The organism is Pseudomonas sp. FBCC-B1565, assembly GCF_059133265.1.
This window is the reverse complement of record NZ_CP101438.1, coordinates 4,292,315-4,348,945: the sequence shown is the minus strand read 5'-3', so window position 1 is coordinate 4,348,945 and position 56,631 is coordinate 4,292,315. Positions and strand designations below refer to the sequence as shown.

The window sequence follows — 56,631 nt, the reverse complement described above, 5'->3', positions numbered from 1 at the left end:
GGCGCACGAACCAACCGTCCACATACACGCCGAACTCGCCGAACAGGTAGACCGGCTCGCTGACCAGCGACAGCACGCGCAGGTCTGGCACTTTCAGCAGCCGATCGCCGTAGCCGGCCTTCAGGCGGCGCATGCGGCCGTCGAGCGCAGCGAGGTTGCGCGCGATCCGTGGCGCGTCGGTCGGGGACAGCCGAGCCAGGTCGGCGGCAATCAATGCCGACATGCGCATGGCATTGACCGGCCCCAGCCAGGCGTAAGGCGACGGGCCGCCTTCGCCGTTGCGGGCGTCTGCCCAGGGCACATCGTTTGCCGGCACGCGTGTTACGGCCACGCCGGGCTTGAGGCTGTCCCAAGAGTGCGACGCATCGATCTCGACGATCCGCAGGTTGTGGCGCCGCGCCGTCGCATACAACGGGTCGGCGCGCCACAGGCTACTCAGGGTGACCACGGCGACGGCCCTCTGGAACACCGCCGGCTCCAGGCGCGACAGCGCGTTGGCCTGGCTTTCCATGGGCACGGCGGCGTCCAGCGGGACACGTACGACCTCGATGTGCGTGCCTTCGCCGAGTGCCGAGGTGAGCGCATACATCGCCGGCAGGGCGACGAGCACTGGCTGTTGCTCCTGCGCAAAAGCTGACGGCGCGCCACCCAGCAGCAGGGCGAACAGCGCCAGCCAAGGGCGAATTGAGCGGTTGAACCTTTTCATACGCTGGCCCCTTTGAACTGCGGCGCGGTGCCGCGGATGAGGGTGGTGAAGGCAAATACCAAGGCTGCGACGATCACGATGGCGCCACCCGTGGGCACCGGAATATGGAACTGCATCGGTGCCAGAATCCCGACCACACAGGAAAAGGTCGCAATCAGGACGGCCCACGTGACCAGGCCCGGCAGTGAGCGGCTGATGTTGCGGGCTGCGGCTGCCGGTATCAGCAGCAAGGCCTCGACCAGCACGGCGCCGATGATCTTCAAGCAGGCGACCGTTACCAGGGTGACCAACACCACGAACAGGTACTCGACGCTGCGCACCTTGACGCCGCGCGCATGGGCCAGGCTCGGGTTGAGGCTGGAGAGCAACATGCCGTTGTACAGGGGCAGCCCGATCAGCGTGCAAATCACCGTCACGCCCAGCAGTACGTTCATGTCGGTGTGGTCGACCGCCAGGATCGAGCCGAACAGCACGCCTTCCATGACGTGTGTGTTGATTTTCGCGGACACGAACAGCAGCAATGAGGCACCGACCGCCAGCGAGATGGACAGGAACACGCCGATCAACGTGTCATTGGCCAGGGTGGTGCGGTGCTGCGTGTACTTGAGGGTCAGGGCGAACAGCAGGCAGAAGCCGAACATCGAGAAGTAGGGCGAGGTGTAGGACTCGCCGATCAGCACGCCAATGGCCACGCCGGTCATCGCCGCATTGCCCACGGACTGGCTGAAGAACGCCATCCGCTTGATCATCACCATCGAACCCAGCACCCCCAGCAACGGCCCGATCAGCACTGAGCACATCAGCGCATTGATCACGAACTCGTATTCGAACGGTTGCGGCAACACCTGGCTCGCGGCGAGCGCCTGGAGGTGGTCGCGAATGAAGTCGTACAGGGCATTCATCGAATGGCCTCCAGTCGGCTGTCGAGCTGATCGGCAGGGCCGTGAAACAGCACCCGTTGATTGATAACGGTCACGGACTGCGCGATACGCTTGACCTGTTCGAGGTCGTGGTTGATCCACAAAATGGTCACCCCACGGCGGTTCAGCTCGGCCACCAGCGCCTCTACCAGGCGCACACCGGGCTCGTCGATCCCGGCGGTCGGTTCATCGAGGATCAGCAGCCACGGCATCGGGCTGATCGCCTGGGCCAGCAGCACCCGCTGACGCTGGCCACCGGACAGGCTGCCAAAGGGTTTTTTACCCATCCCCGCCATGCCGGTACGCTCCAGGGCCTGGGCATGGGCCGCCTTGGCGGCGCGGCTTGCGCCGAGGAAGGCGGGCCGGCGTTGACCCAACAGGGCCATGAGATCGTTCACTGTCATGGGCACGTTGCGGTCGAAGTCCGGCAACTGCGGCACATACCCCATGGGCGTAGTGAGTTCACCTTCAAGCCGGATCGTTCCCGAATGCGGCATCTGGCCCAGCAGCGCACGCACCAGTGAGGTTTTGCCGCCGCCGTTGGGGCCGACCAGGCAGTGCAATGCGCCGGCCCCGATGCGCATGCTCACTTGATCGAGCACCTGCGTGCCTCCCAGTCGCAGGGAGACGTTGTCGAACACAATGGCGGGGCCGCGCATCGCGTGTTGCTCCTTCAGCGCGTTCATTGCTGCGTAAACTCGACGGCTTGCGCCAGGGTCTCGAGGTTTTCGCGCATCGCGACCTCGAATTCGTCCGCGCTGTAGCTATCGCCGGTGATATGAGACAGGGCGAACACCTTCACGCCGGTGGCGGCTTCGATGGGTTTGGCCAGGTCGAGGGAGAAGTTCTTTTCGGCGAACAGCACCTTGACGTTGGCCTTCTTGATCGCCTCGATGGTGTTGGCCAATTGGCGTGCCGTCGGCGCGACGCCATGGCGCGGCTCGATCACGGCGCTTACGAACAAGCCGAACTCCTGCATCATGTAGTCGTAGCCGGCATGGGTCGTCGCACAGCGGAACGACGACAGGTCCAGTGCGGCGAAGCGCGTCATGAAGCCTGCGCGCAGCGCACGGATACGGCCGGCATACGCCAGCGCATTCTTGCGATACTCGCCCGCGTTGTCCGGGTCCAACTCGCCCAGCCGGCGAGCGATTTCGAACACCTGTTGGATCGCTGCCGTGGTCGAGACAAAGGTGTGCGGGTTGACCACCTTGACCCCTTCCTGGTCACCGCCGATGGGAATCAGCGCCACCGTGGCGTTCGCCTGGATAATCGGCAGTGTTTGCGTGCGCCCGGCGGCCTTGATGATCTGGAAGGCCCATTCATCGTGCCCGATACCGTTGACCACCAGCACATCGATATTCATCGCGCGGGTGATGTCATCGGGTTGCGGCTGGTAATTGTGCGGGTTGGCCTCTGCCGGAATCAGCGCAATGACTGGCGCCCGATCGCCGACGATATTGGCCACGAAGCTGTAGTAGGGATGCAGGGTGATACCGATTCTGAGTGGCTTCGCCGAGGCGAAGGCCGGGCCGGCGAGTGCGATGGCGGTGATCAGCACCCACAGCGCGATGCAACGGCGCCACACGGCGCGATGTTTCGTAGAAACAGTCATGGCTGGGTTCCTTTTACGCGTTCGATTTCGCTGGCACCGTCGTACGGGATGACTTGGCGCCAACCATCGCCGACCAGGGATTCCGGCTTGACGATGGCGGGGTAGGGCGCGTTCGGGTCACGGTGGACCCAGATCGTCGCCTGGTTGGCCCACATCACACCGGCGTGGGCGTGGCCGATGATCAGCAGGTAGGCGCTCTGGCCCGGCGCGTGGCCGGCTGAGCCGTAATAGACCGTGGCGCCCTGGCCCAGGGTGGCCTTGGACACGTCGCTGACGGCAGGGTCCGCCGCCGTGGCGTCGTCCTCGCCGCCCTGATGGGCCAGGTGGGTGCCGGGCAGAATCAATTGCCAGTGCACCTCGCCATTGGCCTTCCAGAAGGCATCACGGTAGAACGGCGGCAGCAACAGCTCCTGTGCACGCTCCAGGGTGATCCAGCCGCCGGTATCGTTGTTGTTCCAGATGATTTCCTCGCCGGCCGGCAGCAAGGCGCTGTGGATGGCCTGATCGACCGCACCCAAGCCGTCAAAGGAACGCACCTGCCAGCTCAGCGGGGTGGGCGGGCCGACTCTTTCCGGGCGCAGCATCACATAGCCAGCCACGCTGGCGATGACGGCCAGGGTCGCCAGCACCAGGCCCAGCGACTCCCATGCGCCGGAGCGTGGTCGCACCTGGGTGATTGCAGCGGCTGGGCGCGCCATCAGAGAAACGCGATCCAGCGGCCCAGGAAGACCACGCCGGCCCACAACAGCAACGAGCTGAACCCGGCGACGCGCGCCTGACGGGGAGGCGGCAGCGTCGTGTCCCATTCGGCAATTCGGCGAAAGGCGCCCAAGTGGAACACCGCCATGTTGGCGCCGGCCAGCATCAGCAGGCCCATTTTCAGCAGGAACGCGGTGTTCTGCACATAGGTCGTGCCATTGGCACAGAACATCAGCAGGCCGGTGATCACGCAGGTCACGAACGCGACCCAGGTGTAGGGCAGCAAATCCTGGATCAGTTTCAGCGCGCCGCGCCGGTGGGCGGTTACGCCAAGCAGGCGCAGGTCAACGACGGCGATGGTGCCGTAGACAATGGCGATGCCGATTACGTGCACCGATTCCAGCATTGGAAAGGCCGAGCCTGACTCGCGGATGAACGTCGCGACAGGCGTGTCCTGGATGGCTTGCAGCAGGGGTTGAATATCCATGGCGAATACCTGAGAACTTTCGTTGAAAACACTTAGATCGTGTAGGCGATCCAGCGACCGCAAATGATCACGACGCACCACAAACCGATCGACAGCCATGCGCATGCCTTGACCGAACGCGTCGCGTCGTCGCTGCCTGCCGTGCCGGCAGGGCGCAGCAGCGGACGCCGCAGCAGCCAGGTCACGCTGAACGCCGTCACCACCAGGACCATCTTCAGCCAGAACGTGGAGTTGACGAGTACCCGGTCAGGCTCGGCGATGATCATCAGCAACCCGGTACACAGCAGGACGATCAGTGCATTGCGCATCCACGGGTAGTAACGGCGAACGATGCCGCGCAAGGGTTCCTCGCGGGCGAACACCCCCGCCAGTCGAAGGTCGGAGATGAGCGCCGAGCCGAAGAGCACGGTGATGGCGATGATGTGAATGCTCTGCACCGTGGGGATGACCCACAGGATGTCGCGGATCGCAGTGCTGAACGGTGAGGCGTAGATCCAGGCAATGATGAGTGAAGATGACATCGGCTTTTCTTCCGCAGTGGGTTAGAAGTCTTGAGGGGTTGCGATCGGATGCAGCCCCGCCGCGTCCTCCGGCAGCAAGTAGCCTTCCTTGATCGAAGCCGCTTTGGCGTCTTCGAATTTCTGTGCATAGCGGCTGAAGCTTCCATAGTGCTTGCCCAGCACTTCCTTCGAATAAGGCACTTTGGTGTCGTAGATCAGCCCGCAGCCGGTCTCTTGATCGGTGAGGTAGGTGGCGCTGGGCACCTGGATCCACGGCGGGCGCACACCGCCTTGCAGGTTGCCGGTGGCGGGCGCCCGCGCGGCGGCCTTGCCATCACGGACCACCCGGGGCGCGCGGGGCATGGGTTTGCCGTCGCGTACCCATTGGTCCATGCCGTCGAGCAGTGCCGAGACCACGTGCTCGACCGGTTCGTCATACAGCGTCTGGCAGCGCGGGTCGTCGCCCTTGCCGACGTCGGCCGCGAGCGGTTCGGTGTGCTCTGTGCCGAGGTCGGCCAGGCGCAGATGGGGCATGCCGGTCACTTCGTAGTAGCGAAGCTGCGGGGTGTCGGTGTCGGGAGGCAGTGGGATACCTTCGATCACGTCGTGCATCAGTTCGGACTGGCTGAAGACGGTCACGAACGGCACGCCTTCGGGCATCTGGCGAGGTACTCGGATCACATCGCCGCCGACTTCTCCGTAGGCCATGCGGCCCGTCATGTAAGCGTCGATCAGCGGCGTATCGTCGGGCATGCGCCATTGCTGGTGACGCCCCTGGTCGAGATAGTCCATCCAGACCTGCGCGGTGACGGCCCAGCTATTCACATACACGCGCTGCACATCGAGGCCCGCCAGCGGACTCTGCGCCCCATTGCTCTTGAGCAGCAGCGCCAGTTGCGCACCGATGCCCTGGGACTGTGGCACGAAGGGATCGGGCGCTGCGCCACGGGTGAACCGTGCCGGGTCGTAATAGGTGCCCAGCGGCGCATAGCGCGCGTAGTCGAAGCGGCGCATGAACTCGAAATTCACGATCCGTCCGTACTGGTCGATTTGCGCCGCCTCGGCCGCCGGGGTGTCCGAAATGAACTTGGGGTCGACTGACGGCTTGTTCACATTCAGTGTGTACCCGACGTACGCATAGCCGCGCCGCAGCAAGTAGTCACGCGTCAGGATCCAGCCTGCGCCACGCTCGCCGAACCAGCTGAACGGCTCGATCACCACCGTGCCATTGAAGCGCGCCGGGTCGGCCGGTTTGCGCACCAGAATGCGCGTGGTGTAGGGCGCTTCCAGCAAGGTTTTACCGGCGGCAGTGATGGCCGGGGCGACGCCTTGCAGGTAGTACTCTTGCTCGATGTAGCCGTAGTGGTCGAGGTCGCTGTACTCGGTGCCCGGGCGTGTCGCCGACGATAGCGGCGGCTTGTCGGACGGCGGCACCGCGATGGCCGTGGGCATGCGCGGCACCTCGGCGAGCACGCTCGACGCGATGAACAGCGACAACGCGATGCTGATGGGGGTCAGGCGTTTCATTCGCAAAAGCTCCGGCAGGGGTGGGAGGGTGGCGTCACTCAAGGCTCAGGGAAGCCTTGCCCTCGCTGTCGATCACGATCTGGTTGTTCTCGCACACGTATTCTTGAATGGCGTAGTTGGAGCGCTTGTACTCGAACGTAAAGCGATACGGAGCGTTGAGTACCTGCGGGTCTTCGATCAGGACCTGGTTTTCCAGGTGATCCGGCCCGCGCAACCGGATGCGTTCGGTGATCTTCATCGCCGGCCCGTGGGGCACGTCGTAGAAGCGCACATCGGTTCGCACGCGCTGGGTCTCGACGACCAGCGTGTCGCCTTCCCAGTGGCCACGCGAATGGCCCTGGTACAACGGGTCGAGCTTTTCCAGGGGCGGCATGGGCTGGTTCAAAAGAATCCGCCGCACCTGCTGGAGATACTCGCCGAGGATGATCACTTGCTTGTCGTCGCGAATGATCTGGATCGGGAACAGCGCTGCCATCATGGTCGGCATGCCCTCGGGCAGGCACTTGGAACTGGTGGTGGCAATCGGTGTGCCGGCCTCGTTGGCCACGGCTTCTTTCTTCTTCAGCTCGGCGTACTCGGCGGCGTAGGACGCCTTGAGGTCCATGGGGCCGCCGGGGTGCACCGGGTCGTCCGGGTTCTCGCCGAACCAGTCGTCCGGGGTTCTTTCCCAGGTGCCGCTGATGTCTGGCCGTGTGGCCACGCCGTGTTTGTCGGTTGGGGGTTTTGACGGTGTCGCGGCGCTGCTCATCGCGGCGAAGGTCACGAGGACCACCCCCAGGAAGACCATGGCGGTGTTGGCGGTGCGTGCTGGTTTCATTGAAATGTCTCCGCGTTGCTGGTTTGCCCAGTTCTGTTGTTGTCGCGCTCGCAAAGGGTTGCGTTTAACCGCCGCCCGAGAGCACCACGTCGCCCATCTTGATCTCCACCAGCAGCCCGCCCGGTTCGCCGTTTTTCAACGGTTTGAACGACACCTCGGCGTTTGCGCCGGCCTTGACCGAGTCGGCAGTCCAGCCTGTGCGCTGCAGCGCGTTGACGCTGCCCGTCTCGATCTTGAAGCGCTGGGCCGGCGGACCGGGAACATCGACGTAGATCGTGATGTGCGGGTTGGTCCAGGCGAAGCGCTCGACCACACCCTTGATCGTGATTGTCTGGGTCTGGTCGAACAGCGCGAAGGAATGGTGGGCACTGGCAACAGGCGCCAAGGCACTGCAGGCGATGAGGGTCAGCAGGCAAAGCCTTTGATGGAGCGACGGAAAGCGTGACGAAGGGGTCATGACGGGCGCCTCGGTTTTTATGGTTCTTATGGGCCCAGCATAGGGCGCTCGCGCTCACTGGCCGTAGCCGAAAACGGCAACCATTGAAGGTATTCAGGGGGGGTGGCGCAGGTGAGGTATCGCGCAACGACAGAACGACGCGCCGGCCCGTGCAGATGCTGATTTGGGTTACCGCGTTGGCGACCCCTGCCGGAACACTCGTGTCTCGCCTCACAACTATAAAAACAGGAGAGACGTCATGCGCATTCCCCCCTACGCGCCATTACTGTCGCTGGTTGCACTCTGTGCAGTCGGCTCACAGGCACAGGCTTATACGCTGTACAACGAAGACGACGGAGCAACCGTGTTGAATGCCGACCTGGGCGCCGCATTCGGCTGGTTTGGCAGTACCCATAACTACCTGGGCGATCCGCAGAAAAAATCCGGCGGCATGCACTGGCAGGAGGGTTACGTCAAATACGGTCTGACCGGCACCACGGATAAGCTGGTTGCCGGTTCGGTATATGGTGGCTTCAGCCTGCTCAGCAGCGGGTCATGGGGTGACGGAGACATGGGGGCGACCACGGCGGGCAATGAGCGACGAACCGCCGTGGAAGACGCGTTCCTGGGCTGGCGATCAGGTGACCTGCTACCCGCCCTGGGCAAGGATGGCGTGGATTTCTCATTCGGACGCCAGATTGTCACGGTGGACGGCTTTCTGATCACCGACGATGGATTTGACCCAGGTAACGCCTTCAACCCCATCGAGGGCGTGCAGGATGGTCGCTTCAACCGGGGGGGCGCCTTTTACCTGGGCCAACGCCTTGCGTTTGGCAACACGGCGGTGCTGAAGCTGGGCGGCAAGGAAGGGCTGCACGGCAGCTTGATATGGCTGAAGTCCGATAACCCTGGGCAGTCCAAGACCGAACTGGCCGTGGGCACCATCGATTACACCACCCCCATCGGTTCGATCGGTTCGACCTACGTGCACGGCCTGGATGTGGAGGAGAAATACGCCTTCGGCGATCGGCTTGAGCGCAAGGGCATGAACGTCTACAGCATTCGCGGGCAGGGCAATGCCGGGATCGAGAACGCCGATTTTGCGTTCGAGGTGGCCCGCCAGGAAAAACGTTCGGGCTCACAGCGGGCGATGTTCTTCGACGCGGGTTACACCTTCGTCGATACGCCATGGCAACCGACGGTCAGCTACCGTTATTCGCGCTACTCCGAAGGCTGGGACTTCCTGTTCCAGGGCGGTTATCGCAAGCGCCTGCAGGGCGAAGTCGGGCTTAACTACGCGGGCTCCGTGACATCGAACATGCAGATCAACGACGTACTGCTCTCGGTCAAGCCGACCGAGAAATTGACCCTTAACGCGATGGCGTTCGACTACCACCAGCTTTCCCGCCGTCATGAGCTGGATTTCGCTGCGCAGGAGCTCGATCTGTTTGTGGATTGGGCGGTCACGGAGAACATCACGCTTTCGCCGCTGGTTGGCTTCTACAAGCCGCAGAAGTGGCTGGGCAACGGTGGCCGGCAGAGCGGCGACGCATCAACCAACACGTACATGCAGTTCATTGTGTGGGCGACGTTCTGATGATTCATTGAGGTTTGTTGCGGGGCCGAGCAGGCGTTGACGTTTTGCGTCAACGCCTCATCCCGTCAGAGCATGCGGCGCAACACATCGTTGCGTGGGTCCCGGTCATAGAAGCGATGCTTGAGCGCGCCCGCCACGTGCAGCACGATCAGGACAAGCAAGGTGTAGGCGAGGACTTTGTGCAGCCATTGGAAGACCGCGAACCAATCGTCATTCTTTGGCAACAGCTCCGGCAGGTTAACCCCAAAAAAGAACACCCCGTCGCTCATCGTGTACGTGCTCGACATGGAGTACCCCATCAAGGGCACGATCACCAGCAGTACATACATGACGCGCTGCGTCAGGCGTGACAAAACCCTTTCGTACCCCGCCAGCGTTTCCAGCGGCTGCGGCAACCGTGGCGTGCGCAAGCGCACAGCGAGCTGAACCAGCACCACCAGGAACGTCAACACCCCGAAGGACTTGTGCCAGGGGTAGTAAAGCTCGTATTTGCTCGCCACCTCATCGTTCATGCCGGTCATATGCCAGCCGACCCAGAGCAGGCCCAGGACGAGCACGGCACGTACCCAGTGCAGCACGCGCAGGGAGGTCGGGTACCGATCGATTGTCGATTGATCTATTGGGTTCATATCAGGCTCTCCACGGAGCGATGCACGGTTCAATGGCCACCCTCGACGTGGGAGGGTGGCTCGGTCAGGGCGCGGTGATCAGGTGGGCAGCAGCACGGTGATGACTTTCTCCTCGGTGTAGGCCAGTGCGCCGCTGAACCCGCCCTCACGCCCGATCCCGCTGGTCTTGAGGCCGCCCCACGGCAGGTTGGCGTCCAACGGGCTCCAACAGTTGATCCCCACGGCTCCGGCTTTTACCGCCGCGGCGACGCGGTGTGCCCTGGCCAGGTCAGCGGTCCAGACCGTAGCCGCCAGGCCGTAGCTGCTGTCGTTGGCCAGGGCGATCGCTTCGGCTTCGTCGTCGAACGTTATCAGCGTGCCGACCGGTCCGAAGATCTCGTCCCGGGCGATTTGCATGTCGTTGCGCGCGTTGGCGAAGATCGTCGGACGCACGAACCAGCCCTGCTTGGGTGTCGATACGCCGCCAGCCAATAGCGTCGCACCTTGGTCGATGCCTAGCTGGATGTAGCGGTTGACGCGATCGAATTGGGCTTTCTTGGCGACCGGGCCCATCTGGACGCCGGGCTGGCGAGGATCACCCACGTTCACCGCTTGTGCAGCCTCGGCCAGCGCCGCGCCGAACCGCTCGGCGATGCTGCGCTGCACCAGGATACGCGAACCGGCGGCACACACCTGGCCCTGGTTGGCGAACAGGCCGAGCGCGCAGCCGCGCAGGGCGTCGTCGAAGGATGCATCGTCGAACACAATCTGCGGGCTCTTGCCGCCCAGTTCCAACGCCACGCGCTTGAACAGCACGCCGGCGGAGCGCTGGATTTCGCGCCCGGCCTCGGGGCTGCCGGTGAAGCTGATCTTGGCGACATCCGGGTGTTCGCACAGGGCACGACCCACTTCATTGCCGTAGCCGGTGACCACGTTGATCACGCCGTCCGGGAAGCCTGCTTCCTGCGCCAGCAGCGCCAGGTACAGGGCTGACTGCGGGGTTTCTTCGGAGGGCTTGATCACTACGGTACAGCCTGCCGCCAGCAAGGCGGCGAGCTTCCACACCGTGATCATCAGCGGTGAGTTCCAGGGCACGATGGCGCCGACCACGCCGACTGGCTCGCGCACCGTGTACGACAGGGTCTTGGTGCCGAAGTAGCCCCCAGTCGGAATGGTCCGACCTTCAAGCTGGTTGGCCCAGCCGGCGGCGGCGCGCAGGTTGGCGATCGCGTTGGGCAGGTCCATCCGGCGTGGTTCGATGGGCGAGCGCCCGATGGCGTTGGCGTCCAGATCGGCCAGCACGTCAGTGTCACGCTCAACCAGGTCGGCCAGTTTCGACAGCAACCGGCCACGCAGGGCGCCGTTGAGCTGGCTCCAGTCGCCGCTTTCGAGTTGGCGGTGTGCAGCGGCTACGGCACGGTCCACGTCCTCGCTCGTGCCCCGTGCGCAGTCGCCGTATACCTGCTCGGTCACGGGGTTGACGAGGTCGATTCGACGACGGTCGAAGGCTTCGCAGGAGGCACCTTCGATAAAATGGTTCAAGTGCTCAGTCATTTTGGGGTCCTTGAGTGATGGGCAAAATCAAGCCTTCAGGGCAGCCAGGGCGTCGCCGAAGATATCCAGTGCCTTGAAGAACAGCTCACGCGAGATCGTCAGCGAGGGCATCACGCGCATCACGTTGCTGTAACGGCCACAAGGAATCATCAGCACGCCGTGGTTGAGCAGGTAGCCCATCAGTTGGCCGATTTTCTCGCCCGCCAGGGGCGCCTTGGTGAGCGGGTCTTCGATCAGCTCGATACCGATCATCAGGCCGCGCCCGCGCACTTCGCCCACCAACGGGCTGTTGAAACCACGAATATGCGCCTGTGCCTCCAGCCCCAATGTGTGGGCGCGGTTGAGCAGGTCGAGTTCCGGGTCCTGGAGGATGCTGATGTTGGTCAGTGCCACCGTCGCCGACAGAGAGTTTGCCGCGAAGGTGTTGGGCATGGAGCCGTCGGGAATCTGCGCCGCCAGGTCCGAGCGCATGATCAGGCCGGCCATGGGCAGGTCGCTGCCGATGCCCTTGCCGAAGGTGAGCATGTCCGGTTTCACGCCTGAATGTTCGACCGCCCACATCTTGCCGGTACGCCCCGCGCCGGATTGCACCTCATCGACGATCAGCAACGTACCGCTGCGGTCGCAGGCCTTGCGCAACAGTTGCAGGAATTCGGGTGAGGGCGGCACGTAGCCGCCTTCGCCCTGCACTGGCTCGACGATCACGGCGGCCACGTCATCGGCGGCGGTGTAGGGGGTGTTCAGCAGGTAGTCGATGTACTCGCCGGCGATCTGCTCGGCGCTTTTGTGGGTGGTGTCGAAGGGGAATCGGTAGGCGTAAGGGTAGGGGGCGTGGATCACGCCGCCCATCTGGGCACCGTAGCCTTTGCGGTACGCGGTGCCCGTGGTCAGGGAGCCCGATGCGTTCCAGACACCGTGGTAGCCGCCATGGAAGGCGATGATCTGGTGGCGTCCGGTGATGCGCTTGGCGAACTTGATCGCGGCTTCCAGCGCGTCGCTGCCGCTCTGGGTGAAGAAAGTGATGCAGTCGCCACGCAAGCCGTCGGGCGCGATCTCGGAGAGCTTGGCGGCCAGCTCGGTGCGTCGGGTGCTGTTGATCTCGAGGGCATGCATCAGCACTTCCGACTGCTCGCGAATGGCTTGCACCACCTTCGGATGGCAGCGGCCTACGCTGCTGACGCCGACCCCGGCGGACAGGTCGATATAGGTATTGCCGTCCGGGTCCTTGAAGGTCGCGCCCAGTGCGCGGTCCATGGCCACCGGCATGCGTCCGCCACCACGTGCCATTGACTCGGTGCGCGCCGACAGCGCCAGGGCTTCGAGGGTCCTGGGCCCAGGAATGGTCTCGGAGATGATCCGTGGGGCATCCGCAAAATGCAGGGATTCTAGTTTGGCTTCACTCATGACGGTCTCTCTGGAATGTCGATTCAAGTGTGCCGATCATCTCCGGGGTGCATTCCAGACGGGTAGCCCGAATCGGCACATGGGAAAGCGTGTCCGTGGCGGGCTGCTGCCAATCGGAAAAGTGACAAATAATTTGCAGGATTTCTGCTATGTGCGAATATCACCTGGGAAGGCAAGCTAAAAACAAGAATATCGGCAGAGGCTTTCGGCATTATGAAAAACCAGACCATCAGCCATTCCCAGGACATTCACGTTCACGCCGCCACTGTTCAGCAGTGGAGCCAGGACTACAGCCAATTGACGGCTGGGTCCGCCGAATGCTCACTCATGCAGTTGACGACCGCCGGTTGCCATGTATTCCGCGAGCAGATCAACCAGCGTGTCGTGCAACACGGCGTCTCTCCCCGAGGCAAGATGTGTTTTGCGGTGCCGATCAATGTTCCCGGTCCGATTCGCATGCAAGGGCGGGAGGTGGACGACAGCAGCCTGTTCTTTCTCCATGGCGGCGAGGAGTTCATGTTCCACATGCCGCTGGGCATGGAGCTGTTGTCCATCACCTTCGAGCGTGAACTGTTCGAACAGGCCTTGGCGCAAACCGCTTCGGCGAAGGAGCTCAACCTGTTATTGCGCCAACCGGTGATCCGGGTTTCTGCCACACGGTTCGCCCAGGCGCGTCGTCGTTTGCTGACGCTGTTCTCTCAGGCCCTGGTGCAGGAAGAGCTGGACAGCGCGCGCGATTTGCAACGCGAGCAGGCGCTGGAACAGGCCATGCTGGGTGAGCTGCTGCAACTGATGACTGACCCGGCCTGCGACAAGCAACAGCGCTCCACCAGTTCCACGCGCAGTTTTATTGTGGAGAAATGCCATCGCCTGGCGACCGAGCAGATGCTGAATGTGCCGAGCGTCATCGAGTTGTGCCAGCGTCTACAGGTGAGTCGGCGCACGGTGCAGAACAGTTTCCGCTCGGTGACTGAGACGACCCCCCTCAACTACTTGCGCTCGGTCAGGCTCAACGCTGTACGCCGCACCCTGATGTCCACTCCCGCGTCCCACCTCACCATAGGCGATGCCGCCGCTCAATGGGGCTTCTTTCACCTCAGCCATTTTGCCGCCGAGTACCATGAGCTGTTTGCGGAATTGCCCTCCCATACTGCCCGTGCCGCAATTACGCGTTGTGCTTCGGTCTGATCGAACCCACAAGGATGTAGAACATGAACAGCTTGCGCCGCCTGCTGGCGGTCTTCGATTTGTTTCGCCCGGACCAGCCCGTCATTGACGTCGACATCATTTGCCGGGAACTCGGCTATACACCGGCCACCGCCTACCGTTACCTGCGAGAGCTGGGGGATGCGGGTTTATTGAAGCGGTTGCCCCGGGGTTATGCGCTGGGCCCGCGCATTGTCACGCTGGAGCAATTGATGACTCACTATGATCCGCTGCTGGCGTGCAGTCAGGACCTGGTCGAACAGTTGGTCGCCGACACAGGCCTGGATGCGTTGGTCAGTGAGTGGCATGGCGACTCAGTGGTCAATGTACTGGTCCAGCGCGGCACCGATGCCGGACCGGTGGGGGGCGGCAGGGGGCAGCCGATCAGCCTTTTCCACAGCGCGACGTCCCGGGTGGTATTGGCTCACTTGCTGCCACGCCAGATCCGACGCGTGTATGACGCTCACGCTCCGGTCGCTGACAGCTCGCAACACGGGCTGGAATGGAAGACCTTCACCAAGAGCCTGCTTGCCATTCGCAAGCAAGGCTATTGCATCAGCGACGGTGAACTGCATCCGGGACGCAGTGGCGTCGCTGCGCCGATTTTCGACGATAAGCGGCGGGTCATCGGCAGCATGACCCTGGTGGGGCGCAGTGAACGCTTCCATGCGTTCCAGCAGAGCTACCTGCGTTACCTGGTGACCGGCGCGGCGTCGGAGTTGACCAGCCGCATCGCCTTGCGCTGAGGGCGGCGGGGCAGGCGGCGCGACAGATGACCGATTTGGGCTACCGAAGCGTTCCCGGCAGGCCTAGGATCAGGCCCTGCGTGCGATCAGAACGACAAGCGACTCGGTGACGGTGCGAGATGGACTGCGCCGATCCTACGGCGACTGCCTCATCCTATAAGGTCAACAAAATGAGCGTGACTTTGCCCCACAATACGCCCCACAACCCGCCCCACAACGCGCCCCCAAAAAAACCCGACGAAACCCTCGACACGACGTCGCCCGACCGCTCTACCGAGCTCAAGCGTGGCGCCCTGGGTGTCGGTTTCATCATTTTCTTCGTGGTGTCGGCGGCGAGTCCGCTCAGTGTGATCGCCGGCGGTTTCCCCATTGGCATCATGCTCGGCAATGGCGCGGGCACCCCGGCTTTGCTGATCCTCGCCTTGCTCGTGCTGCTGGCGTTCTCGGTGGGCTACACCACCCTGTCCCGACATATCACCAACGCCGGCGGGTTCTACGCGTTCACCGCCCGTGGGCTGGGTGGCCTGGCCGGCGGTGCTGCCGGGGTATTGGCGATGTTTGCCTATAACATCCTGCAGGTCGGCTTGTATGGCATGTTCGGCGGGGTCGTCAGTGGCACCATGGAAAGCGCATTCGGCCTGGTATTGCCCTGGTGGTCCTACTCGCTGATGGCGATGGCGAGCATTGCGATCCTGGGGTATCGCAAGATCGACCTGTCGGCGCGGGTGCTGTCGGTGATGGTGATCGCCGAATACCTGGCGATCCTGATCCTGGATTTCGCCATTCTCAAATCCGGCGGCGACAGCGGCATCAACCTTGACTCATTCAGCAGCCGCCAGGTATTCAGCGGCACGCCGTCCATCGGTTTGCTGTTCTGCTTCGCCGCCTTTATCGGCTTTGAGGCCACCACCATCTACGGTGAAGAGGCCAAGGATCCCCAGCGCACCATCCCGCTTGCCACCTACTGTTCGGTGTTGCTGATCGGTGGTTTCTACGCGTTGTCGGTATGGTCGATGGTGGTGGGGGTAGGGGCAGACAAAATCGTGCCGATGCTGCAGGCGTTGCAGGATCCGACCACGTTTATCTATGGCATGTCCGACCACTTTGTCGGCCCGCACCTGACCCAGGTCATCCGGGTGCTGTTCATGGTCAGTATCTACGCCGGGTTGCTCGCCTTTCACAACGCCGCCGCGCGTTACTTCTACGCCATCGGGCGTGACGGTTTGTTGCACCGCCAGTTGGGCACCACCCATCGCGTGCACCAGAGCCCGCATATGGGCTCGGCCTTGCAGAGCCTGATCTCGGCGGTGGTGGTGCTGATTTTCGCGGCGATGGATGCCGATCCGATCCTGCAATTGTTCGCCTGGCTGTCCAACCTGGCGACGTTGTGCGTGATCTTGCTGATGGCTCTGACTTCTGCGGCGGTGCTGGTTTTCTTCCGGCGCCACCCCGAGCTCAAGGTCGGTGTTTGGCGCGGGCAGATTTTCCCCGGTTTCTCCTGCCTTGCACTGTGGGTGGTGCTGGTGCTGGCGGTGGTGCATTTCGATGTACTGACCGGTGCCAGCCAACTGTTGTCCTACAGCCTTTGCGCCATTATTCCGCTGGCCCTGTTGGGTGGTGTGTTCCTGGCGGCCAGGCTGCGCAAAGTATCCCCTCAGCGGTTCCTGGCCCTGGGCAGCCACAAGCTTTAAGGCGCGGCCTGCGCTGCTGGCTTGCTCAGCTTGACCAGCAGCGCTGCAATCAACAGCAGGGCTGCGGACGCCGCCAGCACCGCGACAAAGCCTGCGTCAAACGCCGAACGGGCGGCCGCGCTCAACATCGCGCGGCCTTCGGGCGACAAGGTTTCAGCGACCACCAGCGCATCGTCAAGACTCTCGAATGTCGCCGGGTTGCGGGTCAGCCACGCTGGGATCATCACGCCCGCCGCATTGGCATAGATCGCTGACAGCAGGCTGCCGGCGAGCGTCACGCCCACCGCGCCGCCCAGCTCAAAGGACACTTCTTCGATGGACGCCGCCATGCCCGCCTGGTCCGCAGGCACGCTGAGCATGATGCTACTGGATGAAGCGGTCAGCGCGGCGCCAATCGTAAAGCCCAGCAGCGCGAGGCTGATGATTTGCGCAGGTGCCGTAGCGTTGTAGAGCAACAGGTAGGACAGCATCGCCGCTGACGACAACAGCAATGTCCAGAACAGCATGCGTTGGTTCCCGAGGCGAGGCAGGTAATACCCGGCAAGCGGCCCGGAGATGAACGAGCCCAGGGGCAGCGGCAGGATGAACAATGCCGCCTCCAGCGGCGACAAGCCCAGCACCAGTTGCAGGCGCTGGCTGAACACCAGTTCCATGCCGATCAACGCAGCGGCTGATACCACCGCTGAAATAACCGCGTTTCTGAACCCCGGCGCCTTGAACAGCGCGAGGTCAAGCATCGGTTGTGTGGCTCGGCGCTGGCGGCGGATGAACAGCGTCAGAAACAGCGTGCCCAGGGCCATTGCCACCAGCATGCCCTCCAACGACGCTGCCCGCTTGCCGAGCTCCTTGACGGCATACGCCACGCTGATCAACCCGATCATCACCTGGAGCGACCCCAGCCAGTCCCAGCGTTTGCTGATATCCCCCGGATGATTGGGGATCAACAGCGCGCCCACCACCAACGCCACCAGCACAATCGGCACATTGATCAGAAAGACCGAACCCCACCAGAAATGCTCCAGCAACAGGCCGCCCACCACCGGGCCGAACGCAGCGCCCCCTGACGCAACCGAGGCCCAGATGCCAAATGCCATGGCCTGTTCGCGTGGGTCGCTGAACGTCACGCGCACGATCGCCAGCGTGGCGGGCATCATCATCGCCGCGCCGACCGCCAGAAACCCACGCGCGCCAATCAGTACGCCGGCGGTGGGTGAAAACGCCGCGATCAGCGAGAACAGGCCAAATACGCCGAGCCCGCCGATGAACAGGCGTTTGTGCCCGAGGCGATCTCCGAGCGTACCCATGCCCAACAGCAGGCCGGCGGCGATCAGCGCATAAATGTTGACGATCCACAGCTTCTGCGAAGCCGAAGCGTTCAGCTCGCGGGTCAGCGTGGGCAGGGCGGTGTAGAGCACCGTCATATCGATGACGATGAGCAGCAATGCGCTGGAAATAATCGCGAGGATCAGCCAGCGTCGAGGAGAGGTCATGGGACGCGCTCGGTGAGGGAAGGTGCAAAGCTGGTGCCTGTCAGCCAGTAAAAGCCGCCGGCCCCTTACACACGGAAATGGGCCACCAGTTGTTGTTGGTGATTGGCCATGTGATGCAGTGAGTCGCTGGCTTTTGAAGCATCGTCCATCCGGCTGGCGAGTGTTTCGCTGATACCGCGAATGTCGCTGACCCGATGGCTGATGTCTTCTACGACGGTGCTTTGCTCCATGGCGGCACTGGCAATCTGCTGATTCATCTGTTCGATCACGTCTACGGCCTGGGAGATGCGCTCCAGCGCCACCCGAGTCTGTTGCACCTGGACCACGCTGCCGCTGGCTTGCTCGCGGCTCAGTTGGGTACTGTGCACCACCGACTGGCTCAGCTGCTGCAAGGTCTCGATCACCGTGCGCACCTGTTCGACTGAATGCTGGGTGTTGCTGGCCAGGTGCCGGACTTCGTCGGCCACCACCGCAAAACCACGGCCCTGCTCGCCGGCCCTTGCCGCTTCGATGGCCGCATTCAAGGCCAACAAGTTGGTCTGCTGCGCGATGGAACTGATGACGTCGAGGACCTGACCGATCTGGGCACTGCTGTCGGCAAGCGCGTTGACCTGCCCAAGGGTGGTTTCCAGGCGCTGGTCAAGGGCCTCGATACTGCGCTCGGCGGTCGAGAACACCGCCTGGCCTGAGCGGCTCGCGCTTTCTGCGGCGGTGGCGGCGTCGGCAGCACTGTGGGAGTGGCGCGCCACTTCCTGTGCACTGGCGCTCATTTGGTGCAGCGCGGTGGCCGCCAACTCCACCTCGTGATACTGACGCTGCATGCCGGCACTGACTTCACGGGCTATGCCAGACGAGGTGTCGGCGCTGTTGCGGGTGTCCAGCGACGCGCTCTGGATATCGCGGATAATCGGCTGCAACGTGTCCAGGAACCGGTTGAAGCCATTGGCCAAGTGGCCCAACTCGTCGTGCCTGCCGACGGGCAGGCGCTGGGTGAGGTCGCCGTCGCCTTCGACAATCGCATCCAGCAACTCGGCCATTTTCAGCAGTGGGCGTGTCACGCCGTGAGCGGCCAGCCAGATCAGCAACATGCCCAGGCTGCTGGCAAGCATGCCCAGGCCCAGGTTGAGCCAGTTGGACTCACGGCTTTTGCTGTCCAGGTCGTTTTGCATTTGCCGGGCAGGTGCCTGCACCCGTGCCTGCGGGACTTTGATCGCCAGTTGCCAGGCCGGGCCGCCTGCCACGGTCTGCACGGACTGACGTATATCGAGGGTGTCCCCGGAGACTTCGCCACTGCGTCCCGCCACTTGGCCCGAGGCCGACACAATGGCGACTTCGCTGTCGCCCTGGTACAGGTCCTGGCCGAGGTTGGCGGCCAGCTTCTGCAACGTATCGAGGCTGATATCCATGCCCACGACGCCGAGCACCTTACCGTTGACGATCAACGGGATGGAAATGCTGCTCATCAGGGTGTTCCGGCCTTCCACTTCGATGGTGTACGGCTCGATCACACACACCCGTCTTTGCGCTTGAGGGCAGGCGTACCAGGCGTTTCCAGGTTCGCTGCCGGGCGGCGCGGTGTTGGCGGCGATTTGTGCCTCGCTCAACACCTCCTGCACCAATTGCCCCGGCTGGCTCTGCGACCAATACAGCGCAAAGCGCCCGCTGTCGTTCCCCGCCATTGCGCGTTGACCGCGCCAATCGGCATCCGCGCCGGCCAGTGCATCAGGCAGCATGATGACGTACAGGCCGAGGACTTTTTCGCGCTGTTTCAGGGTTTCACGGGCCGTAGCGATCAATGCTTCGCGCAATTGCGCGACCGTCAGGCGCCCATTGAGTGTCTGCTCGCGCAGTTGCAGAACCTGTTGCGCGAACCCTTCGCCATACAAGGCGGTTTCGTTGAAAAAACGCTCCACCTGTTGGCCATGCGCAACGGCCTGGGCCTGCAAGCGTTCCAGCGCAGCCTGCCCGAGCAACGCGTTGCTCTGGTCTTTAAGCAGCTTTGCACTGGTTTTGTTCTGGTACGCGCTGGCGCCAATCAGCGCCCCCACCACCGCCAGCAGGCAGAGTCCGCTCAGCAGTGTGATACGCCATTGGAGGGTGAGGTGAGCTAGACGCATGGCTGAGGCTTCCTGCAGAGGGCTTTGACGGCGATGGGCTGGGCAGCGAGCCCTGGTTTTTATGCTTGTTGCCGGCACCCGGGCATAGCGCGGGTGATCCTAGGTTGCGGGGATGACAGGCCAGGCGGCTATCCCAAATCGGCAAGGCCGGTGGGATTGCCCGTGCAGCGCCGACCTGTTTTGGGGCGGGGCTGTGGATGCTACCGATTTGGGATAGCGAGCGGTTCGGGGGCGGGCATAGGATCAAATTCAGCGCGTAACCAAAACAAGACGCTACCCGGTGCCGATGCGGTGTGGTCGGGCCAACCCTAAAGCGACTGCCTCATACAATAAGGTCAATAACATGAGTGTATCTATCCCGGTCAACAGCTCCACGGAGCTCAAGCGTGGCGCCCTGGGTGTGGGCTTCATCATCTTCTTCGTAATATCTGCGGCGAGTCCGTTAAGCGTGATCGCCGGCGGCTTCCCGATCGGCATCATGCTGGGCAACGGCGCGGGCACCCCGGCGCTGCTGATCCTTGCCTTGCTGGTGCTGCTGGCGTTCTCTGTGGGCTACACCACCATGTCCCGACACCTCACCAATGCCGGCGGGTTCTACGCGTTCACCGCCCGTGGGCTGGGTGGCCTGGCCGGCGGTGCTGCCGGGGTGCTGGCGATGTTTGCGTACAACATCCTGCAGGTCGCCCTGTATGGCATGTTCGGCGGGGTCGTCAGTGGCACCATGGAAGCCACGTTCGGCCTGCTGTTGCCCTGGTGGGCCTACTCGCTGATGGCGATGGCGAGCATTGCAATCCTCGGTTATCGCAAGATCGACCTGTCGGCGCGGGTGCTGTCGGTGGTGGTGATCGCCGAGTACCTGGCGATCCTGATCCTGGACTTCGCCATCCTCAAGTCCGGCGGTGACAGCGGCATCAACCTGGATTCGTTCGACCGCAGCCATGTGTTCAGCGGCACCCCGTCAATCGGCTTGCTGTTTTGCTTCGCCGCCTTTATCGGTTTTGAAGCAACGACGATCTACGGCGAAGAGGCCAAGGATCCGCAACGCAGTATCCCGATTGCCACCTACTGTTCGGTGTTGCTGATCGGTGGTTTCTACGCGTTGTCGGTATGGTCGATGGTGGTGGGGGTCGGGTCGGACAAAATCGTGCCGATGCTGCAGGCCTTGCAGGACCCGACCACGTTTATCTATGGCATGTCCGACCACTTTGTCGGCCCGCACCTGACCCAGGTCATCCGCGTGCTGTTCATGGTCAGTATCTATGCCGGGCTGCTCGCCTTTCACAACGCCGCCGCGCGTTACTTCTATGCCATCGGGCGCGACGGCTTGTTGCACAGCGTGTTGGGCACCACCCATCGCGTGCATCAGAGCCCGCATATGGGGTCGGCGTTGCAGAGCTTGATTGCGGCGGTGGTGGTGCTGATTTTCGCGGCGATGGACGCTGACCCGATCCTGCAACTGTTTGCCTGGCTGTCCAACCTCGCCACCCTGTGCGTGATTTTACTGATGGCGCTGACCTCGGTGGCGGTGTGTGTGTACTTCCATCGCCATCCCGAGCTTAAGGTTGGGATGCTGCGCGGACGCATCCTGCCGGGGTTCTCATGCCTGGCGCTGGTGCTCGTGCTGGTGCTGGCCGTGGTGCATTTCGACGTACTCACCGGCGCCAGCCAACTGCTGTCCTACAGCCTCTGCGCGATTATTCCTGCGGCGCTGATTATCGGCATTGTGCTCGCAGCGCGACTGCGATCGCGCTCGCCGCAACGGTTCCTCGCCTTGGGCAGCCACAAGCTTTAAGAGCGCAGCGGTTTTATAGCTCGACTAACCAGACAATTGCAGCCTGTCGTTGCTCGGCATGGCTCGTCAGCGTGTGAAAGGAAGGTTTCAAATGCACAACTACAAGATGCTCATCGATGGGGTTCAAGTGGCCGGTGAACAAGGCCAGTTTGACGTGATCAACCCGGCCACCGGCGCTGCATTTGCACAATGCCCGGCAGGCTCGCTGGGGCAACTCGACCAGGCGGTGAATGCCGCGCAGGCGGCTTTCAAAAGCTGGCGCCACAGTAGCCACCCAGACCGTTGTGAACGTTTGCTGGCGATTGCCGCCGATATCGAGCGCGAGGCCGACGCGCTGGCCCGCCTGATTGTGCAGGAGCAAGGCAAGCCGCTGGAGCTGGCGTTTGGCGAGGTCATGGGGGCCGCGGCGTGGACCCGCTACGCGGCGGCTCAAGACATTGCGGTGGAGCTGGTGGAAGAAACCCCCACCCAACGCATCGAGCTGCACCGCAAACCGTTGGGCGTCGTGGCGTCGATCACCCCCTGGAACTGGCCTTTCATGATCGCCGTCTGGCACATCATGCCGGCGCTGCGTGCCGGCAACTGTGTGATCAGCAAACCGTCGAGCCTGACCCCGTTAAGCACGTTGGGCCTGGTTGAAATCATTGCCCGCCACGTGCCCCGCGGGGTGATCAACTGCGTGACGGGCGAGCAGGGCTTCGGCAGCGCAATCACCGCGCATACCGGCATCCAGAAAATTGTCTTCACCGGTTCCACCAGCACCGGGCAAAGCGTGATGCGGGGGGCCGCCAGCAACCTCAAGCGCCTGACCCTGGAATTGGGTGGTAACGATGCGGCAATTGTATTGCCAGGAACGCCGGTCGAGGCAGTGGCCGAAGAGATCTTCCAGGCCGCCTTTCTCAACATGGGCCAGACCTGTGCGGCCCTCAAGCGCTTGTACATCCACGAATCACAGTATCAGGCCTTTGCCGACGCGCTGACGCAGATCGCAGCGCGCCAGGTGGTGGGGGATGGTCTCGACGCCGGTGTCACGTTCGGGCCGGTGCAGAACCTGGAGCAACTGGAACTGGTGGAAGCCTTGGTCGCCGACGCACGCGCCAACGGTGCGCGGGTGTTGTGTGGCGGTGCGCGCCTGGATCACCCGGGTTTTTTCTATCCCCCTACGCTGGTGGCGGACGTCACCGACGGCCATCGACTGGTCGATGAGGAGCAGTTCGGCCCTGTGTTGCCCTTGATTGCCTACCGGGATGTCGAAGATGTGCTGCAGCGCGCCAACGCTGGTGACATGGGGCTCGGTGGCTCGGTCTGGGGGCCGGATGTCGAGCAGGCCCAGGCCTTGGCCAGTCGCCTGGAGAGCGGCGTTGCCTGGGTCAACTGCCATGCGCAGATCCAGCCCAATACGCCGTTTGGTGGCAGCAAAATGTCGGGGTTCGGTGTCGAGTTCGGCCTTGAAGGGTTACTGGAATTCACAGGCCAGCAACTGCTGTTCGTGCGCAAGCGCGATGCCGCACAGGGAGCTTGAACATGTACGAAAAATACAAGACCGCCGAGAAAAAGTTCTGGCACCCGATGGGGTCCAGTGCCCCGGCGCAGCGCGCCAAAACGCTGATCATCGCCCGAGGTGACGGCAATTACATTACGGACATCGACGGCCAGCGCATGCTCGACGGCGTGGGCGGCCTGTGGAATGTGAACATTGGGCACAACCGTGCCAGCGTCAAGGCAGCGATTGCCGCGCAGTTGGATGAATTGGCGTATTACCAGACCTTCGACGGCATTGCCCACCCTCGGGTGTTCGACCTGGCCGAACGGCTGACCACCCTGTTCGCCCAGGAACGCATGACACGGGTGCTGTTCAGTTCCGGTGGCTCCGATGCGGTCGAAACCGCGCTGAAAATGGCCCGCCAATACTGGATCGCCAGTGGCGAACCGGGGCGCACGCGGTTCCTGTCGCTGCGCAACGGCTATCACGGTGTGCATATGGGCGGCACATCGGTGGGCGGTAACGGTGTCTACCACTACAACCATGGGCAGCTGTTGGCCGGCTGCCATTTGCTCGACACCCCATGGCTGTATCGCAATCCCTGGGATTGCCGCGATCCCGAAGCGCTGACGGCGCACTGTATTCGGCAATTGGAGGAGCAGATCGCGTTGCTGGGCGCACAGACGGTTGCCGCATTGATCGCTGAGCCGGTGCAAGGTGCCGGCGGGGTGATCGTACCGCCCGCCAGTTACTGGCCGCGCCTGCGGGAGGTGTGTGACCGCCACGGTATTGTGTTGATCGCCGACGAAGTGGTCACGGGGTTCGGCCGTTCCGGCTGCATGCTCGGCAGTCGTGACTGGGGCGTCGCGCCGGACATCCTGTGCCTGGCCAAAGGCATCACGGCCGGGTACATCCCGCTGGGCGCCACGCTGTTCAACCAACGCATCGTCGACGCAATCGAGAACGGGCCTGGCTTCAGCAGCATGGTCATGCACGGCTACACCTACAGCGGCCACCCGACCGCCTGTGCGGCCGCGCTGGCGGTACTGGACATCGTCGAAGCCGAGGACCTGCCGGGCAACGCGGCCAGAGTGGGTGCGTACTTGCTGGAACAGCTCAAACCGTTGACCGAGCGCTACCCGGTGATCGGCGAAGTGCGTGGCAAGGGCCTGATGATCGCGCTGGACCTGGTGGTCGATAAGGCCACGCGCCAACCCCTCGACCCGGCTGGCGGCCAACCCTCGCGGATCGCCGACGAGGCGCGGCGTGCCGGTGTGCTGGTGCGACCGATCGGCAACAAGATCATTCTCTCGCCGCCATTGACCCTCACGACCGATGAGGCGGACTTGATCGTCTCTGCGCTGGATATCGCCTTCACCAGCTACGGCTAGTCCCCGTGAAAACGGTGCGGCAAAGGCTGCACCCACGTCATGCCAATACTTAAGACAGCCTTTTGAAAGGCGCACCTCCAGGAGCTTGAGCCATGCGGTATCCATTGCGTCGTCCCGTGTTCGGTAGCACGTTCGTGTGCACATTGGCGCTGTGCGCCATTCAACAGGCCCAGGCCTATGAGGTGTACAGCGACGACAGTCGCCACCTCAACGCGGACATGACAGCGGTATTCGGTCAGTTCAACAGCCGCAAGAACTACGATGGCACCTCGGGCGGCTCCACATGGCGCGAGGGTTATATCAAATACGGCCTGAGCGGCGACCAGGCCTTGGGCGGCAATGGCTCCGCGTATGGGGCATTCGCGCTGGTCAGCTCCGCCACCTGGGGCGACGGTGATCCGGGCGGAAACAGCGTGGGGACAGAGCGTACGACTAAAATCGAAGACGCCTACCTGGGGTGGCGCTCCGGCGATCTGTTTCCGGCGCTGGGCAAGGACGGCGTGGATATCTCCGGCGGGCGTCAGGTGGTCAAGGTTGGTCGCGGCTTCCTGATCAACGACGACGGACTGAACCTGGGCAAAGGCCCGGCCGATGGCACCATGAACCGTGGGGGCGCTTACTACCTGGCTGCCCGGCATGCGTTCGACCAAACCGCCGTGCTGCGCCTGGGTGGGCAAGAGGGCCTGCACGGCAGCGTGCTGTGGCTCAAGTCCGACAACCGCGTCCAGGCCGAAACCGAACTGGCCGCCGGCACCCTGGATTACACCGCGCAGCCGGGCACGCTTGGGCTGACCTGGGTGCATGGCCTCGACGTGAACGATCGATGGGCCAGCGACTTTCAGCGCCAGCGCAAGGGCATGAATATCTACAGCCTGCGCGCAGAGGGCGATGCGGGGGTCAAGAACCTCAACCTGGCGTTTGAATACGCCTGGCAGGACAAGGACGCCGGGCCGGAGAAAGCCTGGTATGGCGAAGCGGGCTACACCTTTGCCGATACCGCCTGGGCGCCCAAGGTGACCTATCGCTATACGCGTTACTCGCAGAACTGGGATGCGCTGTTCACCGGCTTGAGCATGGGCTATGGCACCTGGTTCCAGGGTGAAGTGGCCGGTAACTACGCCGGGCCGTTCAACAGCAATACGCGTATCCATCACGTCGGGCTGAAGGCAACCCCACTGGAAAACCTGACCCTGGGCGCGCTGTATTTCGATTACGACACCGTGCGTAAAAGCACGGCGTTGAACCTCGATGCCCGCGAGCTGGATGTGTACGCCGAGTGGGTGGTCAACCCGCACTTGATCATCACCCCGCTGGTGGGGCTCTACAAACCCAAGCAGGACTCGACCACCGGTGGCAACCAGGTCGGCGGCAACGGCACCAACCTGTACAGCCAATTGACGGTGGCCGTGCCGTTCTGAAGGGCGCGGGCTAGGGCGCGATACCGCTCGGCGCGTTATGCATGTTTTCGGCAATGCGCCGGGTGGTGTCCATCACCATTTCAATCACGGTTTCCTGGCGCAGCAGCTTGAAGCTTTGGGTGCTGCCGACGGCCGACAGGCTGCCGACCACTTCGTCGAGGTCCGTCTGGATGATCGGTGCGGCGATACCGGTCAGGCCCAGGTTGAGTTCGTCGTGGGTCAGGCAGTAACCGTCCTTGCGGATCTTTTTCGCGGCCTTGCTGAAACCGGCCCAGTCATAGGGACTGTCGGGGTCGCTGGCCATGTGTTCGTCGAACAGGCGTTGCAGGCGGCGACCTTTCTGATAGGCGATCAACACCTTCGATTGTGCCCCGCGAAAGAACGGCAACGGCTGCCCACGCCCGAACGCGAAGTGATAGGTGTCGGCGGGTTCGGCGATGTAGGTGTTGATGATGCGCCCGTCGTAAAACACGCTGGCGAACACCGCCAGGCCGGTTTGCGCGGACAGCTCGTGCATCAGCTCGCGCCCGGCGAGCAGGATCGGGTCGTACTGGCGCATTTTCCAGTCCAGCTCGATCACCCGCGGGCCCAGGCCATAGCTGCCGGCATCCACGCGGGTCAACAGGCCGGCATCGCACAGGTCCTTGACGTAGCGGTACACGGTGGCCCGTGACAGGCCCATGCGCTCGGCGATGGTGTCGGGGTCGATCTTCAACGTCTGTGGGCCGAACAGGTCCAGGACGCTCAGCAATTTGCTCAGGCTGCTCATTTCGTTCCTAAAAGGGGGGCACGTGCTGCATTCCGTGGGCGCAACACTACCGCAGTGAAAGAAAAACGCAATCTTTTGTGCTTTGCTGACTGTCAAAAAATCACATAAATCTCATTAAATGAGACAAATCAAAATAAAATGCTTGTTGATTGAATTTTTGTGTGTGATAAATCTCATCACTGCAAACGCTCAAGCAAGAGGGCTGAAAATGAATGGTGCGCAACTGATAGTGAATGCGGCAGCGGCAAGCGGTATCGAGTACTGCTTCGCCAACCCCGGGACCACCGAGATTCCCCTGGTGGCCGCCATGGCCAGCGCACCCGCTCTCAAGCCGGTGTTGTCGCTGTTCGAAGGGGTCTGCACCGGCGCGGCCGATGGCTATGGCCGGATTGCCGGCAAACCGGCCATGACCCTGACCCACTTGGGGCCTGGGTTCGCCAACGGCATCGCCAACCTGCACAACGCACGCCGTGCCAACACCCCCATCGTCAACGTGATCGGCGACCACGCCTCCTGGCACGTCAACTACGACCCGCCGCTGGCCAGTGACATCCAGGCCCTGGCCGGCGCGGTTTCCGGCTGGGTGCGCACCTCGCGCACCGCGTCGGGGGTTGGCGAAGACCTGCAGGAAGCCATGCGCGCGGCCTGGCAGGCCAAAGGGCAGATCGCCAGTTTGATCCTGCCCATGGACCTGCAAGCCCACGCCGTGACCCACAACGGTGTGTTCGCCCCGATCCGCCCGCCGGTGCGCCGCTTTGCCGGTGACCGCATCGAGAGCGTGGCCAGGGCCCTGCGTGACGGCCTGCGCCTGGTGTTTATCGTCGGTGACGAAGGCTTGTCGGTGGCCGGCCTAGAAGCGGCGGGGCGCCTGGCGCAACTGCCGGGCGTGCGTCTGTTCGCCGAGACCTTTCCACGCCTCAGCTACCGTGGCGGTGGCCTGCCGGACCTGGACCGCCTGCCGTACTTCCCGGAAGTGGCGATTGAAATCCTCGAACAATACGACCTGGTGGTGTGCGCCGGCGTGCCGGAGCCCATCAGCTACTTCGGCTACGAAGGCATCCCGTCGCGCCTGGCCGAACGTGAGCGCCTGCTGGCGTTGGCCGATGTCGGTGACGATGTCGCCGGCGCGCTGACGGCATTGGCCGACGCCCTCGATGCGCCGGCCTATATACCGACGCCCCAGGGTATCGAACTGCCGCCCGGCCATGCCGAGCTGACCCCACAGTCGGTGGGCCAGGTGCTGGCCGCCTCCCTGCCGGACGACAGCATTGTCTCCGTGGAGGGCGGCACCTGCGGCTATCCGTTCTTCACCGCTTCGGCCCGCGCCGCACGGCATCGGGTACTGACCAATACCGGCGGCGCGATTGGCCAGGGTATCCCGGTCGGCTTCGGCGCCGCCCTGGCCGAGCGCGGCAACCGTGTGTACTGCCTGCAATCGGACGGCAGCGCCCAATACACCATTCAAACCCTGTGGAGCATTGCCCGCGAGCAATTGCCGGTGGTGATCCTGATTGCCGCCAACCACCGCTACGCGATTCTGCAGAACGAGCTGCGCCGTTTCGGCATGACCGAACTGGGCCCTGAAGCCCTGAAGCTGACGGTGCTCGACAGCCCGCGCATCGACTGGAAAGCCCTGGCCAAAGGCTACGGCGTGCCGGCCAGCACGGTGCACACCAATGCCGAACTGCAACGGGCGCTGGCCAATGCGAATGCCGACGGCGGGCCTTGCCTGATCGAAATGGCGCTGTGAAGGAGTCGACCATGAAGCTGTTTGAAGTGTTACCCGCCGTCCAGGCCTTTCTGTCCCAGCCGGGTCGCCTGTTTATCGGTGGCAGTTGGCAGGACGCCGCCGATGGCCGCCGCTTCGCGGTGGAAAACCCGGCCACCGAAGAAACCCTGACCGAAGTGGCCCAGGGCGGTGCGCGGGATGTGGACGCGGCCGTTGCCGCTGCGCGCTCGGCGTTCAACGGCGCCTGGTCGTTGCAGTCACCGGCCCAGCGCGGCCTGTTGCTGTTCCGCCTGGCGGACCTGTTGGACCAGCACCGCGAAGAACTGGCGCAACTGATCACCCTGGAGAACGGCAAGCCGATTGCCGCAGCGCGCGGTGAAGCGGCCAGCGCCGCCACCATCCTGCGCTACTTCGCCGGCTGGCCGACCAAGATCGAAGGCAGCACCTTGCCCGTGTCACCGGCCAGCGGCGCGCCGATGCTCAACTACACCCTGCGTGAACCGGTGGGGGTCTGCGCGCTGATCGTGCCGTGGAACTTCCCGCTGAACATGTGCGTGTGGAAGCTCGGCCCGGCACTGGCCACCGGTTGCGTGGCAGTGCTCAAGCCGGCCGAACAAACGCCGCTGGTCGCGATCCGCCTGGTGCAGTTGATCGAGGCGGCGGGGTTCCCGGCCGGCGTGGTCAACCTGGTCACTGGCCTGGGCGCCGAAACCGGCGCGCCGCTGGCGGAGCATCCCGATGTGGACAAGATCGCCTTTACCGGCTCGACCCAGGTCGGCCGGCTGATCGCGCAAGCGGCCACGCGCAACATGAAAAAGGTCTCGCTGGAACTGGGCGGCAAGTCGCCGAACATCATCCTGCCCGACGCCGATATCGTGCGCGCCGCCAAAGGCGCCGCCGATGGCATTTTCTATAACCAGGGCCAGGTGTGCACGGCCGCTTCGCGGTTGTACGTGCACGCCAGCGTGCTGGATCAGGTCCTTGAGGAACTCGAACGGCACGCCGCCGCCCACGTCCTCGGCAATGGCCTGGACCCGGCCAGCAGCATGGGCCCGCTGGTGTCCGGGCGCCAACTGGCGACGGTCAAGGGCTACCTGCAACGCGGCCAGGAAGAAGGCGCCGAACTGATCTGCGGTGGCGGGCGTCCGGAACACCTGGAGCGCGGCCACTTTATTGCGCCCAGCGTGTTCCTGGATCGCGCCGAGGCGGCCTGCGTGGCCCGCGAAGAAATCTTCGGCCCAGTGCTGACTGTGATGAGCTGGACCGAAATCGACGACCTGGTCTTGCGCGCCAACGATTCGCCCTATGGCCTCGCGGCCGGCCTGTGGACCCGCGACCTGCGCTCGGCGCACCGCGTGGCGGCGCAGCTCAAGGCAGGCTCGGTGTGGGTCAACTGCTGGAACGTGGTCGATGCGGCCTCGCCATTCGGCGGCTACAAGCAATCCGGCTGGGGCCGGGAAATGGGTAAGAACGTGATCGATGCCTACACCGAGACCAAAAGCGTGTTTGTCGATCTGGCCTGAACTGAATAATCACACGAGGTAATTGTTATGGATCTTGAATTGAAAGGCCGCGTGGCCATTGTCACCGGTGGCGGCATGGGGATCGGCAAGGAAGTCGCACGTTTTCTCTCCGAAGAAGGCTGCAAGGTGGTGATCTGCGCGCGCCGCATGGCGTTCCTGCAACTGGCCGCCGAAGAGATCAGCGCCCAGACCGGCAACGAAGTGCTGCCGCTGTTCTGCGACACCAATGACATGTCCGCCGTGTCGGAAATGGTCGAAGCCGCCTACAAGCACTTCGGCCGCATCGACATCCTGGTCAACGGTGCCGCTGCGCCGTCCGGTGTCGTGCGCAACGACATCGAGCACGCCGGCGACGATGAGCTGCTGTCGGACCTCAACACCAAGGTGATCGGCTACTTCCGTTGCGCCAAGGCCGTGACCCCGCACATGAAGGCCGCTGGCTTCGGTCGCATCATCAACATCGGTGGCCTCACCGGACGCAGCAGCAAGGTGCTGTCGGGCATGCGCAACCTGGCCATCGCGCACATGACCAAGACCTTGTCCGACCAGCTCGGCCCGTCGGGCATCACGGTCAACCTGATTCACCCTGGCGTGGTGGATACCCCGCATATCCAGGAGCTGTATGACCGTGAAGCGGTCAAGCAAGGCAAGACCGCGGAACAGGTCGAGCAGGCCTACATCGACGCGACGCCGATTCGCCGCACCCTGGCACCGATTGAAATGGGCTGGTTGATTGGTTTCCTGGCGTCGCCCAAGGCCGGCGCGGTGACCGGCGAGTCCATCGGCATCGACGGCGGTTTGACCCGTGGTATCTATATCTGAGGAGTATCTGTGATGAGTAACGGAACCCTTTTGGTTGCCACCGTCGGGCAAGCGGTGATCCGCAGTGCCGACGATGGCCGTACCTGGCATCGCCTGGGCCTGGGGCAGGACCTGGAATTCGATGCAATCACTCGCTCACTGAGCCTGCACCCCGACGCGCCCGAGGTGATTTACGCCGGTACCGACGTGGGCTTGTGCGTCAGCCGCGACACCGGCGGCCATTGGCAGCGCGTCGATTCGCCGTTCAACGGGCAGACCGTGTGGAAAGTCGCGGTGGACCCACGCAACGCACAACGGATTTTCGTCGGCACCGGGGCACCGTCCCGCGCCGTGTTGTGGCGCACCCTGGACGGTGGGCTGAGCTGGGATCGCGCACCGGTGGAGATTCCGGAGTTCTGCGACGGCGTCAGTCGCCCACGCCTGCTGGCGTTTGCCTACGACCCGGTCGACCCCGACCAGTTGTGGTTCGGCCTTGAAGAGGGTGGGTTGTTCCACTCCCGCGACGGCGGCGACAGCTGGACCCGCGTCGATGACCGCCTGTTGTGGGAGTTCAACTCGGACGTGCACAACATCCTGGTGCTGCCCAACCATGGCCAGAAAGTCATCGTGGTGGTCTGCGTCAACGCGGTCTACCGCAGCCTGGACGAAGGCCTGACCTGGACCGGCATCATCGGCCGCGAAGCCTTCGGCCTGTATTACATCCGCGCCATGAACGCGCCGTTGGGCACGCAAAGCGACCTTTACCTGAGCATTTCCGATGGCACGCCGGGCACCACCAGCAAGATCCTGGTGTCCCGCGATGCGGCGCTCAGCTGGGAAGTGCTGCCGCTTTCCCAGCAGCCCAATTCCTGTGTGTGGGCGATTGCCTTCAACCCGGCCAACCCACGGCAGATCGTGGCGGGCACCAAGTACGGGCACCTGTTCACCTCCGACAACGGCGGTGACGGCTGGCAGAAACAGTGGCGCGACTTCAGCGAGATCGCTGACGTGCTGTGGACGCCGGCTGTGGCGCAGATCAAGGCCGGGCATCAATCCATCGTCAAGAAGCACTGAGGTATATCGCCATGAAAGTCGAGATCCTGCGTACTCACCTATCGCTCTGGGTCGCTGACCCGGACGTGTCGGCCCGCTGGTACGCCGACATCCTGGGCATGCACGAAAGTGCCCGGGGCGAGAGCTGGGTCATGATGGCGTTTGGCGGCAAGCACCACGACATTGCCTTGATCCGCGCCGACCCCGGCGCCCATCAGGGCGGGCTGGGGCTGCAACACTACGGCCTGGAAATCGACGGGGACATGACCACCCTGCGCCAGCTCTACGGCATGTTGCTGGGCAAGGGCGTCGAGGTGGTGAAGATCACCGATCACGAAATCGGCCATGGCGTGTACTTCAACGACCCCGACGGCAACCGCATGGAATTCTTCCTCGAGACCGAACACGACGATGCGCGCGGCAAGGCCCGGTTCAAGGCCGCTGGCGCGCCGAGCCGACATTTCAACCTGGACCCACTGGACCCACTTTGAGGCAAACCCCGATGAAAACCGCTAATTTTGCGACCTATCACATCCGTAAATGGTACAGCTTCGTCGAAGAAACCCTGGCCAACGAAACCGGCCAGCTGGCCGATGGCGAGCCACTGTTCAAATATGCAATTGCCGCCGTGATCGCCAACCCTTATGCCGGTCGCTACAGCGAGTCGCTGGCCGAACTGGTCGACCCTTCGCCGCTGCTGGGCGAAGAATTTGGCCGGCGCATCCAGGCACTGGCCGGTGCCCATGAGATTGTCAGCTATGGCAAGGCGATCCTGGTGGGCAGCGAGGGCGAGTACGAGCACGGTAATGCGTTCCTGACCAACCCGGCCGCCGATCCGATCCGCGTCGCGCTGGGTGGCGGCAAGTCCTGGGTGCCGTCCACCGGCAAGCGCGGTGGGCCGGGTTCGACCATCGATGTTCCGCTGGCGCACAAGGATGCCCTGTATGTACGGTCCCATTACGACAGCATGTCGCTGATGTTTGGCGACGGGCCTGCGCCCGACGAGGTCGTGATCATCTGGGCCTTTGCCACCCGTGGGCGCTTGCATGCACGCCTGGGTGGCTTGCAGGCTGAGGACGTGAAAGGGCTGGATGGGCTGCACTGAGGCGCATGGCTTTGGCGACGCCGGATTAAAACCACAACAAGAAGCGGTGAATAGCGATGAAGCAGGAGAAGACCCAGGTTGTCATTGTCGGCGGCGGGCCCAACGGGATCACGGCCGCACACTATATGGGGATGTACGGAATCGACTGCGTCGTCCTTGAACTGGCTGATTGCATCCTGCCTTACCCGCGTGCGGTGGGCATGGATGATGAAGCCCTGCGCGTGTTGCAGGGTATCGGCATCGCCGAGCTGGCCGTGCGCGATATGATCTGCGACGTGCCGTTGCGCTACTACAACGCACGCGGTATGTGTTTCGCCGAGGTCAAGCCGAGCACCGCCCACTACGGCTGGCCGATGCGCAATATCTTCATGCAGCAGTTGCTTGAAGGCACGCTGCGCGAAAACCTGGGGCAGCGTACCTGTGTGGAGTTGCGCCAGGGCCATGAAATGCTCGAACTGGAGCAGGACGGCGAGGGTGTGACCCTGCAGGTGCGCAATGCCCAGGGCGAGGTCTATGAGCTGCGCGCCGACTATGTGATCGGCGCCGATGGCGGGCGCTCCACCGTACGCAAAAAGGTCGGCGTTGAATTGCTGGGGCTGACCCATCCGCGCAAATGGGTGGTGGTCGACACCGCCAATGACACCCTGGATGCACCCTATACCGCACTGCATGCCGACCCGCAGCGCCCGTTCGTGTGCATCTACCTGCCTTACCAGCAGCGGCGTTGGGAGTTCATGCTGATGGAAGGCGAAGATGAGGCGAAGATGTGCGAAGAAAGCACCATCCGTGACCTGATCCGTGGGCATATCGGCGACGCCGTCGACCAGTTGAACATCATCCGCATCCGCGCCTACACCCACCACTCCCGGGTAGCGGCACGCTTTGTCCAAGGGCGTGTGGCGCTGGTGGGGGATGCCGCACATATCTCGCCACCCTGGGCCGGGCAGGGCCTCAATTCAGGTTTGCGCGACGTGGCCAACGTGGTCTGGAAACTCGCGGCAATCATCCAGGGGCGTGCGTCCCATGGGATTCTCGCAAGCTACGACCAGGAGCGCCGTGGGCATGCCACCGAGCTGGTGGCCCTGGCCGACAATATGGGCACCGTATTGGGCTTGACCAACCCGTTGATGGCCGGCGTGCGCGACTGGTTGTTCCAGGCAGTGAACAGCGTCGACAACCTGCGCTCGCACCTGCTGGAGTTCAAGTTCAAACCCAAGGCCACCATCACCAAAGGCCTGGTCTATCACGAACGTGCCGAACTGCGTGAGGACGACCTGGTCGGCCAGCTGTTTGTGCAGCCCTATATCGAAGACGCCAAGGGTCAGCGTCGGCGCCTGGATGACGTGTTGGGGCATTCCTATGCGGTGCTGGGTTACCGGGTCAACCCGCGCGAGCAACTCAGTGAAGAGATGGCGACATTCTGGGCGCGCTGGGACACACGCTTCATCCAGGTCAATCGTTCGCGCAGCGGCTTGGGCCGTCACCAGCCGTTGACGGCGATGGACGCCATCAGCGTGGAGGACGTGGATAATCGCCTCGGCGAATGGTTCTCCAAGGTGCGCGATTGCATCGTCGTGGTGCGCCCGGACCGGTTTGTCGCGGCCATTACCACGCCCGAGCGGCTGGAAAGTGTGTTGCGCAAGTTGGCGGAGCAACTGTCATGAGCGCTGACAACCCCGTGTTGAACCAGTTGCACCACGCCACGCGCACGGTGCAGGCCATCGCGCCGCTGGCATCTGACGCGCTGGACCTGCACTCAGGGTACGCGCTGCAACGCCAGGCGCTGGACCTGCGCCTGGCGGCGGGCGAGCATCTGAGCGGCTGGAAGATCGCCTTCGCCGGCAGCGCCGCGCAAAGGCGTTTCGGCCTGGAGGAGCCCGTGTATGGCGGCCTGACTGACCGCATGCGTGTGCTGCCGAACACGGCAGTGGCGCTTTCGCGGTTGATCCAGCCCAAGCTGGAGATCGAAGTGGCAATCGTGCTGGGCCGCAGCCTCGCACCGGGTGACTACCGTGATGAGGAGATCCTGGCGGCCATTGCAGAGGTGGCGCCGGCGTTCGAGATTGCCGATTGCCGTTGGCAGGGCTGGACGTTCGGGGCGGGGGCTTTTCTTGCCGATAACGCGGCGGCGGGGCTGTATTGCCTCGGGCCGTTGATGGCTTTCGATCCCATTGCGCATGCCAACGTCGCCTATCGCCTGGAAAGTGCTGGCGCGCTTCGCGGCGAAGGCAACACCGAGGGCCGGGAGGATCCACCACTGGCCAACCTGTGCTGGCTGATTCGCCGTCTGTTGGCTGACGGCCAACCGGTGGAGGCCGGGCAAGTGGTGCTGTCCGGTGCGCTCTTGGCGCCGATGGATATCCAGCCCGCTACGTACCGCTTGCATATGTTTGGCACGGAACTGGCTTTGCTTTTCACGGCGGACACCGTTCCTGTGTGAACGCCAGCTGCCGTCATGGATGACTTGAGTCCCCTTCAGGCCGATAACAACAACGGGGCACCTAGGAACGACGACCATGCTTGCTGAAGTTCGAACCTTCAATGACCCTCAATTGCACGCCGGTTCCATCCAGGGCTGGCGGCAGGTCTATGACCAGTTGGGCCGTGGCTGCCTGACCAGCGAGCTACGGCAATTGTCCGCCGACCGCTTTCAGATCTTCCAGGAAGTGTTGGACAAACGCGTGGTGCAGCGCGGCTATGCGCCCAAAGACCGGCTGTGCGCGGCCATGTCATTGGGCAGTGCGCCTGTGGTGCAGGGTCAGCAAGTGGGGGCGCACAGCGTCGTGCTGTTGCGCGATGGCGAGGAGTTTGTACTGCATGCGCCTGAAGGTACGCACTTCTTCGCCCTCAACGTCGATACGGTACGCTTCGCCAAACTGGCCGCCTTCGAGTTGTCCGGCGATCAGCTCAAGCGCCTCACCACCCGCTCCCAACTCTGTGTGGATGACGCGTTACTGTTGCGCATACGCCAGCGGATCTACCCGCTGTTTCGTCACCTTTTGCAACAAACCGATGCGATCAGCGCAACCGCCGAGAAAATGCTTGAGGACGAACTGCTCAACGCGTTCCTCGATTTGTTCAGCAACGCCACCGACGAGGTGCGTTGCCGTCGCGGCAATTTTGCCGTGAGTGCTTACCTGGTCAAGCGTTGCCAGGAGTTGATCGATGCCAGTGGCGATACCCCACTGAGTATTCTCGATCTGTGTGAACACCTGCGCGTCAGCCGGCGGACCCTGCAGAACAGCTTCCAGGCGGTGACCGGCATGCGTCCGGTGGAGTACCTGCGAAACCTGCGTCTGAATGCGGTGCGTCGACGCCTGATCGCCACCCCGGCCTGCACCCAGAACGTCGGCGAGGTGGCGGTGGCGATGGGCTTCTTCCACCTGAGCCACTTTGCAGCGCATTACCGGGCGCTGTTTGGCGAGTCGCCGTCTGAAACACGTCGAGCGATGGTCTGAGTCTCCGGGGTTCAGGCGACGGGGTTGCCCATACCCTCCACAGGTAAGCCTTCCTCCAGACAGTTGTCCGGGCGCTCATGCAATCGCTGGTTGCACCACGCGAAGCCTGGCACCACCACCCTGCACAGCCCCAGTGGCACAAGACACGCCAGGCCGACCCGCGGCCTGATCGCCACGTGGGTACGTGTCTCTCGAAGAAATCAACGAGCTTTGATGGAGGAACCCTGGAGACCCGGGGTTTATCTGTGTAGCTCGCGATCAGGCGTAGCTGATCCTGTCGGTGTAGGCGTTTTGCAGCATTTTGCGTTGGTAGTCGCAGGGGGTGGTACTGACCAGTTTTTTGAAGTCGCGCAGGAAGTGGGATTGATCGGAAAAGCCCAGGTCCAGGGCCAGCTGCGAAAACGAAACATCCTGCTGGGTATTGAGGGTGCCCAGGGCCGCCTGGCAGCGGATGATCCGGCAAAACGTCTTGGGTGACATGCCGGTGTCCTGATTGAACTGGCGGTGCAAGGTACGGCTGGTATAGCCACTGAGATCTTCGAGTTGCTGGATGCGAATATCGCCGCGATGGCGCAGCGCCTGCTGAATGATCATGGCGGTGAGTCCCGATGTCTTGCCCATCAGGCGTGGGGCCAGGTAGTCGTTGAACAGCCGCATCTGGTCGCCCAGCAGCGGTGCCTGGACGATGCTTTCGAAGATGCGATGGGCGAACCCCGAGACCTCCAGCAGGTCGAGTTCCCGCTCGGTCAGCTCTTCGGCCAGCACATTGATGAAGCCGGGAATGACACCCGGTGAAAAGCGCACGCCGAAGTAGTGATGGTGCTGATGCAAATGGACGGCTTGGGCGGTCAGCGGTGTGCCACAGATCCTGGCGCTGGGTCGAGTGGCATCGCAGTCGAAAACGATGTCCACGCAGCCATCCGGCACGGCCAGCAGGTCGCTCGATTGGGCGACGTCGAAGGCATAGAAATGCGAGATCGCCGGGTGCGCGGAGGGCATCACCGAATAGCGTGAAGAATTGAGCACGAACCAAGGCTGTTCGTTCGCGGTGTGGTGCCGGGGAGTCGGCACATTCGGTTTGATCATGGTTGCACCTTGGGTAGGCAGCGCTGCGGGAAAAATCACGCATTAATCGCGCCAACTGACGCTGCGCCGGCCTGAGGGCATGTCCGAAATTTACAATACCGTCGACAACGTCCGCCCGATACTCGACCTCGACAGCGTGGAGCTGCGCCTACCGCAGCGATGTCACCTTCAGCGCGAGAATAACTATGTCTACAAATACAAAAATCGACTTCATCTACCTCTCCGAGCAGGACATGATCCGCGCGGGGGTGACCGACATGCTGGCCTGCGTGAATACCATGGAAGAGATGTTCGGCCTGCTGTACGCCGGTGACTACCGCATGGCCGGCCCGAACAACGACTCCCATGGGGCGATGGTGGTTTTTCCGCAGGATTCGCCGTTCCCGAATATGCCCAAGCCCACGGCTGATCGACGCATGATGGCCATGCCGGCCTACCTGGGCGGCAGCTTTTGCACCGCTGGCGTGAAGTGGTACGGCTCCAATATCGCCAACCGCGAAAAGGGCCTGCCGCGCTCCATCCTGATGTTCACCCTGAATGACCCCGACACTGGCGCGCCGTTGGCGCATATGTCGGCCAACCTGCTGTCTGCCTACCGCACCGGTGCGATTCCCGGTGTAGGTGCGCGCCACCTGGCCCGCAAAGACTCGAAAGTCGTCGGTCTGCTTGGCCCCGGTGTCATGGGCAAGACCACGCTGGCGGCATTTATCGCGGTGTGTCCGCACATCGACACATTGAAGATCAAGGGGCGTGGCCAGAAGAGCCTCGACAATTTTATCGCGTGGGTCACAGCGACTTATCCGCAGATCACCACGATTGAGGTGGTCGACACCCTTGAGGCAGTCGTTCGCGATTCGGACCTTGTTACTTATTGTAGCTCCGGTGAGGTGGGCGACCCCTCGATCTACCCAATTGTGCGACGTGAATGGGTCAAGCCAGGCGCCTTCCTCGCGATGCCGGCGTCCTGCTCGCTCGACGCGGGTATGGAACAGCCCGACGTGCGCAAGGTGCTGGACAACACTGGTCTCTACCAGGCCTGGTTTGAAGAGTTACCCAAGCCTGCGCATCACACCGTGCCCGTCATTGGCGTGCGCTTCATGGACATGATTGCCGAAGGCAAGATGCAGCTCGATGACGTCGAGGACATCGGCAAGATCATCGCCGGTGCCGCGCCAGGGCGTAGAAGCGATGACGAAATCATCATCATGTCGGTGGGCGGCATGCCCGTGGAGGACGTGGCCTGGGGCACGGTGATTTACCGCAACGCGATCAAGCAAGGCATCGGTGTGACCTTGAACCTGTGGGAAACCCCGGAACTGCGCTGAGCCACCCCAACACTTTCCTTTGCGAGGCATTCGACATGACAAAAATCATCAAGCTCAAGACCGGTTCGCCGTTTGAAGATCAGGCCAGTTATTCGCGCCTGGTGGTCGTGGATAACTGGATCTACGTGTCCAACACGGCGGGCCGCAACCCGCAGACCAAGCTGATTCCGGAAGACGTCCTTGAGCAGACGCACCAGGTCTTCGCCAATATCGAGTCGGCCCTCAAGGCCGTCGATGCGAGCCTGGCCGATGTGGTGTGTTCGCGGGTGTTCATCCAGGACCCCAAGGACGTGCCCGCGGTCATGGGCCTGATCGGCGAAAAGTTTCGCGGCGTCGACCCGGCGAGCACCGTCACCTGTCCACCCCTGGGCTCGACGGTCTACAAGGTGGAGCTGGAAGTGACCGCGTATCGCAACGCGTCGAAGGCGCAGGTCGAAGTCATTCGCCTGTCGCAATGATCGTCAAGCGGCCAGGCGCAGGCGTGGCCGCCCTTATTCGCTTACCGAGTCTTGACCATGGCACCGACAATAGCGCCCGTGACAACCTCCACCGTATTTCCCAGCGCCACGTCCGTCGTCATCATTGGCGGCGGGATCATCGGCCTGACGGCTGCGCTGACCCTGGCTGAGCGCAACATCGCGGTGGTGGTCCTGGAAAAAGGCCGCATCGCCGCCGAGCAGTCATCACGCAACCTGGGCTGGGTACGCAAGACCAGCCGCCACGCCGCCGACATCCCGCTGGCGCTTGCGGCTGACCGGCTGTGGGCACAAATGCCCGAGCGGGTCGGGGCGGATGTCGGGTATCGCCAGGAAGGCATTATGTTTCTGGGCCGCACACCTGCGCAGATGGCGATGCACGAGGGGTGGCTCAAGTCGGTGGAGCATTTGTCGCTGGATTCGCGGCTGCTCAGCAAGCGTGAGATTGACGCGATGGTGCCAGGCGGCGTGGGTGATTGGGCCGGCGGCATCTTCACCGCGTCCGACGCGCGTGCCGAACCGACGCTGGCCAGCAGTGCGATTGCCAAGGCGGCCATGGCCATGGGCGTGGTGATTATCGAGCAATGCGCGGTGCGCACGCTGCAGATGTCTGCCGGCGCAGTCAGTGGCGTGGTCACGGAAAAAGGCGAAATCAGCTGCGACCATGTGTTGCTGGCGGGGGGGATGTGGTCACGGCGTTTTCTGGGCAACCTCGGTGTGTCATTGCCGACCTTGCCCTTGACCTGCTCGGTGCTGCGCACCCACCCCATGGAGGGGCCGACGCAGATCGCTGTCGGTGCGCCTGATTTTTCCTTTCGCAAGCACAAGGACGGCGGTTTCATCATTACCCAGCGCGGTAAGTTGGACGCCTTCCTGACCCTCGATCACTTGTTGCTCGCCAAGCAATATATGCCGCAGTTCCGTGCGCAACGCAGCGTCTTGAACGTGTCGCTGGGCAAGCCATTTATCAATGACCTGGCACTGGCTCGGCGGTGGGGCGCCGATAGCGTCAGCCCGTTCGAGCGTGTCAGGGTGCAGGATCCAGCCGCCAACCCGCGGCTCAATAACGACGCGATGAACAACCTCATGGCGGCCTGGCCTGTGTTTGAGCAGGCGCGGATCGCCCAGGCCTGGGCTGGCACTATCGACGTGACACCCGATTCCAACCCGGTCATCGGCCCGGTCGCGCAGATTCCGGGGCTGACCGTGGCCACCGGCTTCTCGGGGCATGGCTTCGGCACGTCGCCAGCGGCGGGCCATCTCGCGGCGGACCTGGTCAGTGGGCATACGCCGATCATTGACCCAAGCCCTTATCGCTTCGATCGTTTCTAAAGGAGCATGCCCATGCCTGCCGACAGCTGTTTTTTCACTAACCGTGCAGGCCTGCGCCTGCACTTCTTGCGCTGGGGCGATTCGAGCGGCGTGCCCCTGGTGCTGTTGCACGGCTTGCGGGCCTATGCACAGACCTGGGAGTCGCTGGTGCAAGCCTTGGGCGCGGGCTACTGCATTTACGCTCTGGATCAGCGTGGCCGGGGGTTGAGTGACTGGGCTGCGCCCGCCAGCTACCACACTCAATCGTATGTCGAAGACCTCGAAGATTTGGTCGCCCACGTGGGCCTGCAGCGATTTGTGTTGCTCGGGCACTCATTGGGCGGCGCCAACGCCCTTGAATATGCGCGGCAACACCCGGGCCGTTTGCTGGGTTTGCTGATTGAAGACATCGGCCCCGGCTCTTCAAGCCAGGGCGATGGCGCCGCGCGTATTCGTCGCGAGATGGGCCAGACACCGTTGCAGTTCGAGAGCTGGGAGGTGGCCCGCGCATTCTGGCAGGCTGCGCGTCCGGGCTTGTCGCAAGAGGGCCTGGCATCGAGGCTCGCGCATTCGATGCAAGAGCGCGACGGTGCGATTACCTGGCGTCACGATCAGCAGGGGATTGCCGAGGCGCGCCTGAGCATCGAACCGACGGATTTGTGGCCGGCGGTGCGCGCACTGGATTGCCCGAGCCTGTTCATTCGCGGCGCACGCTCGGATTTCCTGCCGCCTGCGACACTGCAGGCGATGACTGCCTGCAATCCGCATGTGCGCACGGTGGAGGTCGCCGACGCCAGTCATTATGTGCACGACGATCAAGGGCCGGTGTTCAATGCCCTGGTGGCGGAGTTTCTTGAAAGCCTTGCGCGCCCGGAATGAAGCCCACAGCCCGCTTGATTGCGTTACTGGCCTCGCTGACGGCCTTTGTGCCGTTTTCCATTGATACCTACTTGCCCAGCCTGCCGCAGATTGCCGTTGAACTGTCGAGCAGCACGGCGCAAGTGCAACACACGATCAGCGCGTTTCTCGCTGGCTTATGCCTGGGCATGTTGTTCTACGGCCCGCTGTCGGACCGCTATGGACGTCGCACCTTATTGTTGGGCAGCCTCACGCTGTATGGCCTGGCGACTTTGGGGTGCCTGTTTGCCGCAAGCATCGATCAACTGATCGCCTGGCGCTTTATCCAGGCACTGGGCGGGGCCGGCGCAATGGTGCTGGCCAGGACCGTGGCCAGGGATTTGTTCGGTCTGGCGCAGGCCGCCAAAGTGTTGTCCTGGATGCAAATGCTGACAATGATGGCGACGTTGGTTGCGCCCATGGTCGGCACCTGGCTGGTGCTGGTCGACGGTTGGCGCACCATATTCGCCGTGTTGTTCATCCTGTGCGGGTTTTGTCTGCTGATGGTCGGTGTGGGGTTGGACGAAAGCCTGCCGCCGCGGGCGCGAGGCCACTCGCTCAAGGCCGCCTTTGCGGCCTACCCGGGCATTCTCCGCCAGCCTCGGGCGGTTGCGTTGATTCTGTGCATGTCCTTCACGTTTGGCGGCGTGTTCGCCTTTATCACCGCCTCACCCTTTGTGTACGTGGAGTACTTCGGTGTCTCACCGCGCCTGTTCAGCGCGCTGTTTGGCCTGAACATTCTGGGCATCATCGTCGTGAGCTTTATCAATGCCCGCTGGGTCACGCGCCTGGGGCCGCTGCGTATGCTGGGCGTAGGAACCGCGCTGGCAGGCATCGCCGCAATAGCGTTGTTGGTGGCGGGTTACACGCAATGGGGCGGGCTGACCAGCATCGTACTGTGCCTGATGCTGTACATGGGGGTGACGGGCTTGCTGGGGGCCAACTGCACGGCGAGCCTGATGAGCATGTTCCCGAGGCAAGCGGGGGCGAGCGTCGCCCTGGGGATCTCGATGCAGTTTGCCTGTGGGGCGCTGGCGAGTCTGTGGGTCAGTCGCCTGGCGGATGGCACCCCATGGCCCATGTGCCTGGTGGTGGGCTGCTGCGGGCTGGGCTGCCTGGTGGCGTATGCCATTGCGCGGCGCGCGCCGTTCACGCCTGTGGTTACGCGGGATGAACAGCCTGTGCCGTTTCAACCCTGAGGCGGCGATAAGCACGCGGGGACTGCTGGTAATTTGCTTGAGCTTGCCAGCAACTTGGAGATGCCTGACAGCACAGGGTGAATCCTCGCGCTAAGGCTCTCCCAGATTATTGAACACTGTTTCCAGCATGCGGTTGAGGCGCTGGATCTGGGCTTCGGTCATGCCGCTGAAACTGCGTTTGAACACGTCGCCGGTGGCGGCCTGGATGCGTTCGATGGCGGCCCGGCCCTCAGCCGTGATCCGTACTTGGGTAACCCGTCCATCGTCCTCGCAAGGCGCGGTGTCGACCAGGCCATCGTCCTTCATGCGGTACACCGTTTTGGTGATGGTCGACAGCTTGGCGATGGCGTGGGTGGAGATCTCGGAAATACTGGATTGGCCGTTTTCCTTGAGGATGAACAGCACGCGCCAGCGGGGGATATCCAGGCCGATTTTTTTCAGGGATTTTTCCATGTATTGGCTATAGCGGCCATGCACCATCGCCAGCCAGTAGAACGGAAAATCTTCTTTGTGAAAGTCTTCACTGCCGGGGTCGTAGCGACTGGCGTGTGTTTTCGGAGACGTCATGTTCAGCTCATGTCGGAAGAGGCAAGCAATCATAGACTTTTCTCGTGAATTCGGCACGGTTATCACCGGCTGAAACGCGAGCCATGACGTCGGGGCATGTGAGTGGATTTAATTGACAATTCACGTAATAGTCAGGGAGTGTGAAAAAAGGCAGCCGGCGTTTCAGGCTTCGTTCACTGAGTTTTACAGCGAAGGAAAACGTGACATGACCATCGTGATTGAACAGCTTTCTCTTGGCGGCAACGGGTTTAGCGTGATGGTGAAAGACACCATCGATGTCGCCGGCAGGGTGACTCGGGCGTCGAGTCAGGCGCTTGATGACGCGGCACCCGCCGACACCCATGCCGATGTGGTGCAGGCCCTGTTGGACAAGGGCTGTCACTTGGTGGGCAAGACCAGTCTGCATGAACTGGCGTTCGGCACCACCGGTATCAACCATTGGACGGGTACGGCGCCGAACCCGCGTTTTCCTGGGCGTATCCCCGGGGGGTCTTCCAGCGGTTCGGCAGCGGCCGTGGCCGCTGGGTTGGCGGACTTTACCCTCGGCACCGATACCGGTGGTTCGGTGCGTGTCCCGGCGTGTTGTTGTGGGGTGTTCGGCTTCAAACCGACGTTCGGCCGTGTCAGCCGTCGAGGCGTGATGCCTGCGCAAAGCAGTCTCGATTGTGTCGGGCCATTTGCGGCCAGCCTGCCAATGCTGCTCAAGGCCATGCAGGTCATTGACCCCACCTTCCATCCGGTGCCTCTGCAGCAGCCACCACGGCTCGGCATCCTGGCGGTCCAGGCAAGTGCTGCGGTGCAACGTGTGATCGATGCCGCCGTGGCAGACAGTGGTTTGCTGACTCAACCCGTGACCCTGCCGAGCCTCGATGCCGCCTATGCTGCCGGCATGGTGGTCATCAATCGTGAAACGTTCGACGCCTGTGCGCACTTGTTGGCAACCGGTCTGGTGGGGGCCGATATCGCCAGTCGCCTGGCCGCCGCCGGCACCACCACGGCACACGCCCTGATGCACGCCGAAGAGATGCGCAAACAGTTCACGGCCGAAGTCGACGCGGCGTTGCGTCAAGTCGACGTACTGGTGTTGCCGACCATGCCGGATTTCCCGTTGAGGCTCGCCGATGCCGCCGACACGCAAGCCGTACTGGGCATGACCCGGTTGGTGCGGCCCTTCAATCTGAGCGGGCACCCGGCGTTGAGCATTCCCCTGGGCAGCGCCGAGGGCCTGCCGGTTGGGCTGCAACTGGTGGGGGCGAAAGGCGCGGACGAACAACTGCTGGCTATCGCCGGCCACCTGCTCGAATGCCTGTATGCCAACCATAAGGGCTGATCGGCCCAGGAGGTGAACATGAGTGAACCACGCTCTTTAGCGGCACTTGAAAGACGCTTGCGCCGTTTTGAAACCCAGGACAGCGTGCGTGCCTGCATGAACCGCTACATGGTGTTGTGTGACGGGTTGGATGCCCACTCGCCGTTGCCAGAGTTGGCCGGCCTGTTCACCCAGGACGCGGTGTGGGAGGGCAAGGGCGCCAAATACGCCAAGAGTTTCGGCGGCTATCGCGGGCGTGAGGCCATTGCCGCGATGTTCTCGGGCTACATGAAGTCACCCGCGCACTTTGCCCTCAATGTGCATTTTCTGACCAGTGAGCTGATCGAGGTGCACGATGATCACGTCATGGGCAGTTGGGTGATGTTGCAGACGTCGACATTTGCCAGTGGCGCCTCCCACCTCAATGCCGCTCGGTTGACGGTACGGTTTGCCTTGGAGGAGGGCGTGTGGCGCATGGCGCACTTCCAGACCGAAAACCTGTTCGGGCGCCCTGTGCAGGCCTGGAACAGCGAAGACGACCTGCCGGTGCCCCAGGCTGGCGTCGAATGATCGCCTTGCATCGCTGACACCGCTCACGTCCTTTTGTCATTACCCGCCCCCGGTCTGCCGGGGGCGTGGCGTTGCCGTGCGCGCAGTTTATGGTTGGTCTATTAATTTTGTGAAAAAAATATTTTTTCCCAAGACTTCTGGTTTCTTTCTGGAGAGATCAGATGCTAACAAGTCCTTATATAACAATAATTTGAAAAATTAATTGAGTGTAATTTTTTGAATTTAAGGCGTTTTAAGCAAAAATATTGCGTGAATATTCCATTGACTGTTCACGTAAATCCGCGCAGATTTATGGCAGCGGCACCCACAAAAATAAAGGTAACCCTATGCCGATCTATCCCGTTTGCCTTGCTTGCGTAGCGCCCCTTCGCGTCGAAGGCACATCCGCCGCGCCCAGACCCCCCCTCCGAGATGCCCGGTTTTTCCGGCACTGAATCCTGCCCAAGCCCATACCGTTCCTGACGACGGAGTAACTATATGCATGCGCTAATTGCCTCAGCGACCGGGGTCGCGAGTTCGCTTGTCGGAGGTGCCGATTTCGAGGTGTTGCTTGACGACATTCGTGAGCGTGCCCGATCTGGTGAGTTCGACCGCCAGCGGCACATCTCACGGGACGTGATCGAGTCCTTCAAGCAGCACGGCGTGTACCGGGCCCTGGTGCCCAAACGTTTTGGTGGGCTGGAATGCTCACCCGCCGAATTCTGCCGGGTCATCGAACGTATCTCCCAGGCCGATGGGTCCGCCGGTTGGGTCGCGAGCTTCGGCATGAGCCCGGTCTACCTCGCGGCGTTACCCCTCGAGAGCATTGCCCAGGTGTACGCCGATGGCCCTGACCTGGTCTTTGCCGGCGGTATCTTCCCGCCGCAGCCGGCCGAAGTGGTTGCCGGTGGCTTCATGGTCAACGGTCGCTGGAAGTACTCCAGTGGGTCGCTGGGGGCAGATATTGTCGGCGTCGGTATCGCACCCAAAGACGGCGATACCTTCGGTTTGCCGCGTATTGCCGTGATGCCGCGCAGCGCCATTCGCATCGAGGAAACCTGGGATACCGTCGGCCTGTTGGGAACGGGCAGTCATGACCTGGTGGCCGAGCATGTGCGGGTCGCCGAGGAGTGGACCTTCGTGCGCGGTGGCCTGCCCAATCTCGATGAGCCGCTTTTTCGTTATCCGTCACTGTCATTCGCCACCCAAGTGCTCTCGGTGGTCGGCCTGGGTGTTGCCCGCGCCGCCCTGGATGCATTGACGGACATGGCCTGCGGCCGCGTATCGGTCACCGGCGCGCCGGCGATTGCCGATCGACCGCTGGCTCAAGTCGATATCGCCCGGGCGGAAGCCGACCTGCGGGCAGCCCGTGCATTCTTCTACGAATCCATCGAGCGCGCCTGGGAGTACGTGCTGGCGGGCGATGCAGTGCCGGTGGCAGCCACCAATCTGCTGCGCCTGTCTTCCACCCACGCCACACGCGTGGCCGCCGATGTTGCCCGTACCGCGCAAATGCTCTCGGGCATGAGTGGTGTGTTCAACGACAGCCCGTTGGCCCGCTGCGTCAACGATGCCCAGGTCGTGACCCAGCACGCCTTCATGGGCGACATCACCTATCAGAACGCCGGAGCCATGTTCTTCGGTAAACAACCCTTGCCTGGCTACCTCTAACCGTCGAGACCCTGAAAATGAACGATAAAAAAATGCTCCGCGTGCTGTTCTGCATGGGGATCAACCAGAATTTCTTCGATGCGCCTCGTGACGAGCAATTGCAGGTCTGGGCAGCCTTCAGCGCGATGTGGAACGGCATTCACGACCTGGCGGGCGTGCAGGTGCTCGGCAATATGGACGACGACCAGAGCATGGTCGGCCCCTCCGACGGTTTTCCCTGGACCACTTACCTGCTGGCCGATGTGCCGGACATCGGCACCGTACATGCCGCCTGCAACCTGTTCCGTAGCACGCCGGTCGGCGATGGCCCGTACAAATTGTGGCGCTACACCAAAGTCGAAGCCCGGGTTGGGCGCGAGCTGATCATCCAGCGCACTTGATGCCGAGGAGGCCATCCCATGAACAAGCTGATTCCTGCCGTGAACCTTGCCGTCGATCCTGCCGACCTGGTGCAGTCCGATCGCGTGCACACCTCGATGTACACCGATGCCCAGTTGTTCGACGCCGAGCTTGAAAAGATTTTCTACAGCACCTGGATCTGGGTCGCCCATGAAAGCGAGATCCCCGACAGCGGTAGCTATAAAACCACCTACATCGGCAAGCAGCCGGTGATTGTGGTGCGTGATCGCAAGAAAGACACCCATGTGCTGCTCAATCGCTGCCGTCATCGTGGCGCCACCGTGTGTGAACACAAAAAAGGCAAGACCAACAGTTTCGTCTGCCCGTATCACGGTTGGGGGTATGCATTGGACGGCTCGCTGCGCGGCATCCCGCATCCGGAAAGCTACGCCGATTGCATCGACAAGGCCGAGCTGCCGCTGGTCAGCCTGCGTACCGAAAGCTACGCCGGCATGATCTTCGCCACCTTCAAGGATGACATCCAGCCGCTGGAAGACTACCTCGGCGCGGCGAAGAAATGGATGGACCTGTTCATGAAGCAGGGCGCGGGCTACGGCATCAAGGTCCCCGGCGAACATCGCTTCCGTTTTCCGGGCAACTGGAAGATCCAGCTGGAAAACACCACCGACGCCTATCACTTCCCGCTGGTGCACAAGAGCTTCCTGTCGTCGGTGGACGAGCAGACCCTGGCGTTGTTCGACTTCGTCAAAGGCCCTGGTTATGTCGAGGACTTGGGCAACGGGCACAGTGTGATGGTGATGATTCCGGACCTGATCGACCTGGAAGCCGACCTGGACAAGCCCATCCCCGAGCGCTTTGAAGCACTGGCCGCCGAGCTGCGCGATGAAGGCATCGAGGAGCTGCAGGTGCGCCGCATTGTGCGTGCGGTGGGCGGCACCGGGTTCAACCTCAATCTGTTTCCGAACGTGGCCTGTTCGATGGCGTTTTTCCGGGTGCTGCAACCGCTCTCGGTGACCGAGACCGAGATTCACCACTCGGTCATCACCATGGACGGCGGCCCGGCCGCGGCCAACCGCTATCGCCTGCGCCTGCATGAGCACTTTCAAGGACCGATGGGGTTTGGCACGCCGGACGATTCCGAAGCCTGGGAGCGTGTGCAGAAGGGCGCAAGCGCCGGCGATGAGCTGTGGATCATGCTCAACCGCGGCCTGCCCGGCGAGCGTGCCAGTGCCGACGGCCGGGTGTCCGACGTAAGTGCCGAAACGGGCATGCGCGCGGCGTACCAACAGTGGAAAAAGATGATGTCGGCCTGAGCCGTGGAGAACCTTATGAATCTGCAAGTGCTGCAAGAAGTCACCGCCTTCATCTGGCAGGAGGGCGACATGCTCGACCATGGCGAGTACGCCGCCTGGTTGAAGATGTGGACGCCCAAGGGCACCTACATCATCCCGATCAACCCGACGGAAACCGACTTCGAGAACACGCTCAACTATGCGTACGACGACCACCATATGCGTGAGTTGCGGGTAAAACGCCTGATCGGTGGCGAGTCGATCTCCACCAGCCCGCAGCCGCGTACGGTGCGCACGCAATCGCGCTTTCGAGTGCTGAGTGACGACGGTGTGAACGTGACCGTGCGCTGCGCACAGAGCGTACGTGAGTTCCGCAAGGAGAGCCTGAAACTCTACAGCGCCGACCTGACCTACGAGTTGGTGCGGGCTGCGGGCGGCTTTGAGATTCACCGCAAAGTGGTGAGCCTTATCAACAGTGACGATGCCCTCGCCGGTATCGGCTACATCCTTTGAGGCACGCCGACATGAACCAGATCGCATTGGTAACCGGCGCAGGGCAGGGCCTGGGCCAACGTTTTTGCGCCAGCCTGCTGCGGGCCGGCTATTCGGTGGTCATTACCGACATCGAGCAGGCGGCCGCAGAAGCTTGCCAGGCGCAATTGGACCCCGCTGGCGCGCGCAGCCTGGCCCTGCCCTTGGACGCCGGCCGCAAGGATGACTTCGAGCGTGCCCTGGCCAGTGTGCTGGAACGCTTCGGTGCGCTGCATGTGGTGGTCAACAACGCTGCGGTGACCAAGACCACGCCGTTGATGCAAATCAGCCCCGAGGAGTTTGACGCCGTGGTGGGCCTGAACCTGCGCAGCGTATTCCTGGGGTGCCAGGTGCTGGGCGGGCACATGGCTGACGCCGGTTACGGACGACTCATCAACATGGCGTCCCTGGCAGGGCAGAACGGCGGCACCGCGACGGGCGCGCATTACGCCGCCAGCAAGGGCGCGATCATCACGCTGACCAAGATATTCGCCAAAGAGTTTGCCTCGCGCGGGGTGACAGTCAACGCCATCGCGCCAGGCCCCATCGACTCCGCCGCCGTGCATGCGGCTGTGCCGCCTGAGCGCCTGCCGGGCCTGCTGGCAAGTATCCCGGTGCAGCGTCTGGGCGATGCGGATTTTCTGGGTGACCTGATCGTGCAGTTGGCGCGGCCCGAAGCCTATTTCACCACCGGGGCCACCTGGGACGTGAATGGCGGCCTGTTCATGCGCTGACTATTACCGGGTCGCCACGGCGACCTTCACGAACTCCATGGAATCATGGCCATGACTGAACAACTGTTGGATGTAGTCGTGCACAAGCGCGAGCTGCAAGGGGACGGCGTTGTCGTCCTGGATTTGACCCGTCGTGACGGTGCACCGCTGCCGTTGTTCGAAGCCGGTGCACATGTCGACATTCACATAAAACCGGGCCTGGTGCGCCAGTACTCGCTGTGCAGCGACCCCGCCGATCAGAGCGTCTATCGGCTGGGCGTGCTCAAGGACCCAGCCTCTCGCGGCGGATCGCTCGGTGTGCACGATACGTTGCAGGAAGGTTGCGAGTTGCAGATCAGCGCACCACGCAATCTGTTTCCGCTGGCCGGCGATGCGCGGCGCTCGATCCTGCTGGGCGGCGGTATCGGCATCACACCGATGATTGCCATGGCTTACACGCTGCAGGCATCCGGTCACGCCTTCGAACTGCATTACTGCGGGCGCGAGCGCGGCCGCAGTGCGTTTTTGGCAGAGCTGGCGGATTCGCCGTTTGCCGCCAAGGTGTTCACCCATTTCGATGATGAAGGGCTTGAACAGCGGCTGGACCTGGCCCACGTGTTGGGGTCGGGCGAGGCCGGGGTGCACCTCTACACCTGCGGGCCCGCAGGCTTCATGGAGTGGGTGATGCAAGGTGCGCGTGAGCAGGGTTATACCGAGGAGCACATCCACAAGGAGTATTTCCAGGTAGAGGTGGACAGTTCCGGCGCCAGCTTTGAAGTGGTGGCCGCGCGTAGCGGCAAGACCGTCCAGGTGGCAGAGGGGCAAAGCATCCTCGCCGCACTGGCGCAAGTGGGGATCAAGATCGAGATTTCCTGCGAGCAGGGCGTGTGTGGAACCTGCCTGTGCGATGTGCTTGAAGGTGAGCCGGACCATCGCGACGTCTACCTCACGGATGACGAGAAAGCCGGCAATGACCAAATCCTGGTGTGTTGCTCACGCGCCAAATCAAAAAAACTCGTGCTGGATATCTAAGGGGAACGACATGGTAGACGTAAGCAGTTTTCGTAATGCAATGGCCATGCTCGGCGGCGCCGTGACGGTCATCACCACTGATGGCGTGGCGGGTCGGTTTGGCTTCACCGCGTCAGCGGTGTGCAGCGTGACCGACTCACCGCCCACGCTGTTGGTATGCATGAACCGATCGTCCCATTCCAACGAGCACTTCAAGCGCAATGGCGCGGTGTGCGTCAACATTCTGTGTGGTGATCATCAAGAAATGTCCGGGGCATTCGCGAACCGTGCGTTGACGATGGATGAACGCTTTGCCGTGACACAGTGGACCACCCTGGAAAGCGGCGCGCCGGTGATGATCGATGCGCTGGTCAATTTCGACTGCCGTATTGCCCAGGTCCATGAAGTCGGATCCCACAGCATTTTCTACTGTGAGATCCAGACCATCCGTCAGGGAAATGCCGACGAGGGGCTGGTGTATTTCAACCGTGCTTATCACCGCCTGGGCGAGGCGTCCAAAGCCTGCTGAGCCCGGCCCGTTGCGCCGGCTACCGATAGCGTGCCGGCGTGTGGCGATATGAACATATTGTGTTTTTCAAGGTGCGGGGCGTATTTTTAAACTATCGCCTTAGTTGTTTCGTGAAAGCGCTTAATGTTTCCGCGGCCGTCGGTCGCCTGTGCAAGAACGGGCAGGGTTAGAGCAAAGGCGATCATTAAATGCGAGGGCGGTTTCATACTGTTTTCCCACGTTGCGCGCACAACAAGGCGCTAAATTAAATTCAGTTGGAATGTAGGTCAGGGCTGATTCGGGCATATAGGGTATCGGTACGGGAATCAACCGTTGTCATAGGTTGAGTTCGCACTTTTTGACCTGTGTTCAGCCGATGTTCAGCGTTGTTAAGCCCGTTGCCAGCTTGAATAAAAAAGTTGCACGGCCTTTACAACTCTTCACTTTTACACTCTGGATCGCCTGAAAAGCAAAGTGCTAGTCTGCGCTTTTTTAGAGACGGCAGGGACGCATGAATAAGCTAAAGGAAGTGGCTGTAAAAAAGCCCTGTTCATTTATTTTTGTCGTTGCGTTTATTGTATTGGCCGTCCTGCAATATAAGCCCGCCGTGCTCAATTACACCACGCGCTTTGTCGACTTTGCCCAATACATGCTTGCGCATGGCGTCACGCTGTTTCCAATCGCTGAAGATCTGCAGCCTTACCCCGATTACACCGTGATCAATACACTCCTGGTGTATCTGGTGTCCCTGCCGTTTGGCCGTGTGTCCATTCTGTCGATGGGCGTGCCTTTTTGCGTCGCTGCCGCCCTGATGTTGGTATTCATATACAAGTTGGGTGCGTTGCATGAGAAGAAATGGGGCGCCTACGCGGTGGTGTTTGCACTGTTCACCTGGTCATTTCTGGACGGTGTGAACTCCCTGGCGCTGGATGTGTACCCGGCACTTTTTACGGTGATGTGCTTTTACCTGGCCTACGCAGGCGAGGTGCACCACCAGCGTTTTCGGCTGCTGCTGGTACTCGCGGGCCTGGCACTGGGCTTTGCGTTTCGTGGCCCGATCGGCCTGATCGGGCCTGCCAGTGTCGTTGCCTCTTATTACCTGTTGAGCCGGCAGTGGCGCATGCTGGTGGTGTTCTCGTTGTTGGCTGGCGTGGTCCTGGCCACGGGTATCGCGGTGCTGACCTGGGCGGCCTACGTGCAGGGCGGCGATGCTTTTCTGCAAGAGGTGTTGATCATGCAAGGACTGGGGCGGTTCGGCAGTGACCACGCGCCCCGTTATTACTTCTACTTTTCGGCAGGCCTGCTGACCTACGGTGTCACCGCAATCATTGCGGTGAGTGTGATCATCAAGCAGGGCAAACACTTTTTCGACCGAACGCCGCATCCCGTCACGAGCATGCTCCTGTACCTCACCGGTTGGCTCCTAGTGATCATTGTGCTGTTCACGATTCCAAGTTCAAAAAAGGCGCGTTACATACTGTCGATCACCCCGGCTATTTCGTTGTTGGCGGCCTACGTCTTCGTGGATCGCAGTGAAGTGTTTGCAAACACCCGGAGAAAACTGCTTGGGTTCTGCTTGGAGTTGCCGCTGATAGGCCTCGTGATGCTGTTACTTGCCTATGGGTACAGCTTGTATGCGGTGACCCCGCTGCAGCCCAACTACCTCGGTGCCTGCCTGGGTTTGATTACGCTTGTGGCCGTGCGGCCCTGGTTGGAATCACGCTTTCACGAGCATCCCCATCGTGAGTTCGTCGTCTTTTCTTTCGGGGCTGTCACCTTTCTCATACTGGATATGTTTTTCTTCAACTCCGTTACTTACCATCTGGAGTTGGCCCATGAGCCGACGCCTAAATTCCTGCCTTATTGGTTCTGGTGAACAGTGAGTCTGCAAAAAAAACACGCGGTGTTTGCAGGTGCAGGCATCTGCGCGATGCTGCTGGGATTGGCGGTGTTCGTCCTGCAAAACCTGTCCGATATGGAGTTGACGGACGCTCGGGTTTCGACGCTGACGTTTCGCTCTGGCGACGCACAGTTGGTCGGGACGCTGGTCTTGCCATTGCATGTCCAGGCGCCGCCCGTGGCGCTGATCATTCATGGGGATGGTCCCATGGACCGCTTCGCAGCCCACGGCTACTTCCCGCTGATCAACAGTTTGCTCGACGCTGGAATCGGCGTGTTTACCTGGGACAAACAGGGGATCGGCGAGAGCACAGGCCATTGGCTCAGCCAGTCGATGGCGGACCGTGCCACGGAAGCGGTGGCCGCGCTCGCCCAGGTGCGCAAGCAGGAGGGGGTTGCACCGGATAAGGTCGGGTTTCTGGGTTTTTCCCAAGGCGGCTGGGTCATTCCGCGTGCCGCCAGTGGAGGCGACCCAGGCTTTTCAGTGATTATCGGCGGGGCCGTGAGCTGGCGCCGGCAAGGCATGTACTACACGCAGGTACGATTGGCCGAGGAAGGCCGTTCCCAGGATGAGATCGACGCCATCGTCAAAGAGCAATACGAGAGGAACGACAAGGTTTTCGGCACAGCGAATCAAGCCTACAGCCCCCACCTGTTTCCCGGTATGGACCGCGCTCATTTCAACTTCGTCCAGAAAAACTACAACGAAGACGTTACTGCCGCAGTGAAAACCATGAAGGGCCCGGTGCTGGCGGTCTGGGGCGACCAGGACCTGAATGTCAATACGGCCGAGGACTCAAGCGTCTACCGGAAGATGTTTGCTGGCACCCGGGGTAGGCACGTTGTGGTCATCCCCAACGCCACCCACAGTTTGTTGAGGGCCGGCCTGTTCAATGATCAATTGGTATCGCAATGGCCGGCATGGAAAGAGTACGCGTTCATGGCACTGGGGCGTCACGCCTATGTGCCGGGTTCCCTGGAACTGATAAGTCGCTGGGTCAAGTCCTCAACGTCGGGGAAGTGAATCGCTCTGCGCTTTAAACATCGGCAACCGCTTGAGCATCCACGTCAACAGTTCCTGGGCGGGCGCCGCCAATGGTCTTGAGGCCTTCACCAACAGCTTGGCCTCCACCCCCAGCAACAGCGGATGGTCGATCAGCACCGACGCCAGCTCGCCGTTTTCAATTTCCCGGTAGGCCGCGAACTCCCCGGCCAGCGAGGCAAAGCCGCCAGTCGCGACCAGGCGCTTGAGTGCCGCCAGGGAGTTGCTGACCAGGGTCGGGCGTACTTCGATCTTCTCGGCGTACTCCAGCAGGGTGATGGCATGGCCGATACCAAACGTGGTCGGCGTCAGCACCAATGGGCATTCCAATACCTCGGTCACCGTCGCCATGGTGCCTCGCACCGCCAGCGAATGGTCCGGGCGCACCAGCAACATCACCGGCTGCAGCGAGGCGGCGCGGTAGTCGATGTGTGGATGGGGCGGCGGGTTGTAGGCCAGGCCGATATGCGCGCGGTTTTCGGCAACTTCGTTGAGCACATCGTCCACCGGCAGGATGTCCAGGGTGATTTCAAGCCTGGGGTATTGCTTGCTGAAAGGCGCGAGCACGTTGTCGACCAGCGCATCCACATAACCTTCGCTGATCACCACCCGCACATGGCCTTGTTGCAGGCCCTTGATCGCTTGCAATTGGTCTTCGAGTTTTTCCTGGTGCGAGCGATAGCCGCGCCAGAACTCCAGCAGATGCGCCGCCGCCTCGGTGGGCTGAACGCCACGGGCCTGGCGCTCGAACAGCTTGGCGCCCAGTTCTTCTTCCAACAGCTTGATCTGGCGGGTGATCACCGAGGGCGAGGTGTTGATGCTGTCTGCCGCCCCCCTGATCGAACCGTGCACCAGCACTTCGTGGAAGTAGCGAAGACGTTGTTGATTGATCTCACGCATGAAGGATGATCCGCCTTGGAAGTTGTGTTGTCTACAAAGCAACGCTAAGTGAACTTAGTTGCTCTTGCTGCCGATGGTGGGCCGGCGCACCCTGAATTGGCAAGCACGCAGACCCACAAAAACAATTGGAGACTCGTATGCCAACCTCCCGGGCGCCGGCAGAACATTCAGCCATTTCTGCCCTCTACCACAAGCTCAACTGGCGGCTGCTGCCGCTGTTGTTCATCGGCTATGTCTTTGCGTACCTGGACCGCATCAACGTGGGGTTTGCCAAGCTGCAGATGCAAAGTGACCTGGGCTTGTCCGATGCCGCCTACGGCGCCGGCGCGGGGATTTTCTTCATTGGCTATGTGCTGTTCGAACTGCCCAGCACCCTGATGCTGCCCCGCATCGGGGCGCGTAAAACCTTCAGCCGAATCCTTGTGCTGTGGGGTATCACCTCGGCGTGCATGTTGTTCGTGCGCGATGTACCGACGTTCTATGCGATGCGTTTTTTGCTCGGCGTGTTCGAGGCCGGGTTTGCCCCAGGCATGATCTATTACCTGTCGCGCTGGTACGGCCCGAACCGCATGGCGCGGGCGATTGCCATTGTGTTTATCGCCGGCCCCATGGGCGGCATTCTGGGCGGACCCTTGTCGGCCTGGCTGATCACCACGCTTGCCGGTGTCGGCGGTCTGGCCGGCTGGCAATGGATGTTTTTGATTGAAGGCTTGCCCTGTGTATTGCTCGGCGTGCTCATGTACTGCGTGCTGTCCGACCGGCCCGCCGATGCGCCTTGGCTGAATGAGGCGGAAAAGCAACTGTTGGAAACCGAACTGGGCACGGCGAATGCGCGCAGCCATTCATTCCGTGCGGTACTGCGCGACCCTAAGCTGTATGTCCTGGCCTCGGCATACTTCTGCATCATCTTCTCGATCTACGCCATGAGTTTCTGGCTGCCGGCGATCATCAAGACCCTGGGCCTGCAAGACACCCAGCAAGTGGGCTGGTATGCCGCCATGCCCTATGTCGGGGCGGCACTGGGCATGTACTGGATCGGGCGCCGCTCGGACCGCCTGGGCGAGCGCCGGCTGCACTGTGCCGTCCCGGCGGCCATCGGCGCGCTTTTGCTGATGCTCTACCCCTTGGCGGGTGGCCACCTGGTGGGGTCGATGACCTTACTGACGCTGTCGATCAGCATGATGTTCATGGCCTACACCGTGTTGTGGGCGATGCCCTCCGAGCACATCAAGGGCGATGCGGCCGCAGGCGGCATTGCCTTGATCAACACCATCGGGCTGTCCGGTGGTTTCTGGGGCCCGGCCATGATCGGCTGGGCCAAAACCGCCACCGGCAGCTTGAAC

Annotated in this window: 52 protein-coding genes and 2 pseudogenes (2 of these 54 only partly in view); 34 read left to right on the top strand and 20 right to left on the bottom strand. The window is 62.2% G+C overall.

Annotated features, from left to right (window positions below; all coding sequences use genetic code 11):
* The 10 genes from NL123_RS19985 to NL123_RS19940 form a co-directional block, all read right to left on the bottom strand.
* On the bottom strand, positions 1–706 hold the 5' portion of the coding sequence (locus NL123_RS19985; RefSeq protein WP_494356179.1) for a metal ABC transporter solute-binding protein, Zn/Mn family. The gene continues 287 nt to the left of window position 1, outside the view; the window shows 706 of its 993 coding nt (coding positions 1–706); its start codon is at positions 704–706; its stop codon lies beyond the left edge, outside the window.
* Positions 703–1,608, bottom strand: coding sequence for a metal ABC transporter permease (locus NL123_RS19980; RefSeq protein ID WP_058427123.1), 906 nt, complete (start codon positions 1,606–1,608; stop codon positions 703–705). Before NL123_RS19980 ends, NL123_RS19985 begins: the two co-directional genes overlap by 4 nt.
* Complete coding sequence (locus NL123_RS19975; RefSeq protein WP_494356178.1) at positions 1,605–2,312, bottom strand: metal ABC transporter ATP-binding protein; 708 nt, start codon at positions 2,310–2,312, stop codon at positions 1,605–1,607. The genes NL123_RS19980 and NL123_RS19975 overlap by 4 nt, the downstream gene beginning before the upstream one ends.
* A complete protein-coding gene (locus NL123_RS19970) occupies positions 2,309–3,241 on the bottom strand; it encodes a metal ABC transporter solute-binding protein, Zn/Mn family (protein WP_494356177.1) in 933 nt (310 codons plus the stop codon). The genes NL123_RS19975 and NL123_RS19970 overlap by 4 nt, the downstream gene beginning before the upstream one ends.
* Positions 3,238–3,939 carry a DUF6162 family protein gene (locus NL123_RS19965; RefSeq protein WP_494356176.1) on the bottom strand — a complete coding sequence of 234 codons (702 nt, stop codon included), beginning with the start codon at positions 3,937–3,939 and terminating at the stop codon, positions 3,238–3,240. The genes NL123_RS19970 and NL123_RS19965 overlap by 4 nt, the downstream gene beginning before the upstream one ends.
* Positions 3,939–4,427 (bottom strand): DUF6644 family protein, encoded by a 489-nt coding sequence (locus NL123_RS19960; RefSeq protein WP_058427167.1) that lies wholly within the window; start codon positions 4,425–4,427, stop codon positions 3,939–3,941. The genes NL123_RS19965 and NL123_RS19960 overlap by 1 nt, the downstream gene beginning before the upstream one ends.
* A 32-nt stretch (positions 4,428–4,459) precedes the next feature.
* Positions 4,460–4,948, bottom strand: coding sequence for a DUF6644 family protein (locus NL123_RS19955; protein ID WP_494356175.1), 489 nt, complete (start codon positions 4,946–4,948; stop codon positions 4,460–4,462).
* A 21-nt stretch (positions 4,949–4,969) separates the two neighbouring features.
* On the bottom strand, positions 4,970–6,454 hold the full coding sequence (locus NL123_RS19950) for an alpha/beta hydrolase domain-containing protein (RefSeq protein WP_248487642.1): 1,485 nt from the start codon (positions 6,452–6,454) through the stop codon (positions 4,970–4,972).
* Positions 6,455–6,488: 34 nt separating this feature from the next.
* The gene (locus NL123_RS19945) at positions 6,489–7,271 is read right to left on the bottom strand and encodes a hypothetical protein (RefSeq protein WP_494356174.1); all 783 of its coding nucleotides are present in this window, start codon (positions 7,269–7,271) and stop codon (positions 6,489–6,491) included.
* A gap of 64 nt (positions 7,272–7,335) precedes the next feature.
* Positions 7,336–7,728: a DUF6152 family protein gene (locus NL123_RS19940; protein ID WP_494356173.1), complete on the bottom strand. Its 393-nt coding sequence runs from the start codon at positions 7,726–7,728 to the stop codon at positions 7,336–7,338.
* A gap of 238 nt (positions 7,729–7,966) precedes the next feature.
* Here NL123_RS19940 and NL123_RS19935 point away from each other — a divergent pair, with 238 nt between their 5' ends.
* Positions 7,967–9,304 carry an alginate export family protein gene (locus tag NL123_RS19935; protein ID WP_058427116.1) on the top strand — a complete coding sequence of 446 codons (1,338 nt, stop codon included), beginning with the start codon at positions 7,967–7,969 and terminating at the stop codon, positions 9,302–9,304.
* Between the two features lie 65 nt (positions 9,305–9,369).
* On the opposite strand, the gene NL123_RS19930 is transcribed toward NL123_RS19935, so the two are convergent.
* The 3 genes from NL123_RS19930 to NL123_RS19920 all read right to left on the bottom strand — a co-directional run bounded on the left by NL123_RS19930 (position 9,370) and on the right by NL123_RS19920 (position 12,870).
* On the bottom strand, positions 9,370–9,933 hold the full coding sequence (locus NL123_RS19930; RefSeq protein ID WP_071495006.1) for a cytochrome b: 564 nt from the start codon (positions 9,931–9,933) through the stop codon (positions 9,370–9,372).
* A 78-nt stretch (positions 9,934–10,011) separates the two neighbouring features.
* The gene (locus NL123_RS19925; protein WP_494356172.1) at positions 10,012–11,466 is read right to left on the bottom strand and encodes an aldehyde dehydrogenase family protein; all 1,455 of its coding nucleotides are present in this window, start codon (positions 11,464–11,466) and stop codon (positions 10,012–10,014) included.
* A gap of 27 nt (positions 11,467–11,493) precedes the next feature.
* Positions 11,494–12,870, bottom strand: a complete 1,377-nt coding sequence (locus NL123_RS19920; protein ID WP_494356171.1) for an aspartate aminotransferase family protein — start codon at positions 12,868–12,870, stop codon at positions 11,494–11,496.
* Between the two features lie 213 nt (positions 12,871–13,083).
* On the opposite strand from NL123_RS19920, the gene NL123_RS19915 reads away from it, so the two are divergent.
* The 3 genes from NL123_RS19915 to NL123_RS19905 all read left to right on the top strand — a co-directional run bounded on the left by NL123_RS19915 (position 13,084) and on the right by NL123_RS19905 (position 16,513).
* A complete protein-coding gene (locus NL123_RS19915; protein ID WP_494356170.1) occupies positions 13,084–14,058 on the top strand; it encodes a helix-turn-helix domain-containing protein in 975 nt (324 codons plus the stop codon).
* 23 nt (positions 14,059–14,081) lie between these two features.
* The gene (locus NL123_RS19910; protein ID WP_494356169.1) at positions 14,082–14,822 is read left to right on the top strand and encodes an IclR family transcriptional regulator; all 741 of its coding nucleotides are present in this window, start codon (positions 14,082–14,084) and stop codon (positions 14,820–14,822) included.
* A gap of 170 nt (positions 14,823–14,992) precedes the next feature.
* Positions 14,993–16,513 (top strand): APC family permease, encoded by a 1,521-nt coding sequence (locus NL123_RS19905; protein WP_494356168.1) that lies wholly within the window; start codon positions 14,993–14,995, stop codon positions 16,511–16,513.
* Here the strand turns inward: NL123_RS19905 and NL123_RS19900 are convergent.
* The 3 genes and pseudogenes from NL123_RS19900 to NL123_RS19890 form a co-directional block, all read right to left on the bottom strand.
* On the bottom strand, positions 16,510–18,003 hold the full coding sequence (locus NL123_RS19900) for an MFS transporter (protein WP_248487654.1): 1,494 nt from the start codon (positions 18,001–18,003) through the stop codon (positions 16,510–16,512). The genes NL123_RS19905 and NL123_RS19900 overlap by 4 nt on opposite strands.
* Before the next feature lie 65 nt (positions 18,004–18,068).
* Positions 18,069–18,611 (bottom strand): annotated as a pseudogene (locus NL123_RS19895) (methyl-accepting chemotaxis protein); the annotation flags it as partial.
* Between the two features lie 363 nt (positions 18,612–18,974).
* Positions 18,975–19,736: pseudogene (locus NL123_RS19890) on the bottom strand (cache domain-containing protein); the annotation flags it as partial.
* Between the two features lie 727 nt (positions 19,737–20,463).
* Here NL123_RS19890 and NL123_RS19885 point away from each other — a divergent pair.
* From NL123_RS19885 to NL123_RS19870, 4 genes are all read left to right on the top strand, one after another.
* Positions 20,464–21,912 (top strand): APC family permease, encoded by a 1,449-nt coding sequence (locus tag NL123_RS19885; RefSeq protein ID WP_494356167.1) that lies wholly within the window; start codon positions 20,464–20,466, stop codon positions 21,910–21,912.
* Between the two features lie 91 nt (positions 21,913–22,003).
* On the top strand, positions 22,004–23,434 hold the full coding sequence (locus NL123_RS19880) for an aldehyde dehydrogenase family protein (protein ID WP_494356166.1): 1,431 nt from the start codon (positions 22,004–22,006) through the stop codon (positions 23,432–23,434).
* 2 nt (positions 23,435–23,436) lie between these two features.
* Positions 23,437–24,786, top strand: coding sequence for an aminotransferase class III-fold pyridoxal phosphate-dependent enzyme (locus NL123_RS19875; protein ID WP_494356165.1), 1,350 nt, complete (start codon positions 23,437–23,439; stop codon positions 24,784–24,786).
* Between the two features lie 92 nt (positions 24,787–24,878).
* Entirely contained in the window at positions 24,879–26,204 is a 1,326-nt protein-coding gene (locus tag NL123_RS19870) for an alginate export family protein (protein ID WP_494356164.1), read from the top strand.
* Between the two features lie 10 nt (positions 26,205–26,214).
* Here NL123_RS19870 and NL123_RS19865 read toward each other — a convergent pair whose 3' ends face one another.
* Entirely contained in the window at positions 26,215–26,973 is a 759-nt protein-coding gene (locus NL123_RS19865; protein ID WP_058427105.1) for an IclR family transcriptional regulator, read from the bottom strand.
* A 208-nt stretch (positions 26,974–27,181) separates the two neighbouring features.
* On the opposite strand from NL123_RS19865, the gene NL123_RS19860 reads away from it, so the two are divergent.
* The 9 genes from NL123_RS19860 (at position 27,182) to NL123_RS19820 (ending at position 36,642) form a co-directional block, all read left to right on the top strand.
* The gene (locus tag NL123_RS19860) at positions 27,182–28,723 is read left to right on the top strand and encodes an acetolactate synthase large subunit (protein ID WP_248487659.1); all 1,542 of its coding nucleotides are present in this window, start codon (positions 27,182–27,184) and stop codon (positions 28,721–28,723) included.
* An 11-nt stretch (positions 28,724–28,734) separates the two neighbouring features.
* Positions 28,735–30,225: an aldehyde dehydrogenase family protein gene (locus NL123_RS19855; RefSeq protein WP_248487660.1), complete on the top strand. Its 1,491-nt coding sequence runs from the start codon at positions 28,735–28,737 to the stop codon at positions 30,223–30,225.
* A 27-nt stretch (positions 30,226–30,252) separates the two neighbouring features.
* Complete coding sequence (locus NL123_RS19850) at positions 30,253–31,047, top strand: SDR family NAD(P)-dependent oxidoreductase (RefSeq protein WP_058427102.1); 795 nt, start codon at positions 30,253–30,255, stop codon at positions 31,045–31,047.
* A 12-nt stretch (positions 31,048–31,059) separates the two neighbouring features.
* The gene (locus NL123_RS19845) at positions 31,060–32,100 is read left to right on the top strand and encodes a YCF48-related protein (protein WP_494356163.1); all 1,041 of its coding nucleotides are present in this window, start codon (positions 31,060–31,062) and stop codon (positions 32,098–32,100) included.
* Between the two features lie 11 nt (positions 32,101–32,111).
* A complete protein-coding gene (locus NL123_RS19840; RefSeq protein WP_058427100.1) occupies positions 32,112–32,570 on the top strand; it encodes a VOC family protein in 459 nt (152 codons plus the stop codon).
* 11 nt (positions 32,571–32,581) lie between these two features.
* Positions 32,582–33,184 carry an amino acid synthesis family protein gene (locus NL123_RS19835; RefSeq protein WP_494356162.1) on the top strand — a complete coding sequence of 201 codons (603 nt, stop codon included), beginning with the start codon at positions 32,582–32,584 and terminating at the stop codon, positions 33,182–33,184.
* Positions 33,185–33,240: 56 nt separating this feature from the next.
* Positions 33,241–34,848: a bifunctional 3-(3-hydroxy-phenyl)propionate/3-hydroxycinnamic acid hydroxylase gene (locus NL123_RS19830; protein ID WP_494356161.1), complete on the top strand. Its 1,608-nt coding sequence runs from the start codon at positions 33,241–33,243 to the stop codon at positions 34,846–34,848.
* Positions 34,845–35,624, top strand: a complete 780-nt coding sequence (locus NL123_RS19825; RefSeq protein ID WP_494356160.1) for a 2-keto-4-pentenoate hydratase — start codon at positions 34,845–34,847, stop codon at positions 35,622–35,624. Before NL123_RS19830 ends, NL123_RS19825 begins: the two co-directional genes overlap by 4 nt.
* A gap of 76 nt (positions 35,625–35,700) precedes the next feature.
* Positions 35,701–36,642 carry a helix-turn-helix domain-containing protein gene (locus NL123_RS19820; protein ID WP_058427096.1) on the top strand — a complete coding sequence of 314 codons (942 nt, stop codon included), beginning with the start codon at positions 35,701–35,703 and terminating at the stop codon, positions 36,640–36,642.
* Positions 36,643–36,900: 258 nt separating this feature from the next.
* On the opposite strand, the gene NL123_RS19815 is transcribed toward NL123_RS19820, so the two are convergent.
* A complete protein-coding gene (locus NL123_RS19815; protein WP_494356159.1) occupies positions 36,901–37,728 on the bottom strand; it encodes a helix-turn-helix domain-containing protein in 828 nt (275 codons plus the stop codon).
* Between the two features lie 185 nt (positions 37,729–37,913).
* Here NL123_RS19815 and NL123_RS19810 point away from each other — a divergent pair, with 185 nt between their 5' ends.
* Genes NL123_RS19810 through NL123_RS19790 form a run of 5 tightly spaced genes read left to right on the top strand, consistent with a single transcriptional unit; the run spans position 37,914 to position 42,936 of the window.
* A complete protein-coding gene (locus tag NL123_RS19810; RefSeq protein ID WP_058427094.1) occupies positions 37,914–39,053 on the top strand; it encodes an ornithine cyclodeaminase family protein in 1,140 nt (379 codons plus the stop codon).
* Between the two features lie 35 nt (positions 39,054–39,088).
* Positions 39,089–39,511 carry a RidA family protein gene (locus NL123_RS19805; protein WP_053129916.1) on the top strand — a complete coding sequence of 141 codons (423 nt, stop codon included), beginning with the start codon at positions 39,089–39,091 and terminating at the stop codon, positions 39,509–39,511.
* Positions 39,512–39,568: 57 nt separating this feature from the next.
* On the top strand, positions 39,569–40,861 hold the full coding sequence (locus tag NL123_RS19800; protein ID WP_248487668.1) for an NAD(P)/FAD-dependent oxidoreductase: 1,293 nt from the start codon (positions 39,569–39,571) through the stop codon (positions 40,859–40,861).
* A 12-nt stretch (positions 40,862–40,873) separates the two neighbouring features.
* Entirely contained in the window at positions 40,874–41,719 is an 846-nt protein-coding gene (locus NL123_RS19795; RefSeq protein ID WP_248487670.1) for an alpha/beta fold hydrolase, read from the top strand.
* Positions 41,716–42,936 (top strand): multidrug effflux MFS transporter, encoded by a 1,221-nt coding sequence (locus NL123_RS19790; protein WP_494356158.1) that lies wholly within the window; start codon positions 41,716–41,718, stop codon positions 42,934–42,936. The genes NL123_RS19795 and NL123_RS19790 overlap by 4 nt, the downstream gene beginning before the upstream one ends.
* Before the next feature lie 90 nt (positions 42,937–43,026).
* On the opposite strand, the gene NL123_RS19785 is transcribed toward NL123_RS19790, so the two are convergent.
* Entirely contained in the window at positions 43,027–43,503 is a 477-nt protein-coding gene (locus NL123_RS19785; RefSeq protein WP_058427089.1) for a MarR family winged helix-turn-helix transcriptional regulator, read from the bottom strand.
* Between the two features lie 205 nt (positions 43,504–43,708).
* Here NL123_RS19785 and NL123_RS19780 point away from each other — a divergent pair, with 205 nt between their 5' ends.
* The 11 genes from NL123_RS19780 (at position 43,709) to NL123_RS19730 (ending at position 54,370) form a co-directional block, all read left to right on the top strand.
* Positions 43,709–44,833 (top strand): amidase, encoded by a 1,125-nt coding sequence (locus NL123_RS19780; RefSeq protein ID WP_494356157.1) that lies wholly within the window; start codon positions 43,709–43,711, stop codon positions 44,831–44,833.
* A gap of 18 nt (positions 44,834–44,851) precedes the next feature.
* Entirely contained in the window at positions 44,852–45,382 is a 531-nt protein-coding gene (locus NL123_RS19775; protein ID WP_248487676.1) for a nuclear transport factor 2 family protein, read from the top strand.
* A gap of 477 nt (positions 45,383–45,859) precedes the next feature.
* Positions 45,860–47,032: an indole-3-acetate monooxygenase gene (gene iacA / locus NL123_RS19770; RefSeq protein ID WP_494356156.1), complete on the top strand. Its 1,173-nt coding sequence runs from the start codon at positions 45,860–45,862 to the stop codon at positions 47,030–47,032.
* A 17-nt stretch (positions 47,033–47,049) separates the two neighbouring features.
* A complete protein-coding gene (locus NL123_RS19765; protein ID WP_058427085.1) occupies positions 47,050–47,412 on the top strand; it encodes a hypothetical protein in 363 nt (120 codons plus the stop codon).
* 18 nt (positions 47,413–47,430) lie between these two features.
* Positions 47,431–48,705 (top strand): aromatic ring-hydroxylating oxygenase subunit alpha, encoded by a 1,275-nt coding sequence (locus tag NL123_RS19760; RefSeq protein ID WP_248487679.1) that lies wholly within the window; start codon positions 47,431–47,433, stop codon positions 48,703–48,705.
* A gap of 15 nt (positions 48,706–48,720) precedes the next feature.
* On the top strand, positions 48,721–49,197 hold the full coding sequence (locus tag NL123_RS19755; RefSeq protein ID WP_494356155.1) for an aromatic-ring-hydroxylating dioxygenase subunit beta: 477 nt from the start codon (positions 48,721–48,723) through the stop codon (positions 49,195–49,197).
* Between the two features lie 11 nt (positions 49,198–49,208).
* Positions 49,209–49,949, top strand: coding sequence for an SDR family NAD(P)-dependent oxidoreductase (locus tag NL123_RS19750; protein ID WP_248487681.1), 741 nt, complete (start codon positions 49,209–49,211; stop codon positions 49,947–49,949).
* A 51-nt stretch (positions 49,950–50,000) separates the two neighbouring features.
* Positions 50,001–50,960 carry a PDR/VanB family oxidoreductase gene (locus tag NL123_RS19745; protein ID WP_248487682.1) on the top strand — a complete coding sequence of 320 codons (960 nt, stop codon included), beginning with the start codon at positions 50,001–50,003 and terminating at the stop codon, positions 50,958–50,960.
* Between the two features lie 10 nt (positions 50,961–50,970).
* Complete coding sequence (locus NL123_RS19740; RefSeq protein ID WP_248487683.1) at positions 50,971–51,468, top strand: flavin reductase; 498 nt, start codon at positions 50,971–50,973, stop codon at positions 51,466–51,468.
* Between the two features lie 490 nt (positions 51,469–51,958).
* Positions 51,959–53,323, top strand: coding sequence for an ArnT family glycosyltransferase (locus tag NL123_RS19735; RefSeq protein WP_248487684.1), 1,365 nt, complete (start codon positions 51,959–51,961; stop codon positions 53,321–53,323).
* A gap of 3 nt (positions 53,324–53,326) precedes the next feature.
* Positions 53,327–54,370 carry an alpha/beta hydrolase family protein gene (locus tag NL123_RS19730; protein ID WP_248487685.1) on the top strand — a complete coding sequence of 348 codons (1,044 nt, stop codon included), beginning with the start codon at positions 53,327–53,329 and terminating at the stop codon, positions 54,368–54,370.
* Here NL123_RS19730 and NL123_RS19725 read toward each other — a convergent pair.
* The gene (locus NL123_RS19725) at positions 54,353–55,288 is read right to left on the bottom strand and encodes a LysR family transcriptional regulator (protein ID WP_494356154.1); all 936 of its coding nucleotides are present in this window, start codon (positions 55,286–55,288) and stop codon (positions 54,353–54,355) included. The genes NL123_RS19730 and NL123_RS19725 overlap by 18 nt on opposite strands.
* A gap of 137 nt (positions 55,289–55,425) precedes the next feature.
* Between NL123_RS19725 and NL123_RS19720 the strand changes: the two genes are divergently transcribed.
* Positions 55,426–56,631: the 5' portion of an MFS transporter gene (locus NL123_RS19720; RefSeq protein WP_248487687.1), read on the top strand. Its footprint extends 108 nt past the window's final position; 1,206 of the gene's 1,314 nt are visible here — the first part of the coding sequence; it begins with the start codon at positions 55,426–55,428; the stop codon falls past the right edge of the window.

Excerpts from the sequence above, each read along its gene's own strand:
- NL123_RS19980 (WP_058427123.1), bottom strand. The coding sequence starts at position 1,608 with ATGAATGCCCTGTACGACTTCATTCGCGACCACCTCCAGGCGCTCGCC.
- NL123_RS19975 (WP_494356178.1), bottom strand. The coding sequence starts at position 2,312 with ATGAACGCGCTGAAGGAGCAACACGCGATGCGCGGCCCCGCCATTGTG.
- NL123_RS19970 (WP_494356177.1), bottom strand. The coding sequence starts at position 3,241 with ATGACTGTTTCTACGAAACATCGCGCCGTGTGGCGCCGTTGCATCGCG.
- NL123_RS19965 (WP_494356176.1), bottom strand. The coding sequence starts at position 3,939 with ATGGCGCGCCCAGCCGCTGCAATCACCCAGGTGCGACCACGCTCCGGC.
- NL123_RS19960 (WP_058427167.1), bottom strand. The coding sequence starts at position 4,427 with ATGGATATTCAACCCCTGCTGCAAGCCATCCAGGACACGCCTGTCGCG.
- NL123_RS19955 (WP_494356175.1), bottom strand. The coding sequence starts at position 4,948 with ATGTCATCTTCACTCATCATTGCCTGGATCTACGCCTCACCGTTCAGC.
- NL123_RS19950 (WP_248487642.1), bottom strand. The coding sequence starts at position 6,454 with ATGAAACGCCTGACCCCCATCAGCATCGCGTTGTCGCTGTTCATCGCG.
- NL123_RS19945 (WP_494356174.1), bottom strand. The coding sequence starts at position 7,271 with ATGAAACCAGCACGCACCGCCAACACCGCCATGGTCTTCCTGGGGGTG.
- NL123_RS19940 (WP_494356173.1), bottom strand. The coding sequence starts at position 7,728 with ATGACCCCTTCGTCACGCTTTCCGTCGCTCCATCAAAGGCTTTGCCTG.
- NL123_RS19935 (WP_058427116.1), top strand. The coding sequence starts at position 7,967 with ATGCGCATTCCCCCCTACGCGCCATTACTGTCGCTGGTTGCACTCTGT.
- NL123_RS19930 (WP_071495006.1), bottom strand. The coding sequence starts at position 9,933 with ATGAACCCAATAGATCAATCGACAATCGATCGGTACCCGACCTCCCTG.
- NL123_RS19925 (WP_494356172.1), bottom strand. The coding sequence starts at position 11,466 with ATGACTGAGCACTTGAACCATTTTATCGAAGGTGCCTCCTGCGAAGCC.
- NL123_RS19920 (WP_494356171.1), bottom strand. The coding sequence starts at position 12,870 with ATGAGTGAAGCCAAACTAGAATCCCTGCATTTTGCGGATGCCCCACGG.
- NL123_RS19915 (WP_494356170.1), top strand. The coding sequence starts at position 13,084 with ATGAAAAACCAGACCATCAGCCATTCCCAGGACATTCACGTTCACGCC.
- NL123_RS19910 (WP_494356169.1), top strand. The coding sequence starts at position 14,082 with ATGAACAGCTTGCGCCGCCTGCTGGCGGTCTTCGATTTGTTTCGCCCG.
- NL123_RS19905 (WP_494356168.1), top strand. The coding sequence starts at position 14,993 with ATGAGCGTGACTTTGCCCCACAATACGCCCCACAACCCGCCCCACAAC.
- NL123_RS19900 (WP_248487654.1), bottom strand. The coding sequence starts at position 18,003 with ATGACCTCTCCTCGACGCTGGCTGATCCTCGCGATTATTTCCAGCGCA.
- NL123_RS19885 (WP_494356167.1), top strand. The coding sequence starts at position 20,464 with ATGAGTGTATCTATCCCGGTCAACAGCTCCACGGAGCTCAAGCGTGGC.
- NL123_RS19880 (WP_494356166.1), top strand. The coding sequence starts at position 22,004 with ATGCACAACTACAAGATGCTCATCGATGGGGTTCAAGTGGCCGGTGAA.
- NL123_RS19875 (WP_494356165.1), top strand. The coding sequence starts at position 23,437 with ATGTACGAAAAATACAAGACCGCCGAGAAAAAGTTCTGGCACCCGATG.
- NL123_RS19870 (WP_494356164.1), top strand. The coding sequence starts at position 24,879 with ATGCGGTATCCATTGCGTCGTCCCGTGTTCGGTAGCACGTTCGTGTGC.
- NL123_RS19865 (WP_058427105.1), bottom strand. The coding sequence starts at position 26,973 with ATGAGCAGCCTGAGCAAATTGCTGAGCGTCCTGGACCTGTTCGGCCCA.
- NL123_RS19860 (WP_248487659.1), top strand. The coding sequence starts at position 27,182 with ATGAATGGTGCGCAACTGATAGTGAATGCGGCAGCGGCAAGCGGTATC.
- NL123_RS19855 (WP_248487660.1), top strand. The coding sequence starts at position 28,735 with ATGAAGCTGTTTGAAGTGTTACCCGCCGTCCAGGCCTTTCTGTCCCAG.
- NL123_RS19850 (WP_058427102.1), top strand. The coding sequence starts at position 30,253 with ATGGATCTTGAATTGAAAGGCCGCGTGGCCATTGTCACCGGTGGCGGC.
- NL123_RS19845 (WP_494356163.1), top strand. The coding sequence starts at position 31,060 with ATGAGTAACGGAACCCTTTTGGTTGCCACCGTCGGGCAAGCGGTGATC.
- NL123_RS19840 (WP_058427100.1), top strand. The coding sequence starts at position 32,112 with ATGAAAGTCGAGATCCTGCGTACTCACCTATCGCTCTGGGTCGCTGAC.
- NL123_RS19835 (WP_494356162.1), top strand. The coding sequence starts at position 32,582 with ATGAAAACCGCTAATTTTGCGACCTATCACATCCGTAAATGGTACAGC.
- NL123_RS19830 (WP_494356161.1), top strand. The coding sequence starts at position 33,241 with ATGAAGCAGGAGAAGACCCAGGTTGTCATTGTCGGCGGCGGGCCCAAC.
- NL123_RS19825 (WP_494356160.1), top strand. The coding sequence starts at position 34,845 with ATGAGCGCTGACAACCCCGTGTTGAACCAGTTGCACCACGCCACGCGC.
- NL123_RS19820 (WP_058427096.1), top strand. The coding sequence starts at position 35,701 with ATGCTTGCTGAAGTTCGAACCTTCAATGACCCTCAATTGCACGCCGGT.
- NL123_RS19815 (WP_494356159.1), bottom strand. The coding sequence starts at position 37,728 with ATGATCAAACCGAATGTGCCGACTCCCCGGCACCACACCGCGAACGAA.
- NL123_RS19810 (WP_058427094.1), top strand. The coding sequence starts at position 37,914 with ATGTCTACAAATACAAAAATCGACTTCATCTACCTCTCCGAGCAGGAC.
- NL123_RS19805 (WP_053129916.1), top strand. The coding sequence starts at position 39,089 with ATGACAAAAATCATCAAGCTCAAGACCGGTTCGCCGTTTGAAGATCAG.
- NL123_RS19800 (WP_248487668.1), top strand. The coding sequence starts at position 39,569 with ATGGCACCGACAATAGCGCCCGTGACAACCTCCACCGTATTTCCCAGC.
- NL123_RS19795 (WP_248487670.1), top strand. The coding sequence starts at position 40,874 with ATGCCTGCCGACAGCTGTTTTTTCACTAACCGTGCAGGCCTGCGCCTG.
- NL123_RS19790 (WP_494356158.1), top strand. The coding sequence starts at position 41,716 with ATGAAGCCCACAGCCCGCTTGATTGCGTTACTGGCCTCGCTGACGGCC.
- NL123_RS19785 (WP_058427089.1), bottom strand. The coding sequence starts at position 43,503 with ATGACGTCTCCGAAAACACACGCCAGTCGCTACGACCCCGGCAGTGAA.
- NL123_RS19780 (WP_494356157.1), top strand. The coding sequence starts at position 43,709 with ATGACCATCGTGATTGAACAGCTTTCTCTTGGCGGCAACGGGTTTAGC.
- NL123_RS19775 (WP_248487676.1), top strand. The coding sequence starts at position 44,852 with ATGAGTGAACCACGCTCTTTAGCGGCACTTGAAAGACGCTTGCGCCGT.
- iacA (WP_494356156.1), top strand. The coding sequence starts at position 45,860 with ATGCATGCGCTAATTGCCTCAGCGACCGGGGTCGCGAGTTCGCTTGTC.
- NL123_RS19765 (WP_058427085.1), top strand. The coding sequence starts at position 47,050 with ATGAACGATAAAAAAATGCTCCGCGTGCTGTTCTGCATGGGGATCAAC.
- NL123_RS19760 (WP_248487679.1), top strand. The coding sequence starts at position 47,431 with ATGAACAAGCTGATTCCTGCCGTGAACCTTGCCGTCGATCCTGCCGAC.
- NL123_RS19755 (WP_494356155.1), top strand. The coding sequence starts at position 48,721 with ATGAATCTGCAAGTGCTGCAAGAAGTCACCGCCTTCATCTGGCAGGAG.
- NL123_RS19750 (WP_248487681.1), top strand. The coding sequence starts at position 49,209 with ATGAACCAGATCGCATTGGTAACCGGCGCAGGGCAGGGCCTGGGCCAA.
- NL123_RS19745 (WP_248487682.1), top strand. The coding sequence starts at position 50,001 with ATGACTGAACAACTGTTGGATGTAGTCGTGCACAAGCGCGAGCTGCAA.
- NL123_RS19740 (WP_248487683.1), top strand. The coding sequence starts at position 50,971 with ATGGTAGACGTAAGCAGTTTTCGTAATGCAATGGCCATGCTCGGCGGC.
- NL123_RS19735 (WP_248487684.1), top strand. The coding sequence starts at position 51,959 with ATGAATAAGCTAAAGGAAGTGGCTGTAAAAAAGCCCTGTTCATTTATT.
- NL123_RS19725 (WP_494356154.1), bottom strand. The coding sequence starts at position 55,288 with ATGCGTGAGATCAATCAACAACGTCTTCGCTACTTCCACGAAGTGCTG.